General features: G+C 38.3%; 47 protein-coding genes and 3 tRNA genes (2 of these 50 cut by a window edge). 20 read left to right on the plus strand and 30 right to left on the minus strand.

Annotated features, from left to right (window positions below; genetic code table 11):
* A protein-coding gene (locus J2X77_RS20200) for a M61 family metallopeptidase (protein ID WP_209578815.1) crosses the window boundary here: on the plus strand, nucleotides 1-1,382 show its 3' portion. It extends 364 nt beyond the left edge of the window; 1,382 of the gene's 1,746 nt are visible here — the last part of the coding sequence; its start codon lies off the left edge, out of view; its stop codon occupies nucleotides 1,380-1,382.
* Between the two features lie 56 nt (nucleotides 1,383-1,438).
* Here the strand turns inward: J2X77_RS20200 and J2X77_RS20205 are convergent, their stop codons facing one another.
* A complete protein-coding gene (locus J2X77_RS20205; protein ID WP_209578816.1) occupies nucleotides 1,439-1,939 on the minus strand; it encodes a hypothetical protein in 501 nt (166 codons plus the stop codon).
* Between the two features lie 268 nt (nucleotides 1,940-2,207).
* Here J2X77_RS20205 and J2X77_RS20210 point away from each other — a divergent pair, with 268 nt between their 5' ends.
* Nucleotides 2,208-3,974, plus strand: coding sequence for a long-chain fatty acid--CoA ligase (locus tag J2X77_RS20210; RefSeq protein ID WP_209578817.1), 1,767 nt, complete (start codon nucleotides 2,208-2,210; stop codon nucleotides 3,972-3,974).
* Nucleotides 3,975-4,009: 35 nt separating this feature from the next.
* Nucleotides 4,010-5,014 (plus strand): YihY/virulence factor BrkB family protein, encoded by a 1,005-nt coding sequence (locus tag J2X77_RS20215; RefSeq protein ID WP_209578818.1) that lies wholly within the window; start codon nucleotides 4,010-4,012, stop codon nucleotides 5,012-5,014.
* Between the two features lies 1 nt (nucleotide 5,015).
* Here the strand turns inward: J2X77_RS20215 and J2X77_RS20220 are convergent, their stop codons facing one another.
* Nucleotides 5,016-5,702 (minus strand): outer membrane beta-barrel protein, encoded by a 687-nt coding sequence (locus J2X77_RS20220; RefSeq protein WP_209578819.1) that lies wholly within the window; start codon nucleotides 5,700-5,702, stop codon nucleotides 5,016-5,018.
* Between the two features lie 64 nt (nucleotides 5,703-5,766).
* Nucleotides 5,767-6,378 carry a WbqC family protein gene (locus J2X77_RS20225; protein ID WP_209578820.1) on the minus strand — a complete coding sequence of 204 codons (612 nt, stop codon included), beginning with the start codon at nucleotides 6,376-6,378 and terminating at the stop codon, nucleotides 5,767-5,769.
* Between the two features lie 88 nt (nucleotides 6,379-6,466).
* On the opposite strand from J2X77_RS20225, the gene J2X77_RS20230 reads away from it, so the two are divergent.
* From J2X77_RS20230 to rplI, 7 genes are all read left to right on the plus strand, one after another.
* A complete protein-coding gene (locus J2X77_RS20230; RefSeq protein ID WP_209578821.1) occupies nucleotides 6,467-7,333 on the plus strand; it encodes a lysophospholipid acyltransferase family protein in 867 nt (288 codons plus the stop codon).
* On the plus strand, nucleotides 7,330-8,361 hold the full coding sequence (locus J2X77_RS20235) for a glycosyltransferase family 2 protein (protein WP_209578822.1): 1,032 nt from the start codon (nucleotides 7,330-7,332) through the stop codon (nucleotides 8,359-8,361). The genes J2X77_RS20230 and J2X77_RS20235 overlap by 4 nt, the downstream gene beginning before the upstream one ends.
* A 119-nt stretch (nucleotides 8,362-8,480) precedes the next feature.
* The gene (gene ligA / locus J2X77_RS20240) at nucleotides 8,481-10,505 is read left to right on the plus strand and encodes an NAD-dependent DNA ligase LigA (RefSeq protein WP_209578823.1); all 2,025 of its coding nucleotides are present in this window, start codon (nucleotides 8,481-8,483) and stop codon (nucleotides 10,503-10,505) included.
* 36 nt (nucleotides 10,506-10,541) lie between these two features.
* Entirely contained in the window at nucleotides 10,542-11,420 is an 879-nt protein-coding gene (gene dapA, locus J2X77_RS20245; RefSeq protein ID WP_209578824.1) for a 4-hydroxy-tetrahydrodipicolinate synthase, read from the plus strand.
* Nucleotides 11,421-11,567: 147 nt separating this feature from the next.
* Nucleotides 11,568-11,936, plus strand: a complete 369-nt coding sequence (gene rpsF, locus J2X77_RS20250) for a 30S ribosomal protein S6 (RefSeq protein WP_046671750.1) — start codon at nucleotides 11,568-11,570, stop codon at nucleotides 11,934-11,936.
* Entirely contained in the window at nucleotides 11,936-12,199 is a 264-nt protein-coding gene (gene rpsR, locus J2X77_RS20255) for a 30S ribosomal protein S18 (RefSeq protein WP_028071347.1), read from the plus strand. The genes rpsF and rpsR overlap by 1 nt, the downstream gene beginning before the upstream one ends.
* Before the next feature lie 15 nt (nucleotides 12,200-12,214).
* On the plus strand, nucleotides 12,215-12,658 hold the full coding sequence (gene rplI, locus J2X77_RS20260; protein ID WP_209578825.1) for a 50S ribosomal protein L9: 444 nt from the start codon (nucleotides 12,215-12,217) through the stop codon (nucleotides 12,656-12,658).
* A 565-nt stretch (nucleotides 12,659-13,223) separates the two neighbouring features.
* Here the strand turns inward: rplI and trxA are convergent.
* Nucleotides 13,224-13,544 carry a thioredoxin gene (gene trxA / locus J2X77_RS20265; protein ID WP_209578826.1) on the minus strand — a complete coding sequence of 107 codons (321 nt, stop codon included), beginning with the start codon at nucleotides 13,542-13,544 and terminating at the stop codon, nucleotides 13,224-13,226.
* A gap of 122 nt (nucleotides 13,545-13,666) precedes the next feature.
* Nucleotides 13,667-18,085 (minus strand): DNA polymerase III subunit alpha, encoded by a 4,419-nt coding sequence (gene dnaE, locus J2X77_RS20270; protein WP_209578827.1) that lies wholly within the window; start codon nucleotides 18,083-18,085, stop codon nucleotides 13,667-13,669.
* A 363-nt stretch (nucleotides 18,086-18,448) separates the two neighbouring features.
* Here dnaE and J2X77_RS20275 point away from each other — a divergent pair, with 363 nt between their 5' ends.
* Complete coding sequence (locus J2X77_RS20275) at nucleotides 18,449-19,231, plus strand: Cof-type HAD-IIB family hydrolase (protein ID WP_209578828.1); 783 nt, start codon at nucleotides 18,449-18,451, stop codon at nucleotides 19,229-19,231.
* Here J2X77_RS20275 and J2X77_RS20280 read toward each other — a convergent pair.
* Nucleotides 19,228-19,830 carry a hypothetical protein gene (locus tag J2X77_RS20280; RefSeq protein WP_209578829.1) on the minus strand — a complete coding sequence of 201 codons (603 nt, stop codon included), beginning with the start codon at nucleotides 19,828-19,830 and terminating at the stop codon, nucleotides 19,228-19,230. The two genes, J2X77_RS20275 and J2X77_RS20280, sit on opposite strands and share 4 nt — an antisense overlap.
* A gap of 45 nt (nucleotides 19,831-19,875) precedes the next feature.
* Here J2X77_RS20280 and J2X77_RS20285 point away from each other — a divergent pair, with 45 nt between their 5' ends.
* Nucleotides 19,876-20,778: a pirin family protein gene (locus J2X77_RS20285; RefSeq protein ID WP_209578830.1), complete on the plus strand. Its 903-nt coding sequence runs from the start codon at nucleotides 19,876-19,878 to the stop codon at nucleotides 20,776-20,778.
* Between the two features lie 146 nt (nucleotides 20,779-20,924).
* On the opposite strand, the gene J2X77_RS20290 is transcribed toward J2X77_RS20285, so the two are convergent.
* Nucleotides 20,925-21,524 carry a DUF502 domain-containing protein gene (locus J2X77_RS20290; RefSeq protein ID WP_209578831.1) on the minus strand — a complete coding sequence of 200 codons (600 nt, stop codon included), beginning with the start codon at nucleotides 21,522-21,524 and terminating at the stop codon, nucleotides 20,925-20,927.
* Between the two features lie 44 nt (nucleotides 21,525-21,568).
* On the minus strand, nucleotides 21,569-24,010 hold the full coding sequence (locus J2X77_RS20295; RefSeq protein ID WP_209578832.1) for a bifunctional UDP-N-acetylmuramoyl-tripeptide:D-alanyl-D-alanine ligase/alanine racemase: 2,442 nt from the start codon (nucleotides 24,008-24,010) through the stop codon (nucleotides 21,569-21,571).
* A 78-nt stretch (nucleotides 24,011-24,088) separates the two neighbouring features.
* Here J2X77_RS20295 and J2X77_RS20300 point away from each other — a divergent pair, with 78 nt between their 5' ends.
* The 3 genes from J2X77_RS20300 (at nucleotide 24,089) to J2X77_RS20310 (ending at nucleotide 24,851) form a co-directional block, all read left to right on the plus strand.
* Nucleotides 24,089-24,577: a regulatory protein RecX gene (locus J2X77_RS20300; RefSeq protein WP_209578833.1), complete on the plus strand. Its 489-nt coding sequence runs from the start codon at nucleotides 24,089-24,091 to the stop codon at nucleotides 24,575-24,577.
* Between the two features lie 111 nt (nucleotides 24,578-24,688).
* Nucleotides 24,689-24,761: transfer RNA gene (locus J2X77_RS20305), tRNA-Gly, on the plus strand.
* Nucleotides 24,762-24,766: 5 nt separating this feature from the next.
* Nucleotides 24,767-24,851: transfer RNA gene (locus J2X77_RS20310), tRNA-Leu, on the plus strand.
* Between the two features lie 222 nt (nucleotides 24,852-25,073).
* On the opposite strand, the gene J2X77_RS20315 is transcribed toward J2X77_RS20310, so the two are convergent.
* Nucleotides 25,074-25,595 (minus strand): OmpA family protein, encoded by a 522-nt coding sequence (locus J2X77_RS20315; RefSeq protein WP_209578834.1) that lies wholly within the window; start codon nucleotides 25,593-25,595, stop codon nucleotides 25,074-25,076.
* Nucleotides 25,596-25,691: 96 nt separating this feature from the next.
* Nucleotides 25,692-27,878 (minus strand): glucoamylase family protein, encoded by a 2,187-nt coding sequence (locus tag J2X77_RS20320; protein WP_209578835.1) that lies wholly within the window; start codon nucleotides 27,876-27,878, stop codon nucleotides 25,692-25,694.
* A 160-nt stretch (nucleotides 27,879-28,038) separates the two neighbouring features.
* Between J2X77_RS20320 and J2X77_RS20325 the strand changes: the two genes are divergently transcribed.
* The gene (locus tag J2X77_RS20325) at nucleotides 28,039-28,992 is read left to right on the plus strand and encodes an acetyl-CoA carboxylase carboxyltransferase subunit alpha (RefSeq protein ID WP_209578836.1); all 954 of its coding nucleotides are present in this window, start codon (nucleotides 28,039-28,041) and stop codon (nucleotides 28,990-28,992) included.
* 263 nt (nucleotides 28,993-29,255) lie between these two features.
* Nucleotides 29,256-29,328: transfer RNA gene (locus J2X77_RS20330), tRNA-Lys, on the plus strand.
* 843 nt (nucleotides 29,329-30,171) lie between these two features.
* On the opposite strand, the gene J2X77_RS20335 is transcribed toward J2X77_RS20330, so the two are convergent.
* Both J2X77_RS20335 and J2X77_RS20340 read right to left on the minus strand, forming a co-directional pair.
* Nucleotides 30,172-30,591, minus strand: a complete 420-nt coding sequence (locus J2X77_RS20335) for a SufE family protein (RefSeq protein WP_209578837.1) — start codon at nucleotides 30,589-30,591, stop codon at nucleotides 30,172-30,174.
* Nucleotides 30,592-30,604: 13 nt separating this feature from the next.
* Nucleotides 30,605-31,828 (minus strand): cysteine desulfurase, encoded by a 1,224-nt coding sequence (locus J2X77_RS20340; RefSeq protein ID WP_209578838.1) that lies wholly within the window; start codon nucleotides 31,826-31,828, stop codon nucleotides 30,605-30,607.
* A gap of 185 nt (nucleotides 31,829-32,013) precedes the next feature.
* Between J2X77_RS20340 and J2X77_RS20345 the strand changes: the two genes are divergently transcribed.
* Nucleotides 32,014-33,009, plus strand: coding sequence for an acyl-ACP desaturase (locus J2X77_RS20345; protein WP_209578839.1), 996 nt, complete (start codon nucleotides 32,014-32,016; stop codon nucleotides 33,007-33,009).
* 69 nt (nucleotides 33,010-33,078) lie between these two features.
* Here J2X77_RS20345 and J2X77_RS20350 read toward each other — a convergent pair whose 3' ends face one another.
* The 10 genes from J2X77_RS20350 to J2X77_RS20395 form a co-directional block, all read right to left on the minus strand.
* Nucleotides 33,079-34,608 (minus strand): peptide MFS transporter, encoded by a 1,530-nt coding sequence (locus tag J2X77_RS20350; protein ID WP_209578840.1) that lies wholly within the window; start codon nucleotides 34,606-34,608, stop codon nucleotides 33,079-33,081.
* 54 nt (nucleotides 34,609-34,662) lie between these two features.
* Nucleotides 34,663-36,435, minus strand: a complete 1,773-nt coding sequence (locus tag J2X77_RS20355; RefSeq protein WP_209578841.1) for a peptide MFS transporter — start codon at nucleotides 36,433-36,435, stop codon at nucleotides 34,663-34,665.
* Between the two features lie 136 nt (nucleotides 36,436-36,571).
* Nucleotides 36,572-36,901 carry a helix-turn-helix domain-containing protein gene (locus J2X77_RS20360; protein WP_070566095.1) on the minus strand — a complete coding sequence of 110 codons (330 nt, stop codon included), beginning with the start codon at nucleotides 36,899-36,901 and terminating at the stop codon, nucleotides 36,572-36,574.
* A 66-nt stretch (nucleotides 36,902-36,967) separates the two neighbouring features.
* Nucleotides 36,968-38,338 (minus strand): Mur ligase domain-containing protein, encoded by a 1,371-nt coding sequence (locus tag J2X77_RS20365; RefSeq protein WP_293885502.1) that lies wholly within the window; start codon nucleotides 38,336-38,338, stop codon nucleotides 36,968-36,970.
* 6 nt (nucleotides 38,339-38,344) lie between these two features.
* Complete coding sequence (gene prmA, locus J2X77_RS20370) at nucleotides 38,345-39,184, minus strand: 50S ribosomal protein L11 methyltransferase (RefSeq protein ID WP_209578843.1); 840 nt, start codon at nucleotides 39,182-39,184, stop codon at nucleotides 38,345-38,347.
* Nucleotides 39,185-39,193: 9 nt separating this feature from the next.
* Nucleotides 39,194-39,961: a triose-phosphate isomerase gene (tpiA, locus tag J2X77_RS20375; protein WP_209578844.1), complete on the minus strand. Its 768-nt coding sequence runs from the start codon at nucleotides 39,959-39,961 to the stop codon at nucleotides 39,194-39,196.
* 11 nt (nucleotides 39,962-39,972) lie between these two features.
* Nucleotides 39,973-41,139 (minus strand): putative sugar nucleotidyl transferase, encoded by a 1,167-nt coding sequence (locus J2X77_RS20380; protein ID WP_209578845.1) that lies wholly within the window; start codon nucleotides 41,137-41,139, stop codon nucleotides 39,973-39,975.
* A 77-nt stretch (nucleotides 41,140-41,216) separates the two neighbouring features.
* Nucleotides 41,217-41,465, minus strand: a complete 249-nt coding sequence (locus tag J2X77_RS20385; RefSeq protein WP_209578846.1) for a type B 50S ribosomal protein L31 — start codon at nucleotides 41,463-41,465, stop codon at nucleotides 41,217-41,219.
* 473 nt (nucleotides 41,466-41,938) lie between these two features.
* Complete coding sequence (locus J2X77_RS20390; protein WP_209578847.1) at nucleotides 41,939-42,583, minus strand: carbohydrate-binding family 9-like protein; 645 nt, start codon at nucleotides 42,581-42,583, stop codon at nucleotides 41,939-41,941.
* A 79-nt stretch (nucleotides 42,584-42,662) separates the two neighbouring features.
* Nucleotides 42,663-43,769 (minus strand): phosphotransferase enzyme family protein, encoded by a 1,107-nt coding sequence (locus J2X77_RS20395; protein WP_209578848.1) that lies wholly within the window; start codon nucleotides 43,767-43,769, stop codon nucleotides 42,663-42,665.
* Nucleotides 43,770-43,996: 227 nt separating this feature from the next.
* Here J2X77_RS20395 and J2X77_RS20400 point away from each other — a divergent pair, with 227 nt between their 5' ends.
* Together J2X77_RS20400 and J2X77_RS20405 are read left to right on the plus strand one after the other, a co-directional pair.
* Nucleotides 43,997-45,343, plus strand: a complete 1,347-nt coding sequence (locus J2X77_RS20400; RefSeq protein ID WP_209578849.1) for a Gfo/Idh/MocA family oxidoreductase — start codon at nucleotides 43,997-43,999, stop codon at nucleotides 45,341-45,343.
* A 142-nt stretch (nucleotides 45,344-45,485) separates the two neighbouring features.
* Nucleotides 45,486-46,778: a hemolysin family protein gene (locus J2X77_RS20405; protein WP_209578850.1), complete on the plus strand. Its 1,293-nt coding sequence runs from the start codon at nucleotides 45,486-45,488 to the stop codon at nucleotides 46,776-46,778.
* A gap of 98 nt (nucleotides 46,779-46,876) precedes the next feature.
* On the opposite strand, the gene J2X77_RS20410 is transcribed toward J2X77_RS20405, so the two are convergent.
* The 8 genes from J2X77_RS20410 to J2X77_RS20445 form a co-directional block, all read right to left on the minus strand.
* Nucleotides 46,877-48,466: a peptide MFS transporter gene (locus J2X77_RS20410; protein ID WP_209578851.1), complete on the minus strand. Its 1,590-nt coding sequence runs from the start codon at nucleotides 48,464-48,466 to the stop codon at nucleotides 46,877-46,879.
* An 83-nt stretch (nucleotides 48,467-48,549) separates the two neighbouring features.
* Nucleotides 48,550-50,124 (minus strand): peptide MFS transporter, encoded by a 1,575-nt coding sequence (locus tag J2X77_RS20415; RefSeq protein ID WP_209578852.1) that lies wholly within the window; start codon nucleotides 50,122-50,124, stop codon nucleotides 48,550-48,552.
* Nucleotides 50,125-50,361: 237 nt separating this feature from the next.
* Nucleotides 50,362-51,252, minus strand: a complete 891-nt coding sequence (locus tag J2X77_RS20420) for a TIM barrel protein (RefSeq protein ID WP_209578853.1) — start codon at nucleotides 51,250-51,252, stop codon at nucleotides 50,362-50,364.
* Nucleotides 51,253-51,273: 21 nt separating this feature from the next.
* Nucleotides 51,274-52,002 carry a (Fe-S)-binding protein gene (locus J2X77_RS20425; protein ID WP_209578854.1) on the minus strand — a complete coding sequence of 243 codons (729 nt, stop codon included), beginning with the start codon at nucleotides 52,000-52,002 and terminating at the stop codon, nucleotides 51,274-51,276.
* Between the two features lie 20 nt (nucleotides 52,003-52,022).
* Nucleotides 52,023-53,321: an MFS transporter gene (locus tag J2X77_RS20430; RefSeq protein ID WP_209578855.1), complete on the minus strand. Its 1,299-nt coding sequence runs from the start codon at nucleotides 53,319-53,321 to the stop codon at nucleotides 52,023-52,025.
* Between the two features lie 10 nt (nucleotides 53,322-53,331).
* Nucleotides 53,332-54,651, minus strand: a complete 1,320-nt coding sequence (locus J2X77_RS20435; protein ID WP_310082253.1) for a D-alanyl-D-alanine carboxypeptidase — start codon at nucleotides 54,649-54,651, stop codon at nucleotides 53,332-53,334.
* A gap of 68 nt (nucleotides 54,652-54,719) precedes the next feature.
* On the minus strand, nucleotides 54,720-56,450 hold the full coding sequence (locus J2X77_RS20440) for a RagB/SusD family nutrient uptake outer membrane protein (protein WP_209578857.1): 1,731 nt from the start codon (nucleotides 56,448-56,450) through the stop codon (nucleotides 54,720-54,722).
* 22 nt (nucleotides 56,451-56,472) lie between these two features.
* Nucleotides 56,473-57,671: the end of a TonB-dependent receptor gene (locus J2X77_RS20445; RefSeq protein WP_310082255.1), read on the minus strand. 2,068 nt of this gene lie beyond the right edge of the window; only the last 1,199 of its 3,267 coding nucleotides appear in the window; its start codon lies beyond the right edge, outside the window; its stop codon occupies nucleotides 56,473-56,475.

Raw genomic sequence — 57,671 nt, forward strand, 5'->3', positions numbered from 1 at the left:
CGACGTTCTTGTATATTGATAACTGGATCGACCATCCGACTACAGTCAGCATAGATTTAAAAGATACTTGGACGAGCATATCAACCGGGCTTGAGCAAATTGAGGAGCATAAATTTTATGCGCCAAATTTTGATATCTTGTACGATAGTCCCATCGAAGCCGGTAATCAGGATATCTGGAAATTCCAGGCTGCAGGTGTAGAACATGAGTGTGCCATGGTGGGAGGGGGAAGTTATGATAAAGCACGATTGACAAAAGATATCACCCGTATTGTTGAAGAAGAAACCCGTATTTGGGGTTCTAACCCAAATAAGCGTTATGTTATTATTACACATAATTATCAGTCTGGAGGTGGTGGGTTAGAACATCTCAATTCCACAGTTTTGGGGGCGTCAAGAAATGCCTATCTTAACGAGACCAGTTACAAAAATTACCTGAGCCTTGTGGCGCATGAGTATTTTCATCTTTGGAATGTGAAACGCTTACGTCCAAAAGCTTTAGGACCGTTTAATTACGATGCCGAAAACTATACCACGGGACTATGGATTATGGAAGGATTCACTTCGTATTATGATAACCTCATTATTAAACGATGTGGATTCTATAGCGAAAAAGAATACCTCTCTTTGTTAGCTAACGATTTTAATATTGTATTGAATCGTCCCGGGCATGCGATACAGTCTGCTGCTGCCTCAAGTTTCGATACCTGGATTAAATATTATAGACCGGATGAAAATTCAATAAATTCAGGTATATCTTACTATAATAAAGGTGCGATGCTGACGGCATTGCTGGATATTAAAATTATCGCAGCTACAGAAGGTAAACTAAAATTGGATGATGTTATTCGGGAGGCTTATGAAGAGTTTTTCCTAAAACTCGATCGCGGATTTGAAGAAAATGAATTTAAAAGTCTCGCCGAACGCATCGCTGGCACTTCGTTGGATGATATTTTCGACGCGGCGCATCAGGATGGCGAACTGGATTATAACGATTATTTCAATCTAGTTGGTTATGAAATTATTGACACAAATGTTAATAACAACTCCTTAACATTAGGGATTACCACAAATAAAGTAGACGGGTTAATTTCAGTAGCGACCGTGGAAAAAGATTCTGGCGCATACGAGGCCGGATTGAATGTCAGAGATGAACTCATTGCAATTAACAACAACAGACTCGATGTTAAAGATAAAGAAATTGATTTCATTGTTCAGCATGCCAAAGAGGGAGAACTATTAAACTTTTTGGTGGCCCGGGATGGTTTGGTGCGCGAGATACCGGTTCAAATCAGAAAAAATACTAAAAAGATTTATGAGATCCGTCCGCTCAAAGATCAAACCTTTCTACAGGAATTATTGGGTAAAATCTGGATGGCTTAAAACTGAAATATTGCTGTAAAAAAATAATAGCGGAGTTTTCCGCTATTATTTTTTTATTAAAATTTATACCTTACTGAAAAACCGACCGGGTCAAATAATTTGATGCTCGATTCATTTAGAAAATCAAAGTAAGGTTTTACATCCAATGAGATCTGAAATGGTGATTGTGGAACGTTAAATTCAATTCCAACAATACCATCAATACTCAGGTTGAGCTGTGAATCAAATGACTGACGTTTACCATCGAAAATTTTATCTTTCTCTTTAAAAGAACCGACGCTACCGCCAAAACCATAATACCAATTGAATCCGGCAGCCAGCGGTTTATATATTTCATATAAGCCTACGACACGGAAACGGCGGAAGTCAGAATTGCTCTGAATACTCATGATACCTTCCAATGCATGATCCGAATTAAGCGTATGACGATAAGTAATTCCCTGAGCGGACCCAAATCGTCCACCAATAGCGCCTCTATTGTCCAATTGAGCTAACGCTCTATTGGATAATGCACCAAACATCAGTATTCCACTAACGGCTAAAAATATTTTCTTCATAAAAATCGTACGCTTTTTTGCTTTACCTTTTTTCCAAACATAGATAAAATGCTTTTTATATGCAATACAATTGCATATCCTGAAGACTATTTATCAAACCTTCTATTAGAAAGACATTTTAAGTAAAATAAATATTACATCACAGCTATAACGACATAATGTTTGAATTGTTATGACATTAATCCCAAATTCTCCAACTTTATTTCTGATATTTTTTTTATATTTAAGACAATACAGCATGTAGTAATAACCAATAAACTCAAGTGATATGGGCAGAATTTTTGACTTTATAACCTTATATAAAGAAAATTACGCAAAGGACATTATGGTAGCGGGTCGCGATGGAAATGGCCAATGGAAAACGTATTCTACCAAAGAATACACAGATGCTATTGACTCCTTAAGCAGGGCGCTACTGAAGCTCGGGCTCAAGAAAGGTGACCGGGTAGGAATTATGTCCGGTAACAGACCTGAATGGAATTTAGTTGATTTTGCCTGCAACCAAATAGGCCTTGCAACCGTGCCCCTGTATCCTACCCTATCTGCGCAGGACCTTTCATTCATTGTAAATGATTCAGATGTAAACGTCCTATTTGTTAGCAACAGGGAGTTAACAGACCGTATTGAACAAGCGATCAACGAGCATGGAATTCACCCACAATTGTATACATTTGATGCTATCGAAAATTATACGCACCTAAGAGCATTCATCGAAACTACCAAAGATGACATAACCGATTTAACTCCATTTCGCGATGCTGTAACGGAAGATGATCTGTTAACTTTGATCTATACTTCAGGAACCACTGGGCGTCCCAAGGGAGTCTATCTCTCACACAAAAATGTGTACAGTAATGTCTTGGCTTGCAACCACCTGATCCGGGCTGACTTCAAAACGGCATTAAGCTTCCTGCCTTTATGCCATATTTTTGAACGGATGGTAGTCTACATGTACTATTCCAAAGGGATTCAGATTTATTTTTCGGAAAACCTAGACAATGTTGTTGCGGACATCAACGATGTTAAACCAGATGTATTCACCACCGTACCTCGAGTACTGGAAAAAGTATATGACAAGATCATTGAAAAGGGGAAAGCGCTAACAGGTGTAAAAAAGAAAATCTTCTTCTGGGCTGTTAATTTAGGTTTGAAATTCCAAGAACCTGAACATAATGGAGCGCTTTATAATCTTAAACTTGCGATTGCAAGAAAATTGATATTCTCAAAATGGCAAGAAGCGCTTGGAGGAAATATTAAGATTATCGTGTCCGGCGGCGCTGCCCTTCAAGAACGGTTAGCGCGTGTATTTTGGGCGGCTGGACTTAAAGTACTTGAAGGATATGGGCTGACTGAAACTTCTCCCGTAATCGCCGTCAATTCTTACTTACCAAATGGATTAAAATTTGGAACTGTGGGTAAACCCCTTAAAAATTTAGAGGTAAAGATCGCTGAAGACGGAGAAATCCTAGTGAAAGGCCCGAGTATTACCATAGGCTATTACAAAAATGAAGATGCTACCAAAGAAACTTTTGACGATCAAGGATTTTTCAAAACAGGTGATATTGGAGAAATCACAGCCGATGGTTTTCTTAAAATCACCGATCGCAAGAAGGAAATGTTCAAAACTGCCGGCGGCAAATATATCGCTCCACAATCCATTGAAAATAAGCTCATGGAATCCACTTTAATAGGACAAGTGATGGTTTTTGGCGAAAACAGAAAATTTCCTGGAGCTTTAATCGTTCCGGCATTTGATGTGCTGTCCAAATGGGCAAGCCAAAAAGGGATTAACCCATCATCAAATGAAGAACTCATTAAAAACTCAGAAGTAATCCAAAAATATCAGGATGAAATTAACCGGTTATCCACTAATTTTGGACATTGGGAAATTGTTAAGAAATTCGTTATACTTCCAAAGGAATGGACAATTAATGACGGTCAATTAACCCCAAAATTGAGTTTAAAGCGAAAGATTATTTTAAAAGAGAACGAAACTGCAATCGACAAATTGTATCAGGAACAGAACCAAGAATAACAATTTGCACGATTATTGGGATTAATCATCGTATTATGAAGCACGTTACACTGAGAGATTTATTTACACTCGTTTATTGGAAAGACATTTGGCATGTTTTAGTGGATGCATTTAATGGATTTAATGATGACAAATGCATGAAAAAGAGTGCTTCACTTGCTTATTATACGGTTTTCTCGATCGGACCACTTCTTATGATCGTGATCTGGTGTATAGGGTTCTTTTACGGTGAACATCTTCAAAGCGGATCTTCGGCTCAAGATCAGGTGTTGGAAGAGGTCATGGTACTTTTTGGCCAGGATGTTACCACCCAGATCCAGTCTTATCTCCAGAAGATCACATTCGAAAATAAATCCAATATGGGAATCACGATAGGTATTGTTACATTGATCCTATCTTCCACGACCTTATTCGTTGATATACAGGATTCGATCAATAATATCTGGAAAGTAAAACCCAAGCCGAAAAAGGGATGGCTGAAACTGATCATCAACAGATTGATATCTTTTTCTATTGTTATTGCCTTGGGCTTTTTACTCATTGCCTCACTGATGATCAATGGGCTTATTGTCGCAGTGACCAATTTAGTGATGACGTATTTCCCCTTCATTCCAATTTCCCTCATTTCTTGGGTAAATACAGGCATCACCTTTTCAGTCATTGTCATCTTATTTGGATATATCTTTTCCTTCCTTCCCGATGCTAAAGTAAAATTCAGAGATATGCTCGGCGGCGCCATCTTTACAGGATTACTTTTTATGTTGGGTAGATATGGTATTTCAATCTATCTCAACGTTTCATCCACGGCTAGTTTTTATGGAGCTGCAGGATCCATTATCGTCATGCTATTATGGATCTACTATTCCGCTGCTATATTGTACTTTGGCGCAGAATTCACTAAATTTTATGCCATTAAATTTGGCTCAGGCATTGTACCTTCCGCATTTGCAGTAGCGGTCGAACAAACAGAAAAAGTTAAAAAAATAGGAAGCGATGCTGAAGCACACGTCGGAGATACCATTCAGATCTTAAAACAATAATTTACTTTTTGTCTTTTTTTCCGCTGATGGAACCATCTATACCGATGACATCAATGACTTTGTCTCCAATCTGCGTAATATCGGATTTTAATCCCACCATGACGGTGAAGATATTGACAGGTATATCCTGTATTTTTCTAAAATTATGAAGATAGCCGAGCTCCAAACCTAAAAAGAATCCATTAAACTTGTAGTCTGCGCCAGCGCCTATTTTACTGGAGAAATTCAGGTGATTTTTACTCTCCATCTTAACAAGCTTCTGATCCGCAAGCACACGTGCTCTCGGCTCACTTGTCAGACCAATACCAGGCCCAGCAAAACCATACATGTTTAGTCGGCGCATCTGTTTCCTAATACCTCCAGAAAATGATAAAGTATAGAAATTAGTATTGGCATCTTCTATGCGATATACGAAATCGGGATCAATCAAGGGTTGTTTGTACTTAAATGAAAGGGTATAAAGTGTGGGAGACACAAAAAACTTTGGATCTTTCAGGGAAATATCCAAGCCAATACTTCCAGAAAATTTTGGCGAAAGTATCTCTTTGGTTTTTCCGATCGGAAACCCCATGCCCGTCGTTCCCCAATAGTATACTTTTCTATAATGTATCGTGTCAACGCCCCCTTGAGCGAAAACACTGGCACAAATAGCACTTAGCAAAATAAAACTTAATAGGATTCGTTTCATTCAAATACGTTTTATACTGAATAACAACAATATAAAACGTATTTTGTTCAAAAAATATGGCTGATTATAGATAACTTTTTGATTGCGGCCCTTGATTGAAGAGCAAATCGATTATACTCAGATCCGGGTAAAATCCATTCTTATCTGAAAAAACTTGATAATACTCTTTTGGATTAGCCAATATACTTTCCTTTTTGGGATGTATAGCATTACGATAATCGATCGTATCCGCTGGAGCTGCCACGTACTCTTGGGTAAAATTCACAGCGCGCTTAAGCTTGATAGATTTAAGAAGAAGTTCCAACTGCGCCACATTAAAATCCACGAGATAGTCGAATTTTGCTTCGTAAAACTGTATAAAATCATCTTCATAGTACTCAAAATAAGCAGAACTACGATAAGCAGTCTGAATACTTAGCCAATGTAGACGCTGCCAGTCAAACTCATAACTTATACGAATATCTTTCATCGGAACACGATCTTTATTGCCATGTTGAATCGGTACAATCAAATCCTGCACACCATTCGCAGAAGCAATACGTGCCCTTGTACGATAACTTTGCTTTTGAAAATGCTCATATTTCTCGATGATTAAAGGAAGATTATGCTCTTGTATCGTATGAAAGTAAGATATCGGTGGAAGATAACATGCCGGAAGTAATAACTGCGATTCCATAAAAACTGATGATTTTTGTTATAAGTGACGCAAAAATAACTTAAATTAAGGATATTTGTAAAGAACAACTGGGAATTTTAGCTATAGCATGAAACAAAGAGCGTTAAACGCATTAATCTATATTATATCTCTTCTCCCCTATTGGTTTCTATATTTGATCTCCGATGGGCTTTATTACATACTTTATTATATCATAGAATATAGAAAGAATATTGTATTTCAGAATTTAAAAAATGCTTTTCCTGAAAAAACGGATAAAGAGCGACTTGTTATTGCTAAAAAGTTTTACCGTTTTTTTCCGGACCTCATTGTCGAGTCGATCAAATTGAAAACAATTACCGCTGAGGAAGTGAAGAAAAGAATGATGTTGGAAAATGAGGAGGAATTGACAAGACACCTTGAGGCCGGCAAGAATGTCATTGGGGTAACATCGCATTATGCCAACTGGGAGCTCGGTATACATCGTTTGAGTTTAATCACAAACTTTCCAACGTTGATTGTATACAAACCACTCAATAACAAAGATATTGACACGGTTTACAATGGCATGCGGGGCCGGTTTGGTGCCGAAATGGTACCTATGAAACAGATACTCCGTCATATCGTAAAATTAAAGGGCCAACCCAATGTTAGCATACTGGTCGCCGATCAAACCCCTTTATATTCGGATTCCGATTACTTTATTAATTGGCTAAATCAAGAGACATTGGTCTATACCGGAGCCGAAAGGCTTTCTCGAATTAGTAAAGCGCCGGTCGTTTATTGTTCAATCAACAGAAAACCTAAAAGAGGTCATTATTCCTGTAAATTTTTCACTTTACTCGAAGAGCCAAGCGGCTTTGGAGAACATGAGATAACCAATTTACATAATCAGCTCGCTGAGCAGCTTATCCGTGAAACCCCAGAATATTGGTTATGGTCACATAACCGCTGGAAAAGAAAACGTAGAAAATGAGTAAATTACCAAAAGTAGCTGTTGTTATCCTCAATTGGAATGGTCGATTTTTTTTAGAAAAATTTTTACCATCTGTTTATAATAGCTCATACCCAAATGTCGAATTTGTAATTGGTGACAATGCCTCCGATGATGATTCAATTTCATTTGTGAGACAGTATTATCCTACCATTACAATTCTCGAAAATGATCAAAACTATGGCTTTGCAGGCGGCTATAACAAGATATTGCAGCGTGTAAAAGCAGATTATTATGTGTTGCTCAATTCGGATGTTGAAGTGAGTCAAAATTGGATCGAACCCGTCATAGAATACTTGGAAAGGAACCCTTCTTTCGCAGCTGCACAGCCTAAAATACGCTCATTCCATGATAAGCAGAAGTTTGAACATGCTGGAGCAGCTGGGGGATATTTGGATTACTTTGGATTTCCTTTCTGCAGAGGAAGGATTCTACATGAAGTAGAAGAAGACGAAGGACAGTACGAGGAGGAATCAGAGATCTTTTGGGCCTCTGGAGCTGCACTTTTTATCCGTTCGGAAGCCTGGAAGGAGGCGGAGGGTCTTGATGAAGATTTCTTTGCGCATATGGAAGAAATTGACTTGTGCTGGCGATTGAAAAAGATGGGCTATGGAATTGGCTATTGCCCCAAATCTATCGTTTACCACGTTGGAGGCGGAACGCTCAACGCTAGCAATCCCAAAAAAACCTATCTTAATTTTAGGAATAATATGGTTATGCTGCAAAAGAACCTGCCCATAGGCAAAGCGATATTTATTATTTTCATTCGACTATGGTTTGATTTTGCTGCGCTTGCCAAATTCCTTATCGATCGAAAACCCAAAGATGCCTGGGCAATCAGCCGTGCGCATCAGTATTTCTTCTTAAACATTTTTAAAAATGCTAAAAAACGTAAAAAATACAACCACAGGGGAAATACAAAAGGACAGTACAAGAAGTCAATCATTGTGGATTTCTACACGAATAGCAAACATAAATTTTCTCAGCTAAATCCAAGTGATTTCAAATAGCATCTTATTTTCACAAAATACAAAATGCAGAAAAACGCATTTTAAAAATAAAGTAGTCATTACAACAAGATTCTTTATTTATTTTATTTAAACGTACTTTTTATTTGTAATTTTGCAAAATGTTGGCGATGGATATTGAAAAAAAGATAAAAGACTTAACCGCAGAACTTAATCAGTATAACTACCAATACTATGTATTGGCGAACAGTGTTATTTCTGACTACGACTTCGACCTTAAACTAAAGGAGCTCGAAGCCCTGGAAGCTCAATATCCAGCGTTTGCCGATCCTAATTCTCCTACACAGCGTGTTGGCGGGGATATAACTTCCCGATTTCAAACGGAAAGACATCGCTGGCCCATGCTCTCTTTAGGTAATACATACAGTCAGGAGGAATTGCTTGATTTCGACCAGCGTATCCGCAAAATCATCGGCGATCAGTTTGAGTACGTCTGTGAATTAAAATTCGATGGTTTATCCATTAGCTTGACGTATGAAAATGGCAAGCTAAGTAAGGCTGTTACTCGTGGCGATGGCACGCAGGGCGATGTGGTTACCAACAATGTTAAGACAATCCGATCAATTCCGATCAAACTCAAAGAAGGAGCTTATCCAGCGCAATTCGAAATACGCGGCGAAATATTTATGCATAAATCAGCTTTTCTGCGTTTGAACAAAGAGCGCGAAGATAATGCGGAGCCAACGTATGCCAATCCGAGAAATTTCGCTTCCGGAACGATTAAACTGCAAGACTCTGCTGAGGTTGCAAAGCGACCGTTAGACTGTTTCCTTTACTTTTTGTACTGCGACAACAGAACAAATCTTTTTCACGACCATTGGAATAGCTTGAACCATGTAAAAGAATGGGGATTCCATGTCAGCGAACATAGTAGAAAATGTAGCACTATAAGCGATGTATTTGCATTTATCGATTATTGGGAGGTCGAACGCCATAATCTTGGCTATGAAATCGATGGAATTGTTATTAAAGTAAATGATTATGCACAACAGGAAGAACTTGGCTTTACGGCCAAAAATCCAAGGTGGGCAATATCCTATAAATTCAAAGCTGAGCGTGTAGAAACCGGATTGAACTCCATCAGTTATCAAGTTGGCCGTACAGGTGCTGTTACTCCAGTTGCCAATCTCCAACCTGTACTATTGGCAGGGACTACCGTCAAACGTGCATCCCTACACAATGCAAATGAAATTGCTCGCCTGGATCTGCATGAACATGATACAGTATTCGTGGAAAAGGGGGGCGAAATCATACCCAAAATTATTGGCGTTAATTACACCAAGAGATTGCCTGGATCAACAAGCTTTGTCTACCCAACATCATGTCCCGAATGTGGCTCCGAACTCATACGCCAAGCTGGCGAAGCGGTACACTACTGCCCTAATGAAACAGGGTGTCCCCCTCAAATTATTGGTAAAATGCAGCATTTTATCGGACGCAAAATGATGGACATCGAAGGTATGGGCGACGAAACGGTTGACAACTTCTTCAAAAAAGGTTTATTACATAATATCGTTGATATTTATGAACTAAAAGACCATCAGGAAGGCTTACAGCAGCTGGAACGTTTCGGTCAGAAATCCATAGAAAATATGCTGAAAGGCATTGAGAAGTCTAAAGAAAAACCGTTTGAAAAAGTACTATTCTCTTTGGGGATACGTCACGTTGGTGAAACGATCGCAAAGAAATTAGCGCTGCACTTTAAAAATATTGATGCCTTGGCACAAGCATCAGCAGAAGAAATCGAAAGCGTACAGGATATTGGACGTCGCATTGCCGAAAGCGTTAGAGAATACTTGGACAATCCGATTCATCAGGAACAGATTAAGGCTTTAAGAAATTACGGCTTAAATTTTGAAATTAAGGAAAAAGAAATCGTTTTGACCAGCAACTCACTGGAAGGGAAGACTTTTTTAATATCCGGTGTCTTCGCAAACCATTCGCGGGAAGAATTAGCGGCATTGATTGAGAGTCATGGCGGAAAGATGGTTTCAGCGATTTCTGCTAAATTAAGTTATCTCGTGGCAGGAGATAAAATGGGACCTTCTAAACTTGCGAAAGCAGAAAAATTAGGTATCCCGATGATTAATGACACAGAACTATTCCAACTCATTAATCCCAAATAAGTTTTTTAATTAAATTAATATAAACACAAAGACAAGATGAACGAGCTTCACGGCGCAGGAGTAGCATTAGTCACTCCTTTTAACTCAGATGAATCTGTTGATTTCGAAGCATTGGGTCAGCTTATTGACTTGCAGATCAACGAAGGTATGGACTATTTGGTTTCTTTAGGTACAACTGGAGAAGTTGCCACATTGACCAATGATGAACGAAAGCGCATCTGGGATTTTACTGTCAAGCGCGTGAACGGTAGATTACCTTTGGTTGCTGGTATCGGTGGAAACAATACTGCTGAGATTGTGGAGCAAATTAAAAATTTTGATTCAACTGGATTTTGTGCAATCCTATCCGTTTCTCCATATTACAACAAACCGACTCAAGAGGGAATTTATCAACATTATAAAGCTGTTGCAGCGGCATCTCCCCTGCCTATTATTTTATACAATGTACCTGGACGTACGGGGAGCAATATCTCTGCAAAGACAACATTACGATTAGCGAATGATTTTTCAAATATCGTTGCTATCAAAGAAGCTTCGGGTAACTTTGCTCAGTTCAGTGAAATCTTACGGGATAAACCAAAAGATTTTCTACTGATTTCTGGTGATGATCCTGTTACGTTGCCGATGATGGCTCTTGGTGCTGCCGGCATCATTTCAGTAATCGGAAATGCTTTACCGAAAAAAGTAGCAACCTTAACAAAACTGTGTGCCGAGGGGAATTATATCGACGCTAGATCGATACATCAAGAACTATTGGAGATTACCGAACTATGTTTTATTGAAGGAAATCCCGCTGGCGTAAAATATATACTTCAGGAATTGGGTATTGGAAAAGATATATTACGGCTTCCCTTAGTGAGTATAAGCACAAATACACGGGCTACGATAAAAGAAGAATTAAAAAAAATAAAGTAAATACCTTAGCGTGGTGCACTTAAGAAAAGTTTAGATCCTCAAAAGATCTAAACTTTTTTGTTTTAATGCTTTGCAACATAACAATATAATACCTACATTTGCACTTCCACAAAAGTGGGTTTTTAAACAACAAAATTAATTAACACAATGCAACAGTACGAATCTGTAATCGTTCTTACCCCGTTGCTTTCTGATGATGCTGCGAAAGAAGTAATCGCAAAATTCAAAAACATCTTAACAGAAGGCGGAGCCGAGATTGTCGCTGAAGACAATTGGGGTTTGAAAAAATTAGCGTATCCAATCCAGAAAAAAACTACTGGATTTTATCACTTAACTGAATTCAAGGCTCCAGGTGAATTAATCAATAAATTAGAGGTTGAATACAAACGTGATGAGCGCATTATGCGTTTCTTGACTGTAAGTTTAGACAAACATGCTAAAGCTTACAACGAGAAAAAACGTAGCGGTGCATTCAACAAAAAAGCTGAAACTAAAACTGAGGAGGGCGCAAACTAATGGCTAACGAAAATATCCAATACGTAACTGCTCCTAAAGTAGAGGACAACCGTAAAAAATACTGTCGTTTCAAAAAGAATGGTATCAAATATATCGATTATAAAGATGCTAACTTCTTGATGAAATTTGTAAATGATCAAGGTAAAATCTTACCTCGTCGTTTAACTGGTACATCTTTGAAATTTCAACGTAAAGTAGCTCAAGCTGTTAAACGTGCTCGTCACATCGGCTTGTTACCTTACTTAGCTGATGCAATTAAATAAGGAGGACGATAGAAAATGGAAGTAATTTTAAAACAAGATATCAAAGGCTTAGGTGAGCAAAATGATATCGTTAATGTAAAACCAGGTTTCGGTCGTAACTACTTAATCCCTCAAGGATTTGCAATCCAAGCGACTGAATCTGCAAAAAAAGTTTTAGCTGAGAACATTAAACAAGCTCAGTTCAAACAAGACAAAATTAAAAAAGACGCAACTGAATTAGCTGGTAAATTAGAAGCTATCAAACTTTCAATTGGTGCGAAAGCAGGTGAATCTGGTAAAATCTTTGGTAAAGTAAATAGTATTCAGATTGCTGATGCATTGAAAGCAAAAGGTTTTGACGTTGATCGTCGTCGTATCACTTTCGAAGTAGAACCTAAAGAAGTAGGTGAATACATCGCTAACTTAAACTTACACAAAGAAGTAAAAGTTCAAGTTCCTTTCGAAGTTATTGCTGAGTAATCCTATTTATTTAGTAAACAATATAAAAACGGCTATCCCCTGGGATAGCCGTTTTTTTGTTTCTAACCTTATGCATACCTCAAAAAAAAAACTCGCGTTACGGAGAGCAACGCGAGGCATAATCTAGGGTATTTGAAAGGGAAAATCTTTATCTAATTCATTTTTATCTAAAAAACCACCCAAAAGGAGTAAAAAATCTAAAAAAAGTAAGTAATAACTAAAAAATCAATATTTACTCATTTTTCATATCCAAAGAAAGTGAAAATTATCCATTTTCACAAATAAAATTAATTTTTTTATAAAAAAAACAAAGAAATGAAACAAAAAGATCAAAAACCTAAATATAATCACAGAAAATAGATATAAATCAATATAAAAAGAATGATTAAATCAAATAAAACCAAAAAAGACATATAAAATCACTGCTTATCAAAAAAATAAAAAGGATTAAATAAAAAAAATAGCACAAAAAGCATACATTTTCAAAAAAAGAGCTAAAAAAAACACAAGACCAAAAAAAAAGCCTGAAACAGATGTTTCAGGCCTTTTTGATTTTTATAACTCGTTAAGCCAGTTGCTTTTCTAATTTCTCGTTCAAAACAGACTTTGGAACAGCGCCGATTTGCTTATCAACAATTTCTCCATTTTTGAAGAATAACAAAGCAGGGATGTTACGAATTCCATAACGTACTGAAATCTCTGGATTCTCATCCACGTTCACTTTCCCTATAACCGCTTTTCCTTCATAATCCTTAGCCAATTCCTCCACTACAGGACCTACCATCCGACATGGTCCACACCATTCTGCCCAAAAATCGATTAATACTGGTTTGTCTGATTTTAAAACAACTTCTTCAAAGTTGCTATCTGTAATTTCTAATGCCATAATCTTTTAATTTTTATAAACCGAAGTTATATTTATATTTTTTAATTGCTAAAATCTATAAACAAAGATAATAACAACTATTAATGTAATTGTAATCTTAATTACACAAATTCCAATCCAAACTAGTTCAATCTATAATTTATACCTTCAAACTTATCAATGCATTCCAAAAATTCATTTGTAAGGTTTATTTTCAGACTTTTAGCTGGCATTTCGACAGATATCTCATCCTGCGGATCCCAAATTTTAAACTTCAATTGACAACTTGGCACAACACCTTCAATCTCGTTTTGCGCAAGTATATCCTTAATTCCATCTAAAAATGCTTCGTCCAATTTAGGCAAAGGAATATTGATCGTAAAACTTTTAGCCATCTTTTCACGAAGATCAGAAAGCAATTGTACACTGCGTAGCTCAAAGCCCCAATTTCCGACTTGTCTAAAACGCTCCTGCACCAAGCCTCTTAACTGCACAAAGTATCCTTCCTGCAAATATCCTTTTAACTTCACATACTCTTCCCCAAATACAGCCATATCATAGGAATCACTATAATCTTCAATGATAAAAGAAGCAAAGGGCTTACCATTCTTAGTCAATCGATGGTTTGCAGAAGCTATAATACCCCCTATTACCAATTCCTTATTTTTGATTCGATTAAACTCAAGTAAAGTCTCTTCATCAACCTCCGCCGCCTTAACCTTATTGATCAATGCTAAGTCTGAAACCGAATTCTGGCAAAAATGCTCGATCTCAAAACGATAGGTATCCAATGGATGACTAGTTAGATAAATACCAATTACCTCTTTCTCATATTTAAGCTTCTCAATTAACCCCCATTGTGGACATGGCGCCAACACGGGCTCTGGCAATTCGGCTCCTCCATCAACACCAAAAAGACTTGCCTGGGCTGAACTTTCATTTTCCTTATAACGCTGTCCAAAACGTATTGCCTTTTCCATGCCGGTTGAATTTTCATCGGAGTGGAAATATTGTGCACGATGTGTATTTTCGAAGCTATCGAATCCCCCAGCATAAGCTAAGCTCTCAAATGCCTTTTTATTGACAGCACGTAAATCAATACGCTTAGCCATATCAAAAACGGATTTATATAAACCCGATTGCCTTGTCTGAACAATAGCATCCACGGCCCCTGCTCCAACACCCTTTACAGCGCCTATTCCAAAACGAATAGCACCTCGTTCATTCACTGTAAATTTATAATAGGATTCATTCACATCAGGTCCAAGTACTTCCAACCCCATACGCTTACATTCCTCCATAAAGAATGTTACTTGCTTGATATCATTCATATTGTTAGAAAGTACAGCCGCCATATATTCAGCAGGAAAATGTGCTTTCAAATAAGCTGTCTGATAGGCCACCCACGCATAACATGTGGAATGGGATTTATTAAATGCATAACTCGCAAAAGCTTCCCAATCGGTCCATATCTTCTCCAAGACCTTGGCATTATGTCCCTTCTCCTCGGCCTGCGAAATAAACTTAGGTTTCATCTTGTCAAGTACAGCCTTTTGCTTCTTACCCATGGCCTTCCGCAGTACATCGGCATCACCTTTCGAAAATCCAGCTAACTTTTGAGATAAAAGCATTACCTGCTCTTGATATACTGTAATACCATAGGTTTCTTTTAAATACTCCTCACAGGCATCCAAATCGTAAACAATCGGATCTATACCATGCTTACGCTTAATGAAACTGGGGATATATTCAATTGGCCCTGGACGATAGAGTGCATTCATCGCAATCAAATCGGCAAATACCGTAGGTTTAAGGTCACGCATGTACTTCTGCATCCCTGGAGATTCATACTGGAATACACCAATCGTTTCCCCACGTTGAAAGAGCTCATACGTAAGTTCATCATCGATTGGAAACCGATCTGGATCCAGTACAATACCATGACTTAATTTGACATTCTCGACGGTATCTTTAATCAACGTCAGCGTCTTTAAACCTAAGAAGTCCATTTTTAGCAAACCAGCACTTTCCACCACGTGGTTATCAAACTGGGTTACATAAAGGTCAGAGTCTTTTGCTAAAGAAACAGGAACAAAGTTAGTAATATCGTCGGGTGTGATAATAACGCCGCAGGCATGAATACCGGTATTCCGTACAGAACCTTCCAATACCCGGGCTTGCCGGATTGTTTCAGCTTCGAGCCCAGCACCATCGGCAATAGATTTCAATCTATTGACGGCTTCAATTTCCTCTGTTCTTAGCTTCTCCTTTAAACCAGTGTCATCTAGCGTAAAAATTTTGGATAATTTAAGATTTGGAATCAGCTTAGCAATTTCATTAGCATCACCTAAAGGTAAATCAAGTACACGGGCTGTATCTTTAATGGATGATTTAGCAGCCATTGTACCGTAGGTAATAATCTGAGCAACTTGACTTGCACCATATTTATTGATTACATATTGCATGACGCGTCCACGCCCCTCGTCATCAAAATCGATATCAATATCGGGCATAGATACACGGTCGGGATTTAGGAAACGCTCAAAAAGCAAATCGTACTTAATCGGATCGATATTGGTAATACCAAGACAATAGGCCACAGCTGAACCAGCAGCAGATCCCCGTCCAGGCCCCACCGACACTCCCATCGCTCGTGCGGCTGCAATAAAATCCTGCACAATCAAAAAGTAACCAGGATAGCCGGTTTTCTCGATAGTAGCCAACTCAAAGTCTAGCCGCTCACGAATATCATCCGTGATTTCTTCGTAACGTTTTTTAGCACCTTCATAACAGAGGTGCGCGAGGTATTTATTCTCGCCTCGTTTTCCGCCATCCTCAAGATCCGCTTCAACTTGAAACTCTTCGGGTATATCAAATTTAGGCAGGAGAACATCGCGATTTAGTTTAAAAATCTCAACTTTGTCAACTATCTCCTGAATATTCAAAATTGCTTCGGGAAGATCCTTAAACAGCGCCTTCATTTCGTCAGAAGACTTGAAATAATATTCCTGATTCGGCAAACCAAAACGGAATCCCCGGCCCCTACCTTTTGGAGTCGAAAGCTTCTCCCCGTCTTTCACACATAATAAAATATCGTGCGCATGAGCGTCACCTTTCTTCTCGTAATATGTATTGTTGGTCGCGACAATTTTAACCTGATATTTGCGGGAAAATTTAAGCAAGGTTTGGTTCACACGGTCCTCATCTTCCTGGCCATGGCGCATCAACTCGAGATAAAAATCATCACCAAAGTGCTCCTTCCACCATACCAATGCCTCCTCGGCCTGGCTCTCCCCTATATTCAGTATTTTATTGGGAACTTCTCCTTGCAGATTTCCTGACAAAGCGATAACATCCTCCCTATATTGAAGAATAAGATCTTTATCAATCCGGGGCACATAATAGAATCCTGCAGTGTAGGCGAAAGAAGCTAGCTTCGCCAGATTATGATAACCGCGCTTATTTTTTGCCAACAAGACAATCTGATAACCATTATCTTTTCTGGACTTATCTTTGTGGTTTTCACAGACAAAAAACTCACACCCCACAATGGGCTTTAAGAGCTGACCAGTAGGTTCTTGTCCATTCTCAATAGCTTCCGCATTTTGAGCTTCAATTTCCTTATTATGACCTATAACGCGAGAAACAAACTCAAAAGCCCCCATCATATTGCCATGATCCGTTAATGCAACAGCCGGCATATTATCCTTGATCGCTGCCGAAACCAACCTTTCGTACGACATCGTGGACTGAAGGATCGAAAACTGAGAATGGTTATGTAAATGGGCAAATTTAGCATCCTTTAAGGCAGCCAGCGCTTCAGCATCCACAACAACCCTAGCCTCCTCAGGCTCGGACTGCCGTCTAATTTCATCAGAGGCCGCTTTTAAGTTTACATGCTTCAGCCCTACAGTAGGTATCGGACCCGGATTATTGATTTTAAAATCAACGAAGTAACCAGTATCCACCTGAAGTTCTTCGGCCGTAAACACTTCTCTTCTCACCAGCTCCAGAAAACAACGTGCTGTCGCCTCTACGTCGGCAGTGGCATTATGTGCTTCGGCAAATGGCACTCCAAATAAATAGGAATGTAGCTCGGTCAAATTGGGCAACTTAAACCGCCCGCCACGACCACCAGGAATCTTCAGTAGTTCAGCGGTTACTTCCGTACAGGTATCTAAAACAGGCTTATTCGCCATATCGGATGTGACACCATAGCGATAAAATTCGCAGCCCATGATATTCAAATCAAAACCAATATTCTGCCCAACGACAAACTTAGCTTTATTTAATGCGATATTGAATTTCTCCAGCACCTCTTGAATTGGCAACCCTTGCTCTTCCGCCAATGCAGTGGATATACCGTGTATTTTTTCAGAGTCATAGGGTATATCAAATCCATCTGGCTTAATTAAGAAATCTTGATGTTCGACCAAATTCCCCATCTCATCATGAATCTGCCAAGCTAATTGAATACAGCGAGGCCAATTGTCCGTATCCGTAATTGGCGCGTCCCAACGCTTAGGTAAACCTGTCGTCTCCGTATCGAAAATAATATACATAAAATTCTAAACCCTTTTAATCCAACACATTAAACACAATACAATTTGCATTTTTTTGGATTTGAAATTTACGAAATTATTAGAGAAGATTGTGTCAGATTTTTGCGAAAATAAACTATCAAGATAGCACATTACAGAAGAAGATCTCTTAAACTAAACGCTAACAGAAAGCTGAATTGAGACCTATCTATCGTACATCAACAGTCTGTCGTCATAAATTTTTCGCTAAGGAGGGATGCAAACATATCCTTGCTCAAATCGTCTAAAAACAATCTCCCTATAGGGATAAACACATCAAATTCAATACTGTAATAGTTACACTATCCTAGGTATTTAGTATATTTGACTTTGACCCAAAAGTTCATGATTAAAGCTATCTTTTTTGACATTGATGGAACTTTACTAAGTTTCAAAACACATCAAGTTCCTGAATCTACTCAACATGCATTTCAATTATTAAAAGAAAAAAATATTAAGGTATTTGTTTCAACAGGAAGATCATACAATCAGCTGGAGCATATTCATTATCTTAATTTTGATGGTTACATAACCTTCAATGGCGGATATTGCGTCACAAAGGAACAGGAAGTTATCTATAAAAATAATATTCCGGAAAAAGATATCCGCTCCTTATTGCACTATGCAAAAAAAAATGAAGACTTGACTTTTTCATTTATGTCAGAAAAAGAAATTTCGTTAAATCGGGCTACACCTGATATATTAGCGATGTACCAGCAGGTTAATGTCCCTCCTCCGCCTATTCGCAATTACGAACGGGATTTTGATCTGGACACGGTGATGCAGATTAATGTTTTCATCAGTCCGGAAGAAGAAGCCGAATTTATGAGAAACGTGATGCCAAACTCAGTCGCATCAAGATGGACACCAATTTTCGCCGATGTTAACCCCATGGGGCAGAGCAAAAAAATAGGAATAGATGTTTTTTTAAATCATTTCAACTTCACCCCGGAAGAAACCATGTCATTTGGCGATGGAGGCAATGATATCACCATGCTAGCACACACACATATTGGAGTTGCTATGGGCAATGCAAATCCCGAGGTCAAGGAAATTGCAGATTATATAACAGACAGCGTCGATGATAATGGTATCTGGAATGCACTAAAATACTTCAACATCATCTAAAACAGCTGGACCGACAATGTTATTCGAGCGGTATTGCTGTTACTATTTAACAATAAATTATGCTTTTGTGGGAAGAGATAGGCTAGTCGCTTTTGGAAATCAACTAATAATGTGCCACTAAACTGATCTTCCAAATAATGGTTTACGCGATAGCTAACTTCCCATATTAGCACCTTTGGTGAACCCGATAGTCGAATACGGACAGGATGGGAGGACATCGTATTATAACCATTTTTAACGGCATGCTGTATCATAGGAAAAAAAATGAGTGGTGGCAACATAATCTCCTCGTGGCATGGAAGTTTATTTTCCCATTTTACCGAAAAACCGTCCGCGACAACATGTTCTATTAGCTTCAAATACTGCTTCAACAAGTCAAGCTCGATCTGGATCGATTCAAACCGGTCGACCTGCAGCTCAAGCACCTGCTTTTGAAAAGCAAAATATTCATCCAGACTTGTTTTATAACCTTTTAAAAAATGCCCCATCAAAAAACTATCGAGCTGACTGTTCCTAAAAGACAAGCGATCCGCAAGTGCCAAAAGCTCCTCATTTATTAAGACCTTTTTACCAAAAAAACGATTTATTATACCAGACATTTGTTAAATTGCTGTAGATTCCAAATACAAAAATAGAAAAACATTATGTCAAATATTGCAATAGTTATTGAAGAAAGGGCGGCCGATATAGGCAATTTCTTGGTTGGACGCCTTCTTCCCTTCAGGCAAAAACGTATGGTAGGCCCTTTTATCTTTATCGACCATATGGGACCTGACACGATTACCGAACCGCACTTCATGGACATTGCCCCACATCCACATATCGGCTTATCAACGCTGACTTATCTGTTCGAAGGCAATATTATGCACCGTGACAGTCTGGGAAATGCCGTGGAAATCAAACCTGGCGCAGTAAACTGGATGACGGCAGGAAAAGGCGTTACACACTCAGAAAGAACGCCGCAACAATTGCGATCCACATCCCATAATTTGCATGGACTGCAAATTTGGGTTGCTCTACCTAAAGAGCTCGAAAAAATGGAGCCTAATTTTGTACACATCGAAGAACCCCAGCTTCCCCACTGGACTGAGGATGGTGTGTCCTATCGGTTAATTGCCGGAGAAATTAAGGAGCATCGCTCCGAAGTCCCCGTTTACAGTCCGTTGTATCTGATCGAAATGAAAGCGGAAGAAGACGCGACGGTTAAACTGGGGGATAATCTCTACGGCGAAAGTGGCTTATACATCTTGGATGGAACTGTAAAAGCTGAAGGTCAGGAATTCGGACCAAAACAAATTTTGGTCGCCAAAGATGCAAAACTATGCGAATTCGAAATGAAAGCAGGTACTTCGGTATACATTTTTGGAGGAACTCCATTTCCTGAGCAACGTTATATTGACTGGAACTTTGTCGCCTCAGATATAGAAACACTTCGGGAAGCAAGAGCCAAATGGGAAAATCATGAATTCCCAAAAGTTCCAGGCGATAATGGCTATATTCCCATCCCACCAGCAAATCCAACCTTGGGCAAAAAAAAGGATCAGTAAAATCATACTGAAAATCAAAATATAATTAAATTGAAGGAGAGCAGTTTAACATGCTGACACAACAAATATTTACCAGAAAAGGCTTAAAATCATGAATCACTTCCAGCCTTTTCTGGTGGGCATCCCAATATAAACTGAAGAAACAACTAATGGTCGATCCCACTGACGCCACCAGAAACGACCAACTTCATCGCGTCTGTGGGAGACATATCCAATTTTTTCACCTTATCCGCACTGATAATGACCACCTGTCCTGCAAAAGAATACGAGTATGGGAAATAGACCATCACTTCCTCCTCAAGACCTATACTTTTCAAATCATGCTGCGTCAAAAAACCGATCTTCTTCAGACCAAATTCATTGACAGTCACCAATACAGGCTCATTAAATTTCTTCGCATCACCAACAAATGCCTCAGTAAAGTCTTTTATGGAGGTGTACAATGTATTTAAGAGTGGTATCCGTTTGATTTGGTGGTTAATCCAAACTTTAATTGGATCGGTCACAAAATTTGTAAATATAACACCGGCCAAAACCAGTACCAAAATGACCGTCAAAATACCTATACCCGGAATATAGAGCGGATGTCCCTTTTCATCCTCCAAAAAATGCTCGGTCAGATTTAACGAAGAATCAATTGATGCCACAATCCAGACAATTAGAAAGATCGCACCCGCCAATGGGACAACAACCAAAATCCCGCGAATCAAATAATTAATGAATCCCCTAATTAATTTTCTAAACATGATCTCAAAATAAAATACTATTCAAAAATGCAGAATATCCTTTACTATTCATAAAAATATACTCTTTTTACTCGCTGAGAAATACTCGTGAGCAATTCATAGGGAATTGTCCCGATTGCCTTGGCCGACGACTTTATATCGGGATATACGATAACTTCGTCTTCCTCACCTACCTCGACATCAGTTACATCAAGCATACACATATCCATACAAATATCTCCTATCGTAGGAACCAAAACACCGTTGACCATCATTTGACCTACCCCATTCCCAAAACGCCTGTCGTACCCGTCTGCATAACCAATTTTTATCGTTGCAATCTTACTATCTCTGTGCAGGACACCATGACGATTATATCCAACGGTCTCAGTGGCTGCAAGGTATTTTATCTGTGTTACATTGGTTTTTAGTATGCTTGCCTCACGGATTGGCAAATCATGACGCTCAATATCAACTCCATAGAGACCGATCCCCAACCTGACCATATCAAAATAAGCATTTGGCCACAATTCGATACCTGAAGTTGCAGCAATATGACGGAGGAAAGAATATCCTATACCATCCTGCAAACGTCTTGTGCACTCATTAAGCAGATCAATTTGTCGCTGAGTAAATTCGTTATCTTTTTCATTTCCTGCAGACGCCAAATGGGAAAATGCCGACTTTACTTTTAAAATGGATGCAGTGTTGAGAAAAGTTATCAATTGATCGACCTCATCAGGCATAAATCCGAGGCGGTGCATACCTGTATCAATTTTAATATGAATTGGGAAGAAGGTTACCTGTTTACCCTTCAAAAAATTAAAAAAGGAGAACAAGATTCTAAAACTATAAATCTCCGGTTCAAGATTATATTGCACGATGGAATCGAAAGAACTTTCGTCGGGACTCATCACAACAATCGGTAGTGTAATACCAGCGCCCCGCAAATCAACTCCTTCATCGGCAAAAGCAACGGTAAGATAATCCACACGGTTAAATTGCAAAAGATTGGCAATTTCAAAGCTGCCACTCCCATAAGAAAAAGCTTTTACCATGGTCATCAGCTTGACATGCTTGGGCAGTAATTGTCTGTATACATTCAAATTATTTTCCAGTGCATTCAGATTAATTTCAAGTACCGTATCGTGTGATTTAGCCACTAATTGCCGACTAATACGCTCAAAATGAAATTCCCGACCTCCTTTCAACAACACGGTGGCATTCTCAAAAGAAACGGATCTAATATCAGCTAAAAAAGCAGTTGTGTCCACATAAGAAATAGAAGGTACATCGAACTGCGACGCCACTTTTGGCAAAACTTTACCAATCAATATCAATTGATCCAAGCGGTACTCGCTAAGCAAACGTTTAAGCTTGGCCAAACTTTTTACATCATCTATACTGACACCTGAGATATCTGATAAAATCAACATCTTCAATGGATGTTGGCCCTGCTGATTCAAAAACTCGAGCGCGATCTGCAGTGCATCCAAATCATTACTATAGGAGTCATCGATAATTGAACTATTATTTTTTCCCTTTTTTAACTCGAGACGCATAGCCACGGGTTGCAGGTTTTTAATTCGAGCAGCAATTACCGCACTCTCGTATCCGAACCGCAACATCACCGCGACACAGTTAATTGCATTTTCTACATTCCCTTTGTCCACAAATGGCACTTCAACAGCGAACGTACGACCCATATAATAGAAGGTAACCATTGTAAATCGATCATTCATCTGCTTGATAGAATAAACCTCTAAAGAAAGTCCTTCCTCAAGTCCCCAAGAAAACTTACGCGGTCGATAAGGCAGCTGAACATTTTCGAGATAACTATATGGAAAGATCATGGTTTCCACATGTGTAAAAAGCTGAAGCTTTTCATCAATCTTCTCCGCCTTCGATTCAAAGCCTGTCTTATGTGCCACACCTATATTGGTCAATAAACCAATGGAAGGTTTGATCATCTGCTCGAGACGTGTCATCTCACCTTTTTCTGAAATTCCAGCTTCGATAATAGCGAGATTATATTCATCAGATAATCCCCAAAGTGACAACGCCACGCCAAGTTGCGAATTGTAGCTCTTGGGGCTTCGATAGATTTTGTATTCTGGCGACATCAACTGGAAAAGCCATTCCTTGACAATTGTTTTACCATTGCTACCTGTAATTCCTATGACGGGATAATGAAATTTTTGTCGATGAAAGGTCACTAATGCTTGCATGGCGACCAAACTATCTTCAACCCAAACAATATTTGCTCCCGATAACTCTACCTCCTGCTGTTCGTCAACTTGCAATACGAAATTCCGAACACCTTTAGCATAGGCCTCTTTCAAATAATGGTGACCGTCTCTATTTTTCTGCAATGCGAAGAAAATCCCATTATCAGCCTGAACGATCTTACGGCTATCGTAAAATAAATGTTGGACAAAAGAATTGGGATCCGTTATAAATGTGCGATTAGGATGAAAAATCTGAACGATTTCGGATATTTTGTACATTCTTTTGATATTTCTTTAATTGTGTCAAAACTGAACATTTTTTTAGTTATTTCATATTATTTTTGAAATTTTGACATTATGTTTGACGAAGAGAAGAGAAACAAAAAGATATTGACACAGCGCCAGGCTCAGTTAAAAGCTGAGAGCTATTGTGCGTATCAGGAACGTGCCCAACAGGAAGTTCGCGATAAACTCTATAGTTGGGGGCTGAGCGAAGAAGAAGTTGAGAATGTGCTTACCGATTTAATTGCTGAAAACTTCCTCAACGAGGAACGATTCGCCATTGCGTATTGCAACGGAAAACTCCGTATGAAAGGTTGGGGTAAAATAAAGATCAAACAGGCGCTGAAATTAAAAAGAGTATCCGAACCATTAATAAAAATTGCATTTAGACAGATCGACCTAGATGAATATGAGCAAATATTAAGTGACCTAATCGATAAGAAACGGCGTGAAATAGGTAGCAAAGATTTTTATACTGTAAAAAATAAACTTTATCAATTTGCATTATCTCGTGGTTTTGAAAGTGATTTAATTTTTTCTATACTGAATTCAAAGGAGTTATAAAAAACACTACAAGAAAGTAAATAAATATTTTGCAATATTGATTTTTCGCTCTATATTTGCATCACCAAAAAGGAACGCAATGATCCTTTAAAATTGAAATAAAATTCCAATGCGAAAATAGCTCAGCTGGTAGAGCACAACCTTGCCAAGGTTGGGGTCGCGAGTTCGAATCTCGTTTTTCGCTCACCTGCCTAGGTGGTGGAACTGGTAGACACGCAGGACTTAAAATCCTGTTCCCGTTAAGGGAGTGCGGGTTCGATTCCCGCCCTAGGTACAAGAAAGCTCATCTAACGATGGGCTTTTCTTGTTATAAACGCAGCGCTTCCAGGAGATTTCTAGTATAAATAGAAATTGATCCCAAAAAAAGTATTCCGATCCCTATTGCTTAACATATTTCGTTCATGGAAATGATCTAGGAATATATAAAATGTATAGGCATAAAAAAGCGGAATATATAGGATATTCCGCTTTCAATACAATGAACAGGCTCGAACTACTATTTTTTATCCAAAATAGTAACTTCTACCCTTCTATTTTTTTGACGTCCATCAGGAGTTTTGTTATCTCCAACTGGATTTGACTGACCGAAGCCTTTTGCCGTGATACGAGACTCCGCAACACCTGAATCTACCAAGAATTTCTTTACTGACGCAGCTCTTTTATCAGAAAGCCACTGATTATACTCCACAGTGCCTGTGGCATCCGTATATCCGTCAACTTTGATTTTATTATTGCTTTCTTTCAAAATCAAAGCCAACTTGCTTACTTCAGTTTTTGCCTTTTCAGATAAATAAGAAGAGTTTGTTGGGAATAATAGATCGGAAGATATACTAAATTTAATTCCTTCATCCGTTCTTTTTGCATCATTAAAATCTTTTTTCACATTTTTCAAACCGTCATCAGTGCCATCTTTTGTTATAACTGCACCTGGATTGACTACAATAGCTTGTTGTTTACAAGAAAATAACGATAAACTTGCGCATAAGGTTAAAATTCCCAAATTGATTTTTCTAAGCATGTCGTTTCTTACGTATTTAATATCCATTTAAGCAAGTAAATATAGCGAAAAAAGTCAATAAGACTACCCGTTTCTTCCAAATCTAACGTAACAAATCTATTTCTTGGCATATACCTTTTCCAAGGTCTTTTTGACCTCAGGGATATTCTCATACAATTTCCAGATCATACCTGAATTTGCGTTCTCAATCATCACCGCGATTGTAGCCTGATTTCTTGCACGATAGCTTTCAGAAACATCGTTGTTTTTAATATCAATCCAGCTTCTGAAGCCATACTGTGTAAATAACACATCGGCATATTCTTCATAAAATTTACGCAATGCTTTTAGACCAATCTCTTTTTCAAATGGGTAAGCTGCAATTGAGATAGCTGGATTCACCAAATAACCTTGATATGAATCTTCAACTTTTTCTACCCCCCAAATATCTGTAAATCGCGTTCCTATGCTCATTTCATTGTCTCTGCGTTTATAAGCGAGGATATAGTCTGACAAATATTTTTTATAATCTACAAAATCATCTACTTTACCTTTTGGATCCATAATCAAGAAAGGGCGATAAACAGCCATTAATGATTCATTTAAACTCCCGCCAGCAATATTCTTGGCAAAAATCACCTTATCATCGGAATAGATCGAAGCTGCCGTATTTCCTAGATCACTAATTAATGGATTGGTGCTTATCGAGTGTGCTAATGAGTCATCTAACTTCATTTTAAGCTCTGGGGCCAAATCACTTGACTCATCCCCAAAATACAGTTCATTCCCTTCATGTTTGGTTGCAAATCCATTGGTATAAGCTGAAATAGGTAAGGGATGAGTAGGTGAAGATATTGCAAGCAAGTAGGTACCCAAACTCTCATTAAATCCACCCATCGGCCTAGATCGAGCAGTACTATCCACCGGAGACCACTTATCCCATAGTACATCGGCATTCTTTGCATCAGTAAAGTAGCCCCAATTTATACGCTCCCAAAGTTTTGTAATATTAGTTCTTAAGGTCTGCTCCTCAGGATTATCTTTAGCAAAATATTGTCGAGCGATTAAGAGCGACTCCATGATATGAGAAGTCCCGCGTAAGTCATAATTTGGAATTGAATCGCGATAGTAAGGCACCCCTGACCGACCATCGTAAAGCGCTGTAAAAACACCTTGATGTTGTTGAGCACCACTCAGAAATTTTACAATCCGCGTCAACCTGCCCAATAGAGCCTGCCTCGATATTAAGTTATTCTCTCCTGCAACAAGCAATCCCAGTATGGCATAGCCCGTTTCATTGGTGGATACAATTGCTTGCCGATTTCCTCGATCAGACAGAAACATACCACTGTTTACATCATAATTGTCTATAAAATAATTGACATGGGCATTCCGGATAAAATTTAACATCTCCGCATCCGTTCCCTTTTTTGTCTGTACCTCTCTAACTTCAGAGAAAGGCGATTCAACATAATTATAGTCTACCCATGCTATTTTGTAATAATATGATTTGTTGTATTCGTCCACCCGATCCAGCGATTTCTGTACATAGATGGGCAAAATTGCTATTGGCTGATAATTAAGCTTGTCTTCTGAGCGATAAATTTTCACGTAGCGAATACTTGGTGTCAGAGGCAATTGCCAAACCAGCTCAACTTGCTTATCTACCGAACTTATTTTGGACAAAATGGCAGCTGATGATAGTTTTACTTTCGGAAAGTTCTTGGGCAAAAATTCTATTTGATCTATAAATAATTGATTGGTCTGCAAAGAACTTCCATTTTGTTCAAGGATTAAGGCCGATACAGATTTGCCGATTGAAATTCCAGCAAATTTAGCCACCGGAATAGATACGTTAAGCCAGGTATCATAAGCAAACCCATCGATATAACTGGCAATATCCACAGCATTTGTCCGTGTATCATTTTGTTGCAAAGTAACTTTAGGGAGTTGTCCCTTCTCAGTATTGCTTTGAATAAATAGTTTGAACGTCAGATGATCGTCTTTAGTAATTAAGTAAGGAAATTTCTGCTTGTCGTTTAAAATACTTGCTTCCCATTTCCCATTGGGAGAAGAAACGTACCGCAGTGAAAGTGAATTGCCCGGCGTAAAAAACAGGCTGTCCGACACAGGTAAGCTATAACTTACATTCTGTATCCATGACTCACCTGTATAATGTGCAATACTTTTAGCATAGCTCCCGTTGATAACGCTATTATCAAATAAAACTTCAGGATAACTCTCGGATCTGGCCAAAGAAGGCAAGATCAGTAACAAAATAAAGTAAAAATATTTTTTCAGCATAAGTCAACATTTTTCACAGGGCTACAATCAAAAACTAAGCCACCACTACGTTTATAACGCAAATGTAACAAAGGAATTCCAATGATATTATCCTCCCTAATTTTAATTTCAGAAAAAATGCGCTAAATTAGCCCTCTGAATATTTTCATAAAATAGATATATGAAAACCACGTTTGATTTTGAAAAGCCAATTGCGGACTTGCAATTGCAAATTGAGAAGGTAACTCAAGTTGCCGAAAAGACTCAAGTTGACATGAGCGCAACCGTTCGTGAACTGGAGGAAAAGCTTGCTTCGACAGAGAAAGAAATATACGGCAATTTAACCGGATGGCAAAATGTACAGATGTCACGCCACCCTGATCGCCCGCAGACTTATGATTACATAGAAGCGATCTGTGATGAATTCATCGAATTACACGGCGACAGGACTGTTAAAGACGATAAAGCGATTGTCGGCGGGATGGCCTCTATAGATGGTAATGCGGTTATGATCATTGGTCATCAAAAAGGCAAGAATACAAAAGAGCGTCAATACCACAATTTTGGAATGGCCAATCCGGAAGGCTACCGAAAGGCATTGCGTTTGATGAAAATGGCTGAAAAGTTCAATAAACCCGTTATCACATTAATTGATACAATGGGAGCCTATCCAGGATTGGAAGCTGAAGAACGCGGACAAGGAGAAGCGATCGCACGTAACCTGATGGAAATGGCTGTATTGAAAGTGCCAATTATATGCGTTGTTATTGGCGAAGGAGCTTCAGGTGGAGCTTTGGGCATTGGTGTTGGAAACAGAGTCTACATGATGGAACATACGTGGTATTCGGTTATTTCCCCGGAATCCTGCTCTTCTATCCTCTGGAGAAGCTGGGATCACAAAGAAAAAGCTGCTGAGGCTTTAAAATTGACATCAACAGATATGCTTGGCAATGGACTGATCGACGGCATTATTCCCGAACCTCTTGGTGGTGCTCACCAAGACCCAGCCGCAGCTGCTGTTAACCTAAAAAATCAGTTATTAAAAGATCTTGCCGAATTGACGGCTAAAGATAGCGATACATTAGTTTCTGAAAGAATCGATAAGTTTAGTAAAATGGGTGTTGTAACCGAATAACATCCCTTAACATGTATCTAATCATATAAAGCCAGCTGACCACTGGCTTTTTTTTGATTATTCTACCCCTAGAACAGGTATTTTTATATATAAAATAAGCTTTCACGGCCATCAGCCCTTTAGTCAATTCTCGAAGTGAAATAATAAATAAAAATTAATTCTTTAGTTTTTAAACAGTTATCATTATTTCAAAAAAAAGGGTAAAAAAAATTGGTATAAGAAATTTATTTCCATACCTTTGCATCACTTTCAAAAACAGAAAGGATTCCGTAGCTCAGCTGGTAGAGCAATACACTTTTAATGTATGGGTCCTGGGTTCGAATCCCAGCGGGATCACTAGAAAAAAGCTAATCGTTTGATTAGCTTTTTTGGTTTAAAAGGTACTCACCCCCTAAATAAGGAACATGCTAAAAGTCGCGAGACAGTATCCTCTATATTCATACGCGTTCCCAATTCCATCTTTATCCCAACGGTATACTAGCGAAAACATCGATTTTTTTTCGTAAGTGTAGCTCGCTCGCTTTTCTTCTTTAATTCTTAGTTCTAACAAACTATAATCAAATGGGGATCAGTTTTGGGTTTTCGACGTTGCTTGTTCAGTGCTCATTTAGTACTTGCTCACTGATCGCTCAGTAAAGACTGAGCAATCAATGGGCAAGTACTGTCTAAAAATTGATTTAAAATTGTGGCTAGGTATAAGCTAATATAAGGATATATAAACTCGATTAATTATCTTAACTTCTTACAATCATTCCATTGGATCAAATAAATTGTTGAGGATTCCGTCTAGGAAGCATGCCCCCTATTGATTTAAGAAGCCATGTTAACATGTTTTAGAACTTAGAAGGATCGATCGGCAGCCAGCTCCATAGTATTAGATAAGCTTAAATTTACCTCAGCAGGCTATAGAATCGGCGGAGGTGCCAATTATTTAGTATATTGTTTCCATACAAAACTTTAAGTTTTCAGAAGAGTATTTCTTCGCATATCGAACGCAAACTTTTCTTATACAGCGTGAGGAGATTGTAAGCTTAAAGTGAATATCCGAAAGAGTAGTGGTCTGTTATTGGGAAAATTTATTAGTATACAACGATTGGTTAGGTACAACAATAAGAGATTTTAAACGATAAAAAATGGCCGGAATTTATTCCGACCATGACTGGGATTACTCTCCCCTTTCTATGCTTTTGCCTGTAAAGCCAATGCGTATAATTTCATTTGCTTGATCATGGATAACAAGCCGTTTGCTCTTGTGGGTGACAAATGTTCTTTCAATCCTATTTGGTCAACAAAATATAAATCAGCATCAACGATTTCTTTAGCAGTATGTCCAGATAGCACTTTGACCATTAAACTCACCAGCCCTTTGGTGATAATAGCATCGCTATCCGCTTTAAAGTATACCTTTCCATCTCTTATTTCTGGAAAAAGCCATACTTTGGATTGACATCCTTTGATGATATATTCATCTGTTTTGTATCGTTCATCAATTAGAGACACTTCTTTTCCAAGCTGGATGATATACTCATATTTTTCCATCCAATCTGTGAAAAAAGCGAAATCCTCGATCAATTCATCCTGTATTTCATTAATGGTCATACTTATTTTTCTATTAAATCAACATGTTCACCGCGCGCTGAATTCCCGCAACCAAAGCATCTATTTCCTCTTTTGTATTATACACGGCTAAAGAAGCACGGATAGTCCCTGGTATTCCAAACCGATCCATGACAGGCTGCGCACAGTGGTGTCCCGTACGGACAGCAATCCCCAATTTATCTAAGATAACACCGACATCATAAGGATGTGTACCTTCTATTAAAAAGGATATCACAGAACACTTATGCTCGGCTGTACCTATAAACCGTATTCCCGAAACTTCAGATAGCTTCTCTGTAGCGTACTGCAACAATTCAAGTTCGTAGGCTTCAATACTTTCTAGACCAATTGAATTGATATAATCGATCGCCTCATTCAAACAGATACCAGCCTCAATGTTAGGTGTACCGGCCTCAAATTTAAAAGGTAATTCATTATACGTTGTTTTTTCAAAGGTGACCTCTTTAATCATATCTCCACCACCTTGATAAGGCGGCATCGCGTTTAACAAATCTTCTTTACCGTATAACACGCCTACTCCTGTAGGTCCATACATTTTATGGCCTGAAAATACCAAAAAATCGACGTCAAGTTTTTGAACATCAATTTTTATATGTTGCACGGCTTGAGCAGCATCAACCAACACGACAGCTCCATACTGGTGGGCCATTGAAATAATCTCACCCACTGGATTGATTGTCCCGAGCGCATTTGACACATAGGTCACTGCAACTAATTTGGTTTTTTCATTTAACAAATTCTCGTACGCGACCATATCGAGTTCACCTTTGTCATTCATTGGAATGACCCGGATCTTACAACCCTTTTCGTCACAAAGCATCTGCCAAGGTACAATATTAGAGTGGTGCTCCATTGCTGAAATAATAATCTCATCACCAGCATGGATAAAAGCTCGGCCATAGCAAGTAGCAATAAGATTAATACCATCTGTGGTCCCTTTAGTGATAATAACCTCTTTGTCATCTGCTGCATGAATAAAAGCTTGAACTTTTTTTCGAGTTATTTCAAAAGCGTCCGTTGATATTTGACTAAGATAATGCACACCGCGGTGCACATTACTATTCATATCGGTATAATAGCGTACAATCGAATCGATAACAGCACTTGGTTTCTGTGTTGTTGCGCCGTTATCCAAATAAACCAATGGCTTACCATTTACCTCTCTTTTGAGAATGGGAAAATCAGCACGTATTTTATCTATATTAAATCTTTCCAACTTTGTCTAAATAATTTATACAAAGTTAATAGTATTTTATAGAATACAGGATGGTCAATCTGTTTTTTATGTCATTATCGACAGCGTTCTAGAGACGCTGTCCAATAAAAAAGCAATTTTACCGTTTTAACAATTATAGTTAGCTTTTATAAATTATAGATGCTATTTAGTACCTTTGTAATAATATGCAAGAATTACCTCTAAATTTACCAGAAGGCTCACGTAAAGAAGTGATGGCCTATTTGGAACCGTTCATGCTCAATGAGATGAGCGAATACCTGAAGCCTGTTGAAGAAATGTGGCAACCTGCCGATTTTCTTCCGGATTCTTCTAGGGATACTTTTTTTGAGGAAGTAAGAGAGTTGCAGGAAAGTGCAAAAGAGCTCTCTTATGATTTGGTCGCTGTATTAGTTGGAGATACCATCACCGAAGAGGCTCTTCCGACTTATGAATCCTGGTTGACTATGGTAGAAGATGTCGACAAAAACGAGCAGGGAGGATGGATGAAATGGGTACGCGCTTGGACAGCTGAAGAAAATCGTCATGGTGATCTTTTGAACAAATACCTTTATTTGTCGGGTAGAATAGACATGCGCCAATTTGAAATGTCTACGCAATACCTTATTCAAGATGGTTTTGATATCGGTACTGGCGCTGACCCATACCGGAATTTTATTTATACTTCATTCCAGGAATTGGCAACCAATGTTTCCCATCGTCGTGTATCCGGCCTTTCCAAAAAAGGCGGCGATAAACTTTTGGCAAAAATGTGTGGTGTCATCGCCTCTGATGAAGCACGTCATGCCAAAGCCTATATGTCTTTTATTTCAAAAGCAATTACTGTAGATCCAAGTGAAGTCATGATCGCATTTGAAGACATGATGCGTAAAAAAATAGTTATGCCTGCCCAATTTTTAAGAGAAGCAGGCGAGCCTCAAGGAGAGGCGTTTGCGCATTTCTCTGACGCCGCCCAGCGGTTGGGGGTATATACAGCTTTGGACTACGTTGATATCTTAAAAGAGCTGAATAGTGAATGGAACATTGATCAGGTAACAGGACTGAATGATAAAGGGGAAAAAGCGAGAGATTATCTCCTAAAACTACCCGATCGTTTGATTAGACTGGCAGACCGTATGAAGGTTCCGGAAAAAGATTATAAATTCAAATGGATTTACGGATAACATAAAAAAAGCTTGATATTAAATCAAGCTTTTTTTATGTTATCCGTAACGAAGTTTCAAATCTTTCACTTACTTTACATTGCCCATCAATTTTCGTACAAATGGAGAGAGAGCGATAAGCACCACTCCCGCAATCAAAGAGTATAATCCCAATTGCTTATAACTGTCTGTATATGCTAACAATTTATCAGCTAATGAGCTTCCCTCCTTAGCTTCGGCCATACTTGCACCAATCAAACCAGCTACGTATTGTCCGTAAGCGCTAGCCAAGAACCACATTCCCATCATAATACCTTGCAATCGCGCTGGGGATAATTTTGTCATAATTGAAAGACCAATGGGTGAAAGACAGAGCTCTCCCACCGTGATGACGAGTAGCGCCAGCGTGAAGATATCCAATGACGCCATACCATTAAAAGCAAATAAGCGCGTAGCAAAGAGAACATAATATCCTAATCCCAAGAAAACAAAACCAAGACCAAACTTAATAATGGTGTTTGGCTCTAACTTACGCTTACCCAACCAAATCCAGAAAAGACCAAAAAGAGGTGCTAATACGATAATAAATAGTGCTCCCCCCGAATTGTTAACACCATTCGGATCCAGCTTCATCACGCCTAACAAAGAATCATTCAGATGTTTTGCAGCAAAAATGCTCAATGACCCCCCACTCTGTTCATATATTCCCCAAAAAATAATAGAGAAAAGTATAAATACCAAAGCAGCAATCAATTTTTTACGTTCTTCTGATGTAACTTTAGACATTTCATAGAAAAGATACAGCAGTGTCAAAGGGCCTATTGTATACATAAAATAGTCAGTATACTGCGTTTTTGACACCATAATCTGAACGATGGGAATAAAAATTAGTGTCGCAGTATATACGCCATATTCTGCCCATTTTGGGAGTGCCTTTGTTTTGACAATCGCATCGGGATCCCCCGGCTGAAGTCCAATAGGGCCCAAATGTCTTTTGGTAAAATGAAAATTCACTAAACTTACCAGCATGCCTACTGCCGCCAAACCAAAAGCGACATTCCACCGATGTCCCTCAGAAATCAATGAGGTAAGCATATATCCCTTCCCGATAGCAACACAGATATACCCTCCTAAGAAAGCACCCAAATTTATTCCAGCATAAAATAATGAAAATCCTCCGTCTCGACGAACATCACCTTTTTTATACAATTCGCCCACCATCGTCGAAATATTAGGTTTAAAAAAACCAGTACCTATAATGATAAATGATAAACCAAAAAAGAAATATTTATGTGGGTCCGCTGCAAGAAAAAGACTTCCTACGATCATCAATAAACCACCCCAAAATAAAGACTTTCTAAAACCTAGGATTTTGTCTGCAAATAATCCACCAATGAATGTAAATGCATAGACAAACGCTTGTGTCGCCCCATACTGCAAATTTGCATCCTTCTCAGCAAAGTTTAGTTGGGTGATCATAAAGAACACCAACATACCGCGCATACCGTAGAAACAAAATCTTTCCCACATCTCGGAAAAGAATAAACTCCAGATTTGTTTTGGATACTTTCCTTCAAAATTTTGAATCTCTTCTAGCGACTCCCTTGTACTAACCTCCATACTAATTTATATTAATCAAAAAAGCTTCTTTCGTAGAAGAAGCTTATATAGTTATTATTTAATTCCGTGCATCAATCGCTTAATCAAAGGATTAAACAGCATTACTAGCAAGCCTGCCAAAGCTGGAATTGCAGTAAACAAGAAGAAAAAGTAGCTCAATGAGTGTTCCTCTTGAATGGTCTCTACCTGTCCCCCTAATACGGCCGCAACCTTCTGCGCAATAGCGATTGCTAAATACCAAATTCCAAACATAAAAGCAAGCATCCGTGCGGGCACTAATTTCGACACATAAGATAAACCTACAGGCGAAATAAATAATTCACCCAATGTATGGAACAAATAGGTTAGCACCAAAAATACCATCGAGATTTTAGTACCTTGACTTATCCCCAGTGATCCTAATCCAATAATTAAAAATCCAATAGCAACTAAGATCAGACCAAAGCCATATTTAAAAGCCGCAGAAGGATTGTATTTAGACTCCCAAATTTTGGATACAGAAGAAGCAAGTGCAATAATAAAAAATGAGTTTAGGATAGAAAACCAAGAGACTTTAATTTCTGACGCCTCCTTGTTAAATTCTTTGTATAGCATCCAAATAGCAGCCCCCCAAATCAAACCAAAACAGATGAACAATACGATATTGGAGATCGCGATTTTATTCCAAGTTACTTTCGCCAATTTGATCAGAACCCAAGTAATAATTGAAAGGGGGACGATGGTTAACAAGCCGTTCACCACATTAAAAGTTGTTAATGCAGCCCCGCTAAGGACTCGATCAATGTTATCTCTTGCCACAATAACCAATGAAGTTGCTCCTTGTTCAAAACTCATGAAAAAGAATACCAGAAAAAAGGCCAGTAATACTACGGCAAACATACGATCCCTAACCACTTTATCATAACGCAGTATGCGCGTAACAATCAGATATACAAAGAGAATCAACGCTACGATTACCATGATATACTGTCCTCTTAAAAATGGGGTATCCAAACGCGAGAATACATCCACAATACCATTCTTAGACAATGGATCATTAAAAGCATATACGAACCCAATAATAGAGACTACAGCTATCAATACATAATCACGCAGGGTAAACGGATTTCTGGTATCGGTATCCTCAGTAACAACTTTATGCCCTTCAACCAAAGACTTATTCAAAACACCAAGATTGCCCATTAGCGGTTTTGCGAAAACGAACTGCAACGTTCCTAAAAGCATAAAGATACCAGCCAATCCAAATCCCCAGTGCCAACCATAGGTTTCGGCAATATATCCACATAACATCATGCCAAAGAAAGCACCAGCATTAACTCCCATGTAGAAAATGGTATAAGCACCATCTTTTTTCTCCGGCAGATCTTTATACATTTCTCCTAGAATAGAGGGCATGTTCGGTTTGAAAAAGCCTGTTCCTATAACTAGACAGACCAAACCAAGGAAAAACATAATGGGGGTATCAAAAGCCATGGCAGCATGCCCAAGCGTCATAATCGCTGATCCAATGATAACTGCTTTACGCGATCCAATATATTTATCTGCAATAATCCCTCCTAGAATAGGAGTTAAGTAGAGCATCATAGCATATGTACCATAAAGTGCCCCTGCTTGTTGAGCCGTCCAGGACCATCCTGAGAATGGACTACCTTGAATGACAGCCGCGGTTAGAAACTGCATTAAGAGTACTCGCATTCCGTAGAACGAAAAACGCTCCCACATCTCAGTAAAAAAAAGGACAAAGAGTCCCGAACGCTGTCCTAACACATTTGATTTAAAAAAATCAGTCGACGGGCTATTAGCAATATCCCCGTTTAATCTACCCATAAATAATCAACCTTTATTTTTTGATAAAATATTTACAAAGAAACAAAAACAAAATCACTTTTGACCAAAATAAAGTTGCATAAACAAAAAAAGGCAACCCTTTGGATTGCCTTTTCAGTAACAATTTTAATATGTCCTATCTCTTGTGCAATTGCTCATAAAGGTCAATAACTTTCTTCTGCAATTCAATTACTTCGCCATCGCGTTGTTGTAATTTTTGCGTCAAAGCATTCACCTCATTTACATATTCCTTATCTTCTTCAGAATCTGAAGTAGATAAAAGTTGAACAACTGTCAAATTGAATAATTTTGAGATTTGATTCAGGCGAGACAAATTTACATCTGTAATCCCTGTTTCAATTTTAGAAAATGCTGGGATTGAGATATCCAATCGCTTTGCAACATCCTCTTGACTCCACCCTTTTTGGTGTCTAAGTAATCTGATTTTTTTTCCTAATGCATTCATCTGGTAGATATTTTAAACAAAAATAATAAATTACAACTTAATTTACATTAAATTATATTTTTTTCTCTAAAAATCCCTAAAAAATCGATCAGCAAGCACCGATAGATTAACCCCATTATAATTATTTAAACTCATAAGAAGTAAATTGTACCCCTTTGACTTGACACCATCCAAAAAGGAATAGAGCCCCTCCAGACTTACAACAACCTCTAAATCAGGACTATTAAAACTATCCTTGATATTAATTGGGACACTTTCAATATCTTTATTAAGTTCTTTACAGGAATTTATATTCACGTAAACTACAGATACATCCGACTCTCTCATAGAGTTCGCATATTGTAACAAAAACGATGAATCTAAACTATCATACGAGTTTAATTCGATAATTGTAACCAATTTCTGATTAGGAAACTGCTCTTTTACGGCATGAATACTTGACTTGACTTTATCCGCGTTACACGCATAATCCTGATACACCACAGATCCTTCAGAACTTGCAACAAACTCCAAATAGCGGATCGAAGTATTAAAGCTTTTGATCGCTTCAAAGAATTCTTTCTTTTTAATTCCCAACCATTCACAAATTGTATACGCTCCTGCAATATTAGATAGGTTATGCTTACCGAAAACCTGCAATGGAACATCACCATCTGGCGTATTGATATACGTTACCCCTTTATTAATCGTATAATCAGGAATTTTATAACCATGTCTATTGATCTTACAATCTTTCGTATCTTGCAGAACTTTCTGTAAAACAAGATCTTCCTTATTATATATTAGCGTACCTTTAGGCGGAATAGAGTCAATAAAATCTTCAAATTGTTTAATATATTCCTCTTGGGATATTTTCGAATTAAACTCATTCCACATAATACCCGAAATCAGGGCTATGTTGGGTTTATAATACAAGAATTTAGACTTAGGGTCAATCTTAGATGAAACATATTCATCTCCTTCGATAATAATAATCTTATTATGTTTGGTGATATCTACTAACTTATCAAAGCCTCTTAGCTGCGCTCCTACTAAATAGTCAAATTCTTTTCCTAAAAATCGCATCACGTGCATGACCATGCTCGTGATCGTCGTCTTACCGTAACTTCCCGCAATAACTACTCTAATTTTATCTTGCGAAAGCTCTTGAATAAATTCTGGAAAAGAATAAATTTTAAGACCTAATGCTTGTGCCCGCTTTAGCTCGGGATTATCAGCTTGTGCATGAGCTCCCAAGATAACAGCATCGATATCCTCAGTCACTCTTTCGTCAAACCACCCGAGTTGATCAGGAAGTAACCCTGCTTCAATTAGATGAGAACGAGAAGGCTCCACGATCTGATCGTCTGAACCTGTTACTTGATGCCCTTGTTTTGCCAATGAAATAGCAAGGTTATGCATCACACTACCACCTACCGCTATAAAATGAATCCGCATAGTAAATTACCGCTTCACAAATTTGGCTGCACACCAATTGTTTAAAACCTTATTGGAGATAAACTCAAATCCTAATGATGTTGCTGCATCTATTAAGATTGGTAAATCTTCTTGCTCATAGAAACCACTTAAGTATAACTCTCCCCCTGTGTGGATACTCAACGCATATTGTGGCAATTGCTCTAACAAGATATTACGATTAATATTTGCCAAAATTACATCAAAGCTCCGACCTTCCAATAGCTCGTAAGATCCACAGAGAGCCTGAATATGCTCAACATGATTAAGCGCTCTATTTTCAATTACACTTTCCACACAAATTTCATCATAATCTACCGCCAATACAGCATCAGCTCCCTTCTTTGATGCCAGAATTGCTAGGATCCCTGTACCACAACCCATGTCCAAAACTTGCTTTCTACTAAAGTCATTCTCCAAAATATATTGGAGCATCATCGATGTTGTTTGATGGTGACCTGTTCCAAAAGACATCTTGGGGTCTATAATAATTTCGTATGGAAATTCCGTTCTTGCTGCATGAAAAGTGGCGCGCACGTAGCATTGTCCACCAACCTCAATTGGGTTAAAGTTACTTTCCCAGAGTTTATTCCAATTCTGATTTTCTATTTCCTGCACTTTATAATCGACCTCTAGGCCTTGATACAGTTGCATCATCAACGTCTCTAACGCCTGCAAGTCAAGATTTGCAGCCGGAATATAGGCTGCAAATCCAGATTCGGTATCCTCAAAAGTATCAAAGCCAATATCAGCTAAATCAGATATCAACAAATCCTTTTGCCACTCTTCACCTGATCGCATTTGAAAGATAACCTCTATGTATTTCATTTCTAAAAATTAGCCGTTAAATACTTTAGCGATATCAATAAAATCTCTTGATTTTAAAGATGCCCCTCCAATCAAACCACCGTCGATATCTGCCTGAGCAAATAGCTCTTTCGCATTGCCAGGATTACAAGATCCTCCATAAAGAATACTCGTATCATCAGCAACCTCCTGGCCATAGTGATCAGCAAGAACCTTACGGATGAAATTATGCACCTCTTGTGCTTGCTCCGGACTCGCTGTTAATCCTGTACCAATAGCCCATACAGGTTCATAAGCTAAGACTACTGCTCCAAACGCTTCTTTCGACAAGTGGAACAAGCCTGCAGTCAATTGTGTTTTAATCACATCGAAGAAAGCACCAGATTCACGTTCTTCCTTTGTTTCTCCAATACAAAAAATTGGAGTTAAGCTATGTTTCAGAGCAATATCTACTTTTGATGCCAATAATGCATCTGTTTCACCAAGATAAGCACGTCTTTCGGAATGGCCTAAAATAACATGTGAAGCACCGACTGATTTTACTTGTGAAGCTGAAATTTCACCTGTATAGGCTCCAGACTCAGCTTGATGAATATTCTGTGCACCGATATTTACATTTGCCACATTTTTAGACAATTGTCCGAGACTTGACAAATGTATAAATGGGCTGCAAACAACTAATTCTTGATTTCCAATCACTTCATCTTTGGCCATATTGATAATTTCGGAAAATAAACTTAATCCTGATTGATAGTCCAAATTCATTTTCCAATTACCAGCTACGATTTTTCTACGCATGATTTTACGATTTAATTATATTTCTTGTTAAGTTGAATCAATTTATCTTTTATCTGCTCTGTGAGCACCTTCCCTTTCGAAGCATATAAAGCCTCCAAATATGCTATGAATTTATCAAATTCATAGGTCTCTGTACGCCCTCCAAACACCCAGGCAAATGACGGTACAAATTTAGCATAAAAACTTGTATCTGCCAGCATGCTTGCAAGACCAATTACGGTACCCGTATTTAAAGCCGAATTAATGCCGATACGTGTATAATCACCGATAAATGATCCACATTTTAACAGCCCCGTATCCCTGTCGCGATTTAATGCATAATCATAAATAGCGACCGTTTTCAAGTTATTCTTTAGATTAGAATTGGACGTTCCTGCCCCCAGATTACACCAATCCCCTATAACTGAGCAACCTAGATAACCATGATGCCCCTTAGCCGAAAAGTCACCAATAACCGAATTACCGATCTCTCCACCGACCACCGCCTGTTCTCCCACGGAAACATTACCATAAATGGTAGTTCCCATTTTTACAACCGATCCTCTCCCAAGGTATAAAGGACCACGTAAATGAGCTCCTTCCATGATTGTAACACCTTCATCAATATATATTGGACCGTGAAGTGAATTAAGTGTTGAACATTCCATGCTAACATTATGCTCAATAAAAATATGATTACCCAGCAGTTGATTTGTTTCAGATATGCATGGCAACTTAACATCTTCAATCAACAAATCAAAATCCCTTGTTATTTCTGGGCCATTCAATAAAAATAGGTCTTCGACTCCTTTTAAAATACTAACATCACATCCTATTTCCGTTACGCGGTAAAAGCCAGTACAAGTATAACGATAACATAACACATAGCCATCCTGCACCAATACTTCACCAATATCCATTTTTTTTAACGCTTCCATTAATGCAGTTGAAGGAACAAGATTTTCGGATACAAATATAAGCCCTTCCTCATGATCCCAGTTTACAACGAACTGAACACTATATGTCGAACCTATCTTTTTCCATTTTTCTCGTAAAGTGAGCACACCGACCCGCAGATCCAAGCAAGATTTAATGAAAGTGAGGGGATAAAGAGTCTTTTTATTGAAAGTAGTCAAATTGGGGGTAAGCTTGTCCAACGTCTGGATAGCATCAAAGCAGTCGGTAAAGAAGATTTTCACAACCTAAAAATAATAAAAAAACTCGACAAATCATATTTATCGAGTTTTTAATATTGTAATATACAGATCTGCTACAATTATTTTTTGTTGTAACGGCTACGGAATTTGTCGATACGACCGGCAGTATCAACCAATTTCATTTTACCTGTATAGAAAGGGTGTGATGTGTGAGAGATCTCTAGTTTTACAACTGGATACTCATTACCATCTTCCCATGTGATAGTTTCTTTAGTATCAACACAAGATTTTGTAATAAAAGCATAGTCATTTGACATATCTTTAAATACAACTAATCTGTAATTTGAAGGATGCAAATCTTTTTTCATTATTATTATGATTACGTATATTCAATTATTGAGGTGCAAAGATAACTTATAAAAATGTAACTTACAACAATTACCAAGAATAATTAGTTGATTTTTTTCACATTTTCATTAACAGCACTCATCAAGGTCACAAAGGTAACATTCTTTAATCTAACCAAAGAATAATTTTGTTTACCGCCTCCCAAACCCAACACAAAACATTAATAAACAGAATTTTATGTAACCAAAAATTAAATTAGATAAAAAATTTCCGCTTATATTGTGATACTAAAAGCGCTAGGCTTATCATTGAATGAAGCATTTATTTCCAAGTGACAATGATGAAAAGTGACAATGGGGATACGTCCTGCCATTTACACTACAGATTTCGAGACAATTGCTACATCAGACGCCAAATAGCATAACCGTGTCAAACAAAATCCTTGGCTAAAAAGCTGGCGCGAAAAAAAATGGCCCGGAGTTAGGTTCCACACCTAACCAAAAACCATTTCGCCAAAGAATTGAGGCAGATGGAAATTAGGGGCTGGGTTTTCTATTTTATTCCAGGAGATAAAATGTGGCTGTTTGAGGTGATCACCACATTTATAGAAATTACCATGAATTATTTTACCTTTCAAGTTTACAAGTTCGTCAAACTTAAATATAGAAAGCGGAATTACCTCAATCATCGTCCATCGCTTATCACTACCATTACGCATTATTAAGGAAAAGGTACGAACCTTTTCTATCTCACTCGTATCTAACCTATTTCTTGCTGCTTTTTCGGCAGTACCATAACCGATCAATCCAGTTCCAATTAAATTAAATTCTAAGTTGTAATAATGCTTACAACCATCAAATGACACAAAAAATTCCACACAACTGTCTTCCCATACATTCTGATTGACTTCAGAATAGTGGCCGCGAAGCTGTTCTTCGATGACCTCATATTGCAATACTAGGTACTCCGCTGTGTAACCAATTTTAAATTTTACTTCGGGTTTGTATGGGAAGGATTCGCTCCAATTGTTACAACTCAGCGACTGCGTTTCGAGATCACTCATGAGCTCTGACAAGGTCTTATAATCAAGATCCTTTGTCAAATCAGCTGCAATAGGCAAAATAGTCAATTTCTTCATTCAACTCTGTTTTTTTTGGAAAAAAGAAGCTTCGTCTACTTGACAGAAGCTTCCAAATATGATTAAAGGTATAAAATTGTTAAATGCAATCAAAAACAACCTTACGCATAAATGCTTCATTCCTTTCCATCTCCTCTACCAGCTTCAGTTGTGTGTTTGTACGCACGAGATTGTGATCCTCGTACTTTGTTTTGTAATAATGGTCGCCTTCCAAATAGTCAGTCAAAAAACGTACGCCCTGCATAAAAGGCAATAAAAAAGCCCCATCTACCAATGTTTCTTTTTCCATAGTCGTCAAAAAGTCATTCGCTTCTTCGAGATAACCTTCCGCATAAGCTTTATACAAAGCCAAATTAAGGCTAATTTTAGACACATCGGTTTCATCTTCCGCAACAGGATTTATAATCGTCCGAATAGCATCACCGAAGTCGTATGCAACATATCCAGGCATTACCGTATCCAAATCTATCACGCATTGCATTTTATCATGATGATCCAAGAGCACATTATTAAACTTGGTATCATTATGGGTTATGCGCAGGGGAAGTTTACCTTTGCTACCTAGTTGAAGAATGGTCTGCATGCGATCTTCGCGGCTAAAGATAAAATCTAATCTGTCTTTCACCAATGCTACGCGTTTACAGTTGTCTTTAGCGATCGCTTTCCGAAGATTTTCAAGTCTAAAATCTATATTATGAAAGTTAGGAAGAACTTCAACGATCAGTGACGCATCCAAATCTGACAACTGCTTTTGGAAAAGACCAAAAGCACGCCCGCCCTCCGCTGCTTGAAATTCAGTTTCTACAATATCATAACTCTTCGTATCTTCAATTAGGATAAACATACGCCAATAATTTCCACGGTCATCTTGGATATACAAATTCCCGTCTATCGTCGGGACAATGGTTAATACGTGATCGCTGACTCTTTTGCCCTTTGCGACTTTAACTTTTTCACTAAGATGCTTGGTAACTAGCGCTATATTGTGCATTAGCCCATCCACATTAGGAAAAACATGGTGATTAATCCGTTGCAATAAGTACGATACCTGGGTATTTTCAGTAGTAATTACACGATAAGTATCATTGATATGACCAGAACCAAATGGTTGAACCGAAATGATATCTCCTTCTAATGTGAATTGTTTTGCCGCGCGCTCTATTACTAATTGGTTAAAATCAGACATTAAACTATGTTTTTAAATCATCAATGTGCTTGCAATATCACAAATTGAATTAATAAATGATAATTTTTATTTCAATCAAACGTTTGCATGAAATTTATTAAAATTAAGCAAACGTTTGCACATTCATTTATCGCAAATGAAATAATATATTTGTTTAGAATAGCCAGTCCAACAGACTGTTTTAATAAGTAAATAACTAATATACAAACTCCCTATATCTCAAAACAATGGATAGAAGAAATTTCATAAGATCGACTGCCATCACTACAGCTGGAATCGGTGTCCTTTCAAGTACAGACTTATTTGCCCAAACAAATGGTAAGATAAAAATTGGCTTTATTGGCGTAGGTCTTCGAGGACGTAATCATGTGCAAATTGCGCTAAATAGAGATGATCTAGAAATTGTGGCGATCTGTGACACTCAAGAAGAATCTCTAGCCCAATGCCGTAAACAATTTAGTGCAAAGGGAACCAAACTTCCAAAAGAATATACGGGCGGTAAAGAGGCTTACAAAAAGATGTTAAGCAACGAAAAATTAGATGCCGTTATTATTGCCACTCCTTGGCAGTTCCACAAAGACCAAGCTATTGACGCAATGAAGGCAGGATTATATGTAGGGTGCGAGGTTATTGCCGGTTTAACTGTGCAAGATCATTGGGACGTTGTCAAAGCTTCCGAAGAAACCGGAAAACCTTACATGACATTGGAAAATGTAGCGTTTCGGCGCGATGTACTTGCTGTATTAAACATGCATAGACAGGGGCTTTTCGGTGAATTATTACATCTTGAAGGGGGCTATCAACATGATTTACGTGAAGTGCTTTTCAACGACGGAAAAAATTATTACGGTCACGGTGTCGAGTACGGTCCAAAAGCAATTTCAGAGGCGCAATGGCGCACACAATTCAACATCGACCAAGACGGCGATCTTTACCCTACACACGGATTAGGCCCAATCATGCAATTTGTAGACATCAACAAAGGAAACAGATTCACTCATATTACTTCTTACTCAAGTAAAGCGCGTGGATTGGCTGCGTATGTCAATAAAGTTTCCCCAGGACACCCTAATGGTAAAATCAATTACAAAAATGGGGACATCACACAAACGATGTTACAATGTGCGAATGGAGAAACCATGTTATTGACGCATGACACACACTTACCAAGACCCTATTCTATCGGTTTTCGCGTACAAGGAACAGATGGGATTTGGATGGATGTTGCCAAAGGCATACATATCGAAGGTAAATCTAAACCGCACACTTGGGATTCTGCAGACGAATGGGTAAAGAAATATGACCACCCAATTTGGAAAAAATATGAAGAATTAGCAAATGGTTCTGGTCATGGCGGAATGGATTGGTTTGTATTCAATGCGTTCATTCAATCCGTGAAACAAAAGGTACGGACTCCAATTGATGTATATGATTCTGTAACCATGAGTGCAGTATTTCCCTTATCTACCGAATCTATTGCGAAAGGAAATAAGACGTTGGAATTCCCTGATTTCACGAAAGGAAAATGGAAAACGAAGAAAAACACCTTTATGTTAGATGATAGTGGAATGTAATTAGAAAGACACACTTACTATTAAAAAAGCCGTATTGGAAGAAATACGGCTTTTTTTATGAATGTTCCACATAATCATAATAATCCTACTATTTAGCTGGTCTTTTCCGTAAATTAGCCCTAGTAAAAACTTTCAACTCATTATGCTTACCGAAGCAATTATTATTTTAGCCCTGATTATTCTAAATGGAATACTGTCGGCATCAGAAATATCCATCGTATCCAGCAGAAAAGCAAGATTACAGGCCGAAAGCGATAAAAATAATGCAGCAGCCAAAATAGCGTTAAGTCTAAAAGAATCGCCCAACAGCTTTCTGTCTACTGTACAGATAGGTATTACGCTTATCGGGATATTAACAGGATTTTTTTCTGGTGGCAGTATATCATCGTACTTAGTAGAAGTCTTCAATAAATCGAGTATTATCGCTCCATACAGCGAGCAGCTCGCTGTAATTATTGTTGTATTTATTATTACCTATTTTTCATTGGTACTTGGGGAGCTAGTACCCAAACGCATAGGTATGGCCATTCCAGAAAAGTATGCCATGCTTATTTCTTATCCGATGAATCTGCTCAGCAAAATCGTTCGGCCATTTGTGTGGTTACTAAGCATATCAACAGAGTTTATCGTCAAAATACTTAATATTAAAAGCAGCGGTAATAGCGTCACGGAAGAAGAAATAAAAGCCCTGGTAGATGAGGGTGTGGATAGTGGAGTCATTGAAGGAATCGAACACGATATCGTGGACCGTCTGTTAAGTTTAGGGGACAAAAAAGCGGTTAACCTCATGACCCACCGTAAAAATATTGTGTTCTTGGACCTCGCAGAATCCTTTGAAGAAAACCGCAAGATTATACTAGACAACGATTATTCCATCTATCCTGTCTGTGAAGGTGGACTTGATAACATTAAAGGAGTTGTTCATGTAAAATCATTACTTCGACAATGTCTCCAAAATGAGCCTTTTGACCTAAGAGTCCTTATGTTGCCCATCAAATTTGTGAACGAGTTTAGTTCCTCCTACAGTATCATGAATACCTTGCGGACATCTAGTATTCATCAAGCGGTCGTCATAGACGAGTATGGGTCACCTCAAGGAATTATTACGCTACGGGATATTGTTGGTGATTTGGTAGGCAACATTGAAGAAAGCGATATCATTGTCCGTCCAACAATACGTCAATTAGAAAATGGAGACTATGTTGTCGATGGACAATATCAGATCGAAACCCTTTTGGATGAATTTGAGATAGGCCTTTCTGAAGAAGATGAAAATGAGATTAGTAATGTCACTACCGTAGGCGGCTTAGTGTTCCTCCGATTAGATCATGTACCCGAAGAAGGGGAACGTATCCAATTTAAAAACCTAATTTTTGAAGTGCTTGATATGGATGGACACCGCATCGATAAACTATTGATGAAAGTGACAGACTAGATCTGAATATTCCAAATCCCTATTATCTAAAAAGAAGCGTGGGCTGATGATCATGATCATCAGCCCACGCTTCTTTTTAGACGGATTCCCTCACGAAATTAGTTGATACCATGCATCATTTTTTTCAATATCGGATTGAACGCAATCAATAAAAGCGCAGTAACACCAGGAACTATAGCAAATATCATAAAGAAATAAGACATAGAGTGCTCTTCTGTGATTTTATCGATATAAGAACCTAAAAACCCGCCAATGAAATTTGCGATCGCGGAAGCACAAAACCAACATCCAAACAAAAGGCCCAAAAATTTCTTCGGAGAGAGTTTACTTACGTAAGATAGCCCGACAGGTGATAGACAAAGTTCTCCTGCAGAATGGAAAAAATAGGCGATAACAAGCCAAACCATACTGACTGATGCTGTTTTAGCCCCCTGTGGAATGTCATTGGCGCCATAAGCTAGCGCGGCAAATCCAATACCGACTAATATCAGACCCAGTGCAAATTTTACGGGGCCAGAAGGATTCCATACCTTTTCCCAGAATTTACTGAAAGAAGATGCAAGAGAAATAATAAAAAATGCGTTCAATATTTGAAACCACGAAGCGCCAACTTCCGAACCCGTTATACCGATCTCGCGAAATATTTTCCATAAACCCAAGCCCCAGATAATACCGAATGAAATTGCTGTAAACAAAATTGTAAGCGGATACTGTTTATATATTTTTCTAGCCAATGCTATCAAAACAATCGTTACAATTACGATAGGTACAATGGTCAAAATTGTATCAATCCATTTAAACGTAATCGCTGAACTTCCTGACAAGACACGCTGCGTGTAATCCTTCGCAAATATTGACATCGAACCGCCAGCCTGTTCAAAAGAAAGAAAGAAAACCACGCTGGCCAACATGAATATTGTAACAACGATAAGGCGGTCTCTAACAACATTTCCAGGAATAACCTCATCAATATCTTCATGATTTTTGACCTTTTCGTCATGATGAGCCTGTAACGCTTTCGGCGTATTACCGATAATACCAAATATGCGCTGTCCAAAATAGAATTGTAGCATGCCGAAGAACATAAATACTCCAGCTAGTCCAAACCCATAATGCCAACCTATTTTTTCACCGATATAACCACATAGGAGCATTCCCAAAAATGAACCAGCGTTGATACCCATATAAAAAATTGTATAACCTGCATCCTTCTTTGAACTTTTGTCTGGGTATAGATTTCCTACCATCGAAGAAATATTAGGTTTAAACATCCCATTCCCTAAAATCATTAAGAGTAATCCTAAATAGAAGAAATTTGAATGGACAGCTTCAAACGCCATAGACAAGTGTCCTAATGTCATAATCAATGCACCAATCAAGATAGCCTTCTTAAAACCAGTCAATTTATCCGCAATCATACCACCGATCAATGGAGTCAGATAAACAAGACCAGTATAGGTCCCATATAACTGCATCGCCTGCGCATTGCTCCATTCCCACCCACCGTCAGCGATCGTACTGATTAAAAATAAGGTCAATAAAGCCCGCATACCATAGTAGCTAAAACGCTCCCACATCTCCGTGAAAAATAGTACAAATAATCCAGCGGGATGCCCACTCACCATCTTGTCATCTATACCCTGCTTGGCCAGATGCGCTACAAGAATTTGATCTTTTTCTTGATTCATATAATTTCAATAATTGTTTTATAACTCAGGTTTTGTTTTTATTTTGATAAAAATTGCTTGAAGATACACTAATTTTCTATGAATTAGTCAATTCCATGCATCATCTTTTTTATTTTTTTATTGCCTAAAACAAGGAATACTGCCGCTATCATCGGTATCACTGTAAACACAGCAAAGAAATAAGACATGGAATGAGATTCGGTAATCTTATCGATATACGACCCAATAAAGCCTCCTATAAAATTAGCAATAGCATTGGCGCAAAACCAAAAACCGAACAGTAATCCAAGGAATCGCTTTGGCGACAGTTTACTAACATAAGACAATCCAACCGGACCTATACATAATTCGCCTACTGTATGAAAAAAATAAGCTAAGACCAGCCAAATCATACTGACTGAGGCAGCTTTTGCACCAGTAGGAATCTCCGAACTACCAATTGATAAAGCAGCAAAGCCGACGCCGACCAATGTCAAACCCATTGCGAATTTAATTGGCCCAGAAGGATTCCATACTTTTTCCCATATCTTACTAAATGAAGTCGCCAGTGTAATTATAAAGAAAGAGTTCAACATCGGAAACCATGATACCGTAACTTCAGAATTCATATCATAATATTCGCGATAGACCTTCCATAGACATAAGGACCAAATGATCACAAAAGAAATACTGGAAAAAAGTATAATCAAGGGATATTTACGAATGATTTTTTTAGCCAAAACGAACAAGACACCAGTGATAACTACAATAGGCAACACGGTCAACGCAGCGTCAAACCATTTAAATAGTATCGCTGCATCCCCACTCAACACCCGCTGTGTATAATTTTTAGCAAATATTGTCATTGACCCACCCGCCTGCTCAAATGCTAAGTGAAATACAATACTTGATATCATAAAAATAACAATCACCAACAAACGATCACGAACGACATGTTTCGGATTTTCTACCTTATTTACTGCGTCATCGGTAAGCTCTTCCTTCCTTTCTGGGGTATTTCCAATTTTTCCAAAAATCCGTTGGGCGAAATAAAACTGCAACATACCCAAAAACATAAATACACCTGCTAAACCAAATCCATAATGCCAACCAACCTTTTCGCCGATGTAACCACAAAGCATCATTCCTAAGAAGGCCCCTCCATTTATTCCCATATAAAATATGGTATAACCGGCATCCTTTTTGCCCCCTTTATCGGGATACAACTTACCAACCATGGATGATATATTCGGCTTAAACAAACCGTTTCCTAGAACAATAAGCACCAGACCTGCTAAAAAAAAGCTTTTATTAAACCCTTCTAAAGCCATAGCAATATGCCCCAAAGTCATAATTATAGCACCGACCATAATGGATTTTTTATATCCTGTGAGACGATCAGCAATAATTCCACCAAATAGCGGAGTCAAAAACACCATTCCGGTATAAAGACCATAGAGCTTCATCGCCTCTGCATTAGTCCATCCCCAACCATGTTGTGCAATAGTAGAAACCAAAAAATTCACTAAAAGCGCCCGCATACCGTAATAGCTAAAACGCTCCCACATCTCCGTGAAGAATAATACAAATAATCCGGCGGGGTGCCCTTGTACCAATACATGCTCCGCCCCTACTTTTTCCAAATGGGTTTCTAGAACAGCATTCTTTTCAAAATTCATGTTTTTTAATAGTTGTTTTTCAAAATGTGGTAGTGCAATTTCCATTTATTATTTCATCATCAGCAAATGGAAAACTGATAAACCTCTTTATTACCTTAATCTCATAGGATCAAGTAGATGTCAGACCAACCAATGTCTAATTTAAGCCCAGTTAGACACAAAGAGGTAGATGAATAAACATCCCTTATAACAGTCAAGTTCTTTCCATCTATTGAAAAGAACTTGATTTATTCATGATTAAATCAAAGGACGTAAACGTTCCAGCAACCTTTTAGTCGCAAAGATCCCCTCTTCCTCGCTCAACTTACTTCCCTCATATTCAATACCAATGTATCCTTTGAATTTTGCTTTCTTGATGATCTTTAACATACGCTCATAATCAATTTGCGTTTCGTTGCCGTTGGCATCAAAATCATGTGTTTTGGCGCTGACACCATGCGCATAAGGCATCAAATCTGTGACGCCCTGATAACGATCATATTCATAGAAGTTTCCAAGATCAGGCAAACTTCCACAATACTTACTACCGACTGCTTTTAGTGTATTGGCTAACCAATCACCATGTGAAGAAATACCACCATGATTTTCTACAATAATACTGATTCCTGCTTTTTTGCCTATATCTGACAATGTGGTTAGGCTTTCAACAACACGTTTACTCACTTCCTCAGGCGACCCTTTACCGGCAGCATTAACGCGTATGGCGTGACATCCCAGAAAATTAGCTGCAGAAATCCATTTATAGTGATTTTGCACAGCTTGTTTTCTCTTGGTTTCGTCTTCATCACCTAGATTTCCCTCACCATCAATCATAATGAGTACATTACGTACACCATTATCTTTAGCACGCATATTCAGCTCAGTAAGATAATTATTATCATTCGCCTTATCTTTAAAAAATTGGTTCACGTATTCTACACCATAGATACCATATTTTTTTGCAGCCAAGGCTGGAAAATCCAAATTATTCAAATCTCCTTTGAATAAAGATTTGTGCAAAGACCATTCCGCCAGGGAAATATCAAACCAATCTTTCTTCGCTGCTGCAAAGCTCTCCAACGAAGGAGCCAATGCAATCCCAGCAGATGCTAATGCAAGGTTTTTAAGAAAATCTCTTCTTGAATTCATGTGTTTAGATTTATGTGTTATTTAAATATTTCCCCAGCCAGTGCTCAATACATCAACCAGGTGCATGGTCTGAATAGGTAATTTATGTTTATCGATGTAAGATTGCAACTGCAGTAAGCAAGATGAATCAGTCGATATGATGTAATCCGCATGCATATCCAAAGCATTCTGCACTTTCTGTTCAGCCATCGCAGCCGATATACCTTCGAATTTCACCGCAAAACTACCACCAAATCCACAGCATGTCTCACTATCTTTTACCTCTACCATCTCCAAGCCCAAAACCTTACTCAGTAATATTCGGGGTTCATCTTTAATCTTGCATTCCCTTAATGCCGAACATGAATCGTGGTATACGGCAACTCCCTCCAATTCAGCCCCAAAATATTCCTTTTTCAGAATGTTTACTAAAAAATCAGATATTTCAATAACCTGTTGTTGTATTTTATGACATTGATGGGAATCTGCAGAACTAGCGAATAGATCGTTGTAACCGTGCCTTACCATCCCAGTACAAGAAGCAGACGGAGAAATAATAACATGCTCGCCTGAAAAATCTCTTAGAAATTTCCGTCCAACCTGCTTTGCATCTTCCCAAAACCCAGCATTGTATGCCGGTTGGCCACAGCATGTCTGCTCGGGATTATATACAACCTCACAGCCAACTTTTTCCAGTAAACGAACAGTATTAAACGCAGTCTCAGGATAAAGCTGATCTATAAAACAAGGAACAAAAAGTTCTACTTTCATATTAAATTTGATCAATAAAATTAAGATTTATTGGATACTAAAATCCGCACCAAAAGTAACAATCCAATTACAAAAAATAAAGAAAGAACCAATGCTGAGTACCGAATATTGTGTGTTATTTGTTCTATAATCCCAAATGAAAATAACCCGATGACAATGGCTACCTTTTCTGTAACGTCATAAAAAGAGAAGAAAGCAGTGGTGTCTTTGATATCAGGTGGAATTAGTTTCGAATAGGTTGAACGTGAAAGCGACTGAATTCCGCCCATGACTAGGCCTACCAGTGCGGCAATAATATAAAATTGAAGCGGAGTCGATAAATAAAAAGCTGATATGCAGATTCCGATCCAAATCATTACTACCACTATCAATACTTTAATATTTCCAAACAGTGTGGATAAATAAGACATTAAAAATGCTCCTAAAATGGCTACAAGCTGAATAAGAAGAATCGTGGCAATCAATCTTTCCGCACCTAAGTGCAGAATTTTCTCTCCGAAGGAAGAAGCGACAATCATTAAGGTCTGCACACCAATCGCGTAGAAGAAAAATGCCGGCAGAAACTGTTTGATTTCAGGAATACCTTTGATCTTTTGAATCACGTGTCCAAATTCATCCCGTACGTTCTGTATGAAGCTTTTACCTGTAGTATTACCAGTAGCCTCAATTTTGGGTAGATATTTAAATGGAATCATAGAGAACCCGAGCCACCATAATCCAACCATTAGAAACGATATGCGTGCTGGTAAAGAGGCGTCTGTAATACCAAACCATCCTGGTTTAAGAACGACTATAAAACAAAGAATCTGTAATGTAACGCAGCCAATATAGCCATAAGCAAAACCTTGCGCGCTCACTTTATCCTGTTGATCAACAGTAGCTAAAAGTGGCAAATAGGAGTTATTAAACAAAACACCGCCGATATAACCCATTGCAGCAAGCACAAAACATATGATACCGATTTCCAGCGTATCAAGCTTAAAAAAGAATAGGCACATACATGCCATCGCGCCCATATAGGTAAAGAATTTCATGATCTGCTTCTTCTTTCCATTTGCATCGGCGTACGAAGAAATAAAGGGCAAAGAAAAAGACATCAGCAAATACGCAAAAGCTAAAGAAAAATTGGAAAGTGCGGTATTAACCACTTCAATTCCAAAGAAACTGACAACATCTCCATGCTCTTTCGTTGTAGTAATTGCTGTATAATAAACTGGAAATATTGTGGAAGTAATAACAAGGTTGTAAGCAGAATTGGCCCAATCAAACATGGCCCAAGAACGAATCAATTTTTTGTTGTTTTTTACAATTGCTTCCATTTAAATTGGCTTAATAAGTTTGACGAATATAAGTAATAATTTTAGCCATTTCTTTACGAATTGCACTTGCCCGATCATCAATATAATTATTGTTCATAAAAGAAAAGGCCATTCGTCTTCCTTTCCGTGTAATGAGATAACCGCTTTGATTATAGACAGAGGTAATAGTTCCGGTCTTAGCAAAAACAAAGGGTTCACCAAGATCTTTGCTATAGGTTCTTCTCAGCGTACCATCTATACCTCCAGCTGGAAAAAGGCGAAAGCGATCCTTCTCATCAGGTAATTTATTTTTCAGAAGAACCAACAAATCCACATTATTTTGCGGAGTAACCTTATTATAGGAAGAAAGACCTGATCCATCAAATAGGGCAACCTCGGCTGAAAAATATTTATAAACGTTATTCTTCATCCAATCCCGCACCAAGTAGGTATCAAATTGGCCAAACTGCTTCCACGAGCACATCATTAAAAACTGTTCAGCAATAAAGTTATCACTGGGCAACATCATTTCACGAATGAGATTTTTTGTTTCACATGAATACAATATTTTTGTATCGTTTGGTTTTGTATAGGTCAGGCGATTTACCTGCTTACCTAGTGTATCCGACAACAATTTCACAAACAAACTATCCGAATAAATAAAAGGGACTTCATTGACATAATCATTTGGTACTGGACGTTTTGACATCCAGAAATTATTGCTTCGAAAAGAGCGTGAAAGCTCGAATTCACCTTTTTTAGGCTCAGGCAAAAAATCCAGGTCTTTCTGAAAAATTCTGGGAGAGGTATTTAAATGATTGTATCCCCTTTGACGAAAAGTAACCACGTTTCCATAGATGGGAAATGTGCTTATTTCAGGCTGATAATAGGCTTCAAAATCCTCCATTGCCCAACCATGTGCGTAGAATTTATTTCTCATAGTACCGGCAACAAAATAGATCGTTTTATTTGTTCTTTTCAAAAAATCATACACCACCCTTGTATCCAAACGATTATGCAAAAAAGTCGGATCTCCTGTTCCCCAGATTAACAGCGAATCTCCGCGTTCAACATACTCCAAACCTGGTATCGAATCACCCAGCAGCGCCAAAGCAGCATAAGTAGTATACATTTTAGTGTTGGAAGCAGGTGTGAAATGCTTGCTGCCATTAACATCCATGACAAACTTATCGGCATTTAAGTCATACAGTGAAAATCCGTAGAAATGATCATTTAATATTTTGGATTCCTGAAGCATATGGTAGACGTCTTCAAAATCCTGGGACTTAACAATAAGGGTAGAAAATAGGACAAGCCAAAGCAGTAATAGCGTACGCAGGAAATTTTTCATTGGTGTAAACATACAAAAAAAGCGGTCATCTGATTAGATGACCGCGTAAATAATAGAATATAAAAAATTTAATATCCAGGATTTTGTTTTAGATTTCCCATACTCGCATTGATTTCAACTTGAGGAATCGGAAAAATTTCATTTTTACCGGGTGTGAAGTTGATATTTTTAAATGTAGGAAGAATACCTCCTTCGAAGGCGGAATAGGCTGCAATTACATCCTTCGCTATACCCCAACGTACAAGGTCATAAAAACGATGTCCTTCCATTGCTAGCTCTAATCTCCGCTCAAAACGTACAGCTCTTCTAGCCTGATCTTGGTCACTGAAAGCGAGATAAGGTTTCACATTATACTTTGCAGCTGGCACTCCTGTATCTGTCAACTTTCCAGGCAATTTAGATGCCCTGATTCGAATAGCATTAACATACTTCAATGCTTCAGGAAGGTTATTCAATTCAACTTCACACTCCGCGGCCATTAATATAACATCAGCAAGGCGAATAATATTTACATCTAAATCTGTAACATAGGTACCATCATTCGCCGTATGTCCTGAGAATAGCGCTTTAGGGATCATTGTCTTTATAATAGAGAAGGGGCCAGCATGTGGTCGCTGTCCATCCTCGCGTCTCAACCAAGGATCTCCGGGAAACACACCATAATCCAAATACATGACTCCTCTTCTTCCGACATTATAATCAAGACGAGGATCGAATTGTAGGTTTGTATTCACTTTGTAATCAGTAAGATCCTTTCCTGTCAAAAGAATATCCGAAGTATACGGATTATTTCTATAAGAACCATCTAACAACGGTAGTCCATTCGCATCAACTTTATAGGCATTAACCAAGTCTATGGAAGGTTGATAAAAACCACAACATCCAACAGGTCCACCATTTAAACCCGACAACATATCCCCAACATTTGCATTATCTCCCGAACCATCCGGATTAATTATATGCTTTGACACCATAATCGCTTCAGGACCGTCTTCTTTCAATACATCGTAGTTGTCCTGATAAGGCATTGTGGTAATGTCTTTTCCTGCAATGACAACCTTAAACAAATCAAGTGCTTCTTTATACTTTTTCTGATAAAGGTAAAATTTCCCTAAATATGATTTTGCCACATTTTGGTCCATTCGCCCAGCCTCGTTGTTAATTTTTGTCAAAGGTAAATTCGCAACAGCAGTTTTCAAATCACTTTCAATCAGCGGCAAAATATCCTGATCATTTTTAATAGTTTTAGCGTCTTCAATTGAGGTATTTTCATTTATAGCTGGAATATTTTTAAACACACGCCATAATAGAAAATAATAATGGGCTCGTAACAATTTTGCCTCTCCTTCGATCTGTTTAGCACGCTCTGCAGTTACGGTCTTACCTGTACTTTGATCCTCAGCCAATAATTTGAGCGTTGTATTCGTACGAAGAACGCCTTCATAGTACACTTGCCACATCGTACTTAAATTATCATTCGATGAAATAGGAGAAAAGTTCACCAATGCATTCATATCAGGTTGATCTGTCGGTATAGACCCTTTATGCGCATTATCTGAAGTAATTTCACCAAATACCCATTGGCTCGGAGCAGAAGAATAATTGCCCCAGGTACCATTCACATTTCCATTTAATATGGAATAAGCACCTATTAGTGATGCCTCTACACCTTTTTTAATTCCGACCTGATCTTCAATCAATTGTCCTTGCGGATTCTTTTCCAAGAAACTTTTACCACAGCTCGCTAAGCCCAGAATGGCTATCCCCGTGATTCCAAGCAATATTTTTATATTTTTCATTGTACTCAAATTAAACATTAAACTAAAATCCCACACTTACGCCCAACATGTATTGTCTTGACTGTGGATACACCCCAAAATCAACGCCAAGCGCAGGGTATTTGGATGGGGTCGCCGTCACTTCAGGGTCTAATCCCTTATATTTTGTAATTGTAAACAAATTAGTCACCCCTAGATAAGCACGAAGTCTCTTCACCCCGGTATTTGATCCAAATATTTTATCAGTCTGAAAGTTATATCCAATCTGGAAATTTTTCATTTTGAAAAAGCTCGCATCTTGAATATAATACGTTGATGAAGCATATTCATTTGGAGACACTTTATCTTTGGTTATCGACGGTACAGAACCAGATGGGTTTTCGGTACTCCACATGTCTTGGAGCCGCGTACTTTTTTGTCCATCAAAAACACCAAAATCAGTAAAATAACGGGTTGCTTCATAATTTTCATTACCTTTTGATCCATAGAAATACATCATCATATCAAAATTTTGATACCGCGCATTAAAATTAATAGCATAGGTAAAGTCCGGATGTGGGCTACCAATAATCGTTTTATCGCTTTCGTCTATTTTACCATCGTTATTGATATCCTCGAAGCGGAAACCACCCACACGAGCCAAATCATAAGAAGCATACTGAGTTAACTCACCGCTATTTTGGTAAATTCCTGCGACCTTAAATCCATAAAATGCGCCAAAAGGGCTTCCCGCTTTCATAATTGATGTCTCCATACTCCGAAATGCACCGTAAACAACCTGTTCGACTCCTGGAGCGAGTGAAAGAATTTTATTGTCATTTTTCGAGAAATTAACCCCTAAGTCGTAATCAAATTTATTCGGATCATGTTGCTTATGGTGATAGTTAAGAGACAACTCTACCCCTTTATTTTGCATATCACCCACATTTAAATATGGAGAGTTACCCCTTCCAACTGCTGTTGCAGGTAGAGGTAAAGCAAACAACATATCGGTAGTTTTCTTATTATACCAGTCAAATGTTCCTTCTATTTTACCTTCAAGAATAGAGAAGTCCAATCCGAGATTGAGCGATTTTACCTGTTCCCATTTCACATTTTCATTTTGATAATCGCTGATCCACATCCCGCTAACAAGATTTCCACCGATTGGATAGGAAGAGGAATTTTGTGATAGTTGAAATCTCTTTAAATATTGGTAACCGGGAATACGTTGATTTCCGGTAATTCCGTAACCCGCCCTAA

The sequence above is a fragment of the Sphingobacterium sp. 2149 genome (assembly GCF_031455655.1).
Lineage (GTDB): Bacteria > Bacteroidota > Bacteroidia > Sphingobacteriales > Sphingobacteriaceae > Sphingobacterium.

Bases quoted from the DNA above. Each gene is read 5' to 3' on its own strand.
- J2X77_RS20285 (WP_209578830.1), top strand. From the start codon at position 19,876: ATGTCAAATATTGCAATAGTTATTGAAGAAAGGGCGGCCGATATAGGC.
- J2X77_RS20360 (WP_070566095.1), bottom strand. From the start codon at position 36,901: ATGAATGCATTAGGAAAAAAAATCAGATTACTTAGACACCAAAAAGGG.
- dnaE (WP_209578827.1), bottom strand. From the start codon at position 18,085: ATGTATATTATTTTCGATACGGAGACGACAGGTTTACCTAAGCGTTGG.
- J2X77_RS20350 (WP_209578840.1), bottom strand. From the start codon at position 34,608: ATGGAGGTTAGTACAAGGGAGTCGCTAGAAGAGATTCAAAATTTTGAA.
- J2X77_RS20275 (WP_209578828.1), top strand. From the start codon at position 18,449: ATGATTAAAGCTATCTTTTTTGACATTGATGGAACTTTACTAAGTTTC.
- J2X77_RS20280 (WP_209578829.1), bottom strand. From the start codon at position 19,830: ATGTCTGGTATAATAAATCGTTTTTTTGGTAAAAAGGTCTTAATAAAT.
- J2X77_RS20295 (WP_209578832.1), bottom strand. From the start codon at position 24,010: ATGTACAAAATATCCGAAATCGTTCAGATTTTTCATCCTAATCGCACA.
- J2X77_RS20215 (WP_209578818.1), top strand. From the start codon at position 4,010: ATGAAGCACGTTACACTGAGAGATTTATTTACACTCGTTTATTGGAAA.
- J2X77_RS20395 (WP_209578848.1), bottom strand. From the start codon at position 43,769: ATGTCTGATTTTAACCAATTAGTAATAGAGCGCGCGGCAAAACAATTC.
- J2X77_RS20210 (WP_209578817.1), top strand. From the start codon at position 2,208: ATGGGCAGAATTTTTGACTTTATAACCTTATATAAAGAAAATTACGCA.
- J2X77_RS20320 (WP_209578835.1), bottom strand. From the start codon at position 27,878: ATGCTGAAAAAATATTTTTACTTTATTTTGTTACTGATCTTGCCTTCT.
- J2X77_RS20430 (WP_209578855.1), bottom strand. From the start codon at position 53,321: ATGGAAGCAATTGTAAAAAACAACAAAAAATTGATTCGTTCTTGGGCC.
- rpsR (WP_028071347.1), top strand. From the start codon at position 11,936: ATGGCTAACGAAAATATCCAATACGTAACTGCTCCTAAAGTAGAGGAC.
- J2X77_RS20425 (WP_209578854.1), bottom strand. From the start codon at position 52,002: ATGAAAGTAGAACTTTTTGTTCCTTGTTTTATAGATCAGCTTTATCCT.
- J2X77_RS20205 (WP_209578816.1), bottom strand. From the start codon at position 1,939: ATGAAGAAAATATTTTTAGCCGTTAGTGGAATACTGATGTTTGGTGCA.
- J2X77_RS20300 (WP_209578833.1), top strand. From the start codon at position 24,089: ATGTTTGACGAAGAGAAGAGAAACAAAAAGATATTGACACAGCGCCAG.
- J2X77_RS20345 (WP_209578839.1), top strand. From the start codon at position 32,014: ATGCAAGAATTACCTCTAAATTTACCAGAAGGCTCACGTAAAGAAGTG.
- ligA (WP_209578823.1), top strand. From the start codon at position 8,481: ATGTTGGCGATGGATATTGAAAAAAAGATAAAAGACTTAACCGCAGAA.
- J2X77_RS20420 (WP_209578853.1), bottom strand. From the start codon at position 51,252: ATGAATTCAAGAAGAGATTTTCTTAAAAACCTTGCATTAGCATCTGCT.
- J2X77_RS20325 (WP_209578836.1), top strand. From the start codon at position 28,039: ATGAAAACCACGTTTGATTTTGAAAAGCCAATTGCGGACTTGCAATTG.
- J2X77_RS20440 (WP_209578857.1), bottom strand. From the start codon at position 56,450: ATGAAAAATATAAAAATATTGCTTGGAATCACGGGGATAGCCATTCTG.
- J2X77_RS20410 (WP_209578851.1), bottom strand. From the start codon at position 48,466: ATGAATCAAGAAAAAGATCAAATTCTTGTAGCGCATCTGGCCAAGCAG.
- J2X77_RS20435 (WP_310082253.1), bottom strand. From the start codon at position 54,651: ATGAAAAATTTCCTGCGTACGCTATTACTGCTTTGGCTTGTCCTATTT.
- J2X77_RS20290 (WP_209578831.1), bottom strand. From the start codon at position 21,524: ATGTTTAGAAAATTAATTAGGGGATTCATTAATTATTTGATTCGCGGG.
- trxA (WP_209578826.1), bottom strand. From the start codon at position 13,544: ATGGCATTAGAAATTACAGATAGCAACTTTGAAGAAGTTGTTTTAAAA.
- J2X77_RS20225 (WP_209578820.1), bottom strand. From the start codon at position 6,378: ATGGAATCGCAGTTATTACTTCCGGCATGTTATCTTCCACCGATATCT.
- J2X77_RS20415 (WP_209578852.1), bottom strand. From the start codon at position 50,124: ATGAATTTTGAAAAGAATGCTGTTCTAGAAACCCATTTGGAAAAAGTA.
- J2X77_RS20385 (WP_209578846.1), bottom strand. From the start codon at position 41,465: ATGAAAAAAGATTTGCATCCTTCAAATTACAGATTAGTTGTATTTAAA.
- J2X77_RS20365 (WP_293885502.1), bottom strand. From the start codon at position 38,338: ATGCGGATTCATTTTATAGCGGTAGGTGGTAGTGTGATGCATAACCTT.
- rplI (WP_209578825.1), top strand. From the start codon at position 12,215: ATGGAAGTAATTTTAAAACAAGATATCAAAGGCTTAGGTGAGCAAAAT.
- tpiA (WP_209578844.1), bottom strand. From the start codon at position 39,961: ATGCGTAGAAAAATCGTAGCTGGTAATTGGAAAATGAATTTGGACTAT.
- rpsF (WP_046671750.1), top strand. From the start codon at position 11,568: ATGCAACAGTACGAATCTGTAATCGTTCTTACCCCGTTGCTTTCTGAT.
- J2X77_RS20390 (WP_209578847.1), bottom strand. From the start codon at position 42,583: ATGAAGAAATTGACTATTTTGCCTATTGCAGCTGATTTGACAAAGGAT.
- J2X77_RS20400 (WP_209578849.1), top strand. From the start codon at position 43,997: ATGGATAGAAGAAATTTCATAAGATCGACTGCCATCACTACAGCTGGA.
- J2X77_RS20405 (WP_209578850.1), top strand. From the start codon at position 45,486: ATGCTTACCGAAGCAATTATTATTTTAGCCCTGATTATTCTAAATGGA.
- J2X77_RS20355 (WP_209578841.1), bottom strand. From the start codon at position 36,435: ATGGGTAGATTAAACGGGGATATTGCTAATAGCCCGTCGACTGATTTT.
- prmA (WP_209578843.1), bottom strand. From the start codon at position 39,184: ATGAAATACATAGAGGTTATCTTTCAAATGCGATCAGGTGAAGAGTGG.
- J2X77_RS20235 (WP_209578822.1), top strand. From the start codon at position 7,330: ATGAGTAAATTACCAAAAGTAGCTGTTGTTATCCTCAATTGGAATGGT.
- dapA (WP_209578824.1), top strand. From the start codon at position 10,542: ATGAACGAGCTTCACGGCGCAGGAGTAGCATTAGTCACTCCTTTTAAC.
- J2X77_RS20220 (WP_209578819.1), bottom strand. From the start codon at position 5,702: ATGAAACGAATCCTATTAAGTTTTATTTTGCTAAGTGCTATTTGTGCC.
- J2X77_RS20315 (WP_209578834.1), bottom strand. From the start codon at position 25,595: ATGCTTAGAAAAATCAATTTGGGAATTTTAACCTTATGCGCAAGTTTA.
- J2X77_RS20230 (WP_209578821.1), top strand. From the start codon at position 6,467: ATGAAACAAAGAGCGTTAAACGCATTAATCTATATTATATCTCTTCTC.
- J2X77_RS20335 (WP_209578837.1), bottom strand. From the start codon at position 30,591: ATGACCATTAATGAAATACAGGATGAATTGATCGAGGATTTCGCTTTT.